Origin of the sequence: Streptomyces olivaceoviridis (genome assembly GCF_014650115.1) — a bacterium.
GTDB classification, from domain to species: Bacteria; Actinomycetota; Actinomycetes; order Streptomycetales; family Streptomycetaceae; genus Streptomyces; species Streptomyces olivaceoviridis.
This window is the reverse complement of the sequence record NZ_BMUI01000022.1, coordinates 56,706-113,370: the sequence shown is the minus strand read 5'-3', so window position 1 is coordinate 113,370 and position 56,665 is coordinate 56,706. Positions and strand designations below refer to the sequence as shown.

The window sequence follows — 56,665 nt, the reverse complement described above, 5'->3', positions numbered from 1 at the left end:
CGGACTGCCCAAGGCGGAACTGCACGTCCACCACGTCGGCTCCGCCTCCCCCCGCATCGTCTCCGAGCTGGCCGCCCGCCACCCCGACTCCAAGGTCCCCAGCGACCCCGAGGCCCTGGCCGACTACTTCACCTTCACCGACTTCGCGCACTTCATCGAGGTGTACCTGTCGGTCGTGGACCTCATCCGCACCCCGGAGGACGTCCGGCTGCTCACCTACGAGGTGGCCCGGGACATGGCCCGGCAGCAGGTGCGGTACGCCGAGCTGACGATCACCCCGTTCTCCTCCACCCGGCGCGGCATCGACGCGCGGGCGTTCATGGACGCGATCGAGGACGCCCGGAAATCCGCCGAGGCCGAGTTCGGGACCATACTGCGCTGGTGCTTCGACATCCCCGGCGAGGCCGGTCTGGAGTCGGCCGAGGAGACGGTGCGGCTGGCCACCGACGACCGGTTCCGCCCGGAGGGCCTGGTGTCGTTCGGGCTCGGCGGGCCGGAGATCGGCGTGCCCCGGCCGCAGTTCAAGCCGTACTTCGACCGGGCCATCGCGGCCGGTCTGCGCTCCGTCCCGCACGCCGGCGAGACGACCGGCCCGGAGACCGTGTGGGACGCGCTGACCGAGCTGCGCGCCGAGCGGATCGGGCACGGCACCAGCTCGGCACGGGACCCGAAGCTGCTCGCCCACCTCGCCGAGCACCGCGTCCCGCTGGAGGTGTGCCCGACCTCCAACATCGCCACCCGCGCGGTCCGCACGCTGGAGGAGCACCCGATCAAGGAGTTCACGCGGGCCGGGGTGCTGGTCACGATCAACTCCGACGACCCGCCGATGTTCGGCACGGACCTCAACAACGAGTACGCGGTGGCCGCCCGGCTGCTGGACCTGGACGAGCGGGGCGTGGCCGACCTGGCGAAGAACGCCGTGGAGGCCTCCTTCCTGGACGCGGCGGGCAAGGCGCGGATCACGGCGGAGATCGACACGTACACCGCCGCCTGGCCGGCCTCCTGACACCGGCCACAATGGGGGCCATGCAGACGCTGACCGCCGTGGCCCACCGTGGCGACCCCTACCGTTTCCGCGAGAACACCCTCGACTCCCTGCGGTCCGCGCTCGACCGGGGCGCGGACGCCGTCGAGGTCGACGTACGGCTCACCCGGGACGGCGTCCCGGTCCTGCTGCACGACGACACGCCGCGGCGGCTGTGGGGGGTCGACCGGCCGCTGGGCGCGCTGTCCGCCGACGAGCTGCGCGGGCTCACGGCGGGCGGGGTGCCGACGCTGGCGGAGGCGCTGGCCGCCACCGGGGACAGCAGGGTGATGGTGGACCTGTGCGGGCCGGTCGGCCCCCGCGCGGTCGCGCGGACCCTGGACGTGGTCCGGCAGTGCGGGGCCGGGGAGCGGGTCTACTACAGCGCGGACGCCGAGGCGATGCTCGCCGTCCGCGCCGCCGACCCGGCCGCCGAGATCGCCCTGACCTGGACGACCCTGGCGCCGCCCCGGCCCGCGCTGCTGGCCGCGATCCGCCCGCGCTGGCTCAACTACCGCTTCTCCCTGGTGAGCCGGGAGTTGGCGGCCCGCGTCCACCACGACGGCCTGCTGCTGTCCGTCTGGACCCCGGACACCCGCCGTGCCATGAGCCGCCTGCTGGACCTGGGCGTCGACTCGATCACGACGAACCGGGTCGACGTCCTGCACGCCCTGCGCACCGCCGTCTGAGCCCCGGAGAACTCCCGCGGGGGCACGATCGGCTGGGCGTCCGCGCCCTCGCCCGCCCACGGCCGGATCAGCGGCGCGACCGTCGCCTCCGACAGCCCGGACCGGTCCGGTCCGCCGGCGCACGGCGGCACACGGCCCAGGTCGCGCACGAGCCGTCGTACGACCGTGACCGACGACCAGCCTTCCCCGCCGGCTGCCGGGCCCGGCTCGCCTTCCGGAGTACTGCACCCGCGCGGGGACGGGCCGTAGGGGTGATCCCGGGCAACTCCCCTAGAGCCGAGGCTGGTTGATCGGGGACCAGCAAGGGTCGCGCGTCCTCCTCGGTGAGGATCCGCGGCCCGGCCAGGCGGCTGAGGATGATCACGCACCGTCTTCCGGTGCCCGACGCCCAGCCATCCCGAGGAGTCCCGTATGCCCCGCACCGGCCGTTCCGCCCTCCTGGCCGCCGCCCTCGTCACCGCGGTGGCCGTCGGCCCGCTGGCCGCCCCCGCCTTCGCCGTCCCCTCGGAGCCCGTCCCTGCCACGACGGCCCCTGCCGGCGCCGGCCCCGACACCGAGGCCCTCGCCGCCGCCGTCGCCGGGCTGCCCGACCACGACGCCACCGCCGCGCTGCTCCGCGTCGGCGGTGACGGGACCTGGCGCGGTACGGCCGGGGTGCGGGACGTGCGGACCGGAGCGCCGGCTCTGGAGAACGCGCGCTTCCGCGCCGGTTCGGTGACGAAGGTGGTGACCGCGTCGATCGTGCTGCAACTGGCCGCGGAGGGCCGGATCGACCTCGACGGGACCGTGCAGCGGTATCTGCCGGGACTGCTCACCGAGGACTTCGCGCCGGTCACCGTACGGCAGTTGCTGAACTACACCAGCGGACTGCGCCCGGGTGCGTCCCTCGGCGACACGGTGGAGGAGGGGTACCCGCACCGCTTCGAGACGCTGACGCCCCGGCAGGTCGTGGCGGACGCCGTGGCGCAGGGTCCGGCGTACGCGCCGGGCACGCGGCAGACCTACGGCAACATCCACTACACCGTGCTCGGCATGCTCATCGAGAAGGTGACCGGCGACTCGTACGCGCACCAGGCCGAGCTGCGGATCTTCCGGCCGCTCGGCATGCGGCACAGTTCCTTCCCGGTCGGCGCGGACCCCCGGATCCACGGCCCGCACAACCGGGGCTACGACTGGATCGACGGCAAGCTGGTCGATGTGACCGACTGGAACATGACCGACCGGTTCGCGGCCGGCGACTTGATCTCCACGACCGCCGACCTGGAGCGGCTGCTGGTCGGGCTGTTCCGCGGCCGGGTGGTACCGGAGCCGGAGCTGAAGGAGATGTTCACGCTGCCGGACGTGCCCGGGGCGCGGTACGGCGCGGCGCTGGAGCGGTTCGAGGTGAACGGCAAGGTGATCTGGGGCAAGACCGGTTCGCGCCCCGGGTACGCGACCGTGATCGCCGCGACCCCGGACCTGTCCCGCACGCTGGTCTACTCGGTCAACTCCACGGACGCGAAGGGCGACGGCCTGGCCGTCGCCCAGCGCTTCGCGTTCCCGGCGTTCAACCGCTGACGGACGGTGCGCCGAGCGCCTCCAGCCGCTTGATCTTCTTCCGTACGACGTACAGCGGGACGACCCCGAAGACACCGAACGACATGTCGATGACGCTCCACCAGAAGGGGATCGCGCGGACCGGTCCGCAGACGAGGGCGAGCGGGACGATCCCGGCGCAGGCGATCATCCCGAACTCGACCACCCAGATGTTGCGGACGGGGTCGCGGTACGGGCCGTAGAACGCCACCGCGATGACGAGGTGGGCGAAGGCGAGCCAGTCGGTGCCGTACAGGACGAAGGGGTAGTCGGCGTCGACGGTGTCCAGCCCGTCCCGCACCCGGGAGATCCACGCCATCAGCCCCGGCAGGTGCTCCGGCACGGACAGCGCGCGCAACGCGCTCTCCGTCCAGTGCAGTTCGTGCACCAGCGGGAAGGCGGTGGCCCCGCTGAGCACGAGGCACACGACGAAGAGGGCCAGCCAGGCGCGGATGCCCTTGAGCAGGGCGGCTCTGTCGCTCATGGAAGCAGCGTACGCCCGGAATTGAACATGTTCAAAACTCTGGACGTGCCCGCGGCGCACCCGTCCGCGTCACCAGTCCGGCGTCGCACCGAGGTGGCGCAGGGCCGAGGCCGCCGCCCCGGCGCCGCACATGCCGTGGGCGCCGGGGCCCGGCGGGGTGGCGGCGGAGCAGGAGAAGACGCCGGGCAGGGTGGTGGCGTAGGGGTCGAGCGCGGGGCGCGGGCCGAACAGGAGCCGGGGGACGGTACTGGCGCCGGTGAGGATGTCGCCGCCGGCGAAGTTGGGGTTGGCGGCGGCGAAGCCGGCCGGTGAGGTGGCGCGCAGGCCGGTGACGCGGTCCCGGGTGCCGGGGGCGAAGCGTTCGAACTGGTCGAGGACGGCTCCCGTGGCGTCGCCGCCGTATCCGTGGGGGACGTGGGCGTAGGCCCAGACGGGGTGGACGTCGCCGACGGACCGGCCGGGGTCGGCCAGGTACTGCTGGGCGACCAGGACGAAGGGGCGCTCGGGCATACGGCCCTCGTCCACGTCCCTTGCCGCCCGGGCGATCTCGGCGAGCGTGCCGCCGAGGTGCACGAACCCGGACCGCCGGGCGTGTGCGTTCGTCCACGGCACGCCCTGTTCGACGGCCAGGTCCACCTTGAAGGCGGCGGGGCCGCGCCGGTAGCGCTGGTAGGCGCGGCGCACACGGGTGGGCAGCCGGTCGCCGTAGACGCGGGCGATCTGCGCGGGGTCGAGGTCGAGGAGGGTGACGTCGGCGGGCGGGATCTGGGTGTGGCGGGTGATGCGGACGCCGGTCCGGACGCGGCCTCCGTACGCGCGGAGTGCCCGCTCCAGGGCGCGGGCGATGGCCTGGGAGCCGCCTTCCGCCACGGCCCATCCGGTGGCGTGGCCGGCGGCGAGGACGCCGAGCCCGATGGCCGAACCGAACGGCTCGGACAACGGGCGGAAGGAGTGCGCGGCGACCCCGGCCCACAGGGCACGGGCCCGGGTGGTGGAGAAGAGGCGGGCGAGCAGGGTGGCGGGCAGTGGGGTGGGCAGGCCGAAGCGGGCGAGGAGCAGGGGGTGGGAGGGGACGCGCAGGAGGGGGCCCAGCACGTCGCGGCTCAGGGCCTCCCAGTGGCGCGCCGAGGGTTCCAGCAGGCGCCGGTAGCGGGGGCCGTCGGGGCCGAGCAGGCGGGCGGTGTCCTTCACCGAGCGCAGCAGCACCCCCGCCGTGCCATCGTCCAGGGGGTGGACGCAGTCGACGTCCGGCAGCCGCCAGCGCAGTCCGTGCCGTGCGAGGTCCAGCGCCCTGTGCGCGGGCGAGGCGACGGTCATGGAGTGGACGGCCGAGCAGTGGTCGTGCAGCAGGCCGGGCAGGATCGCCTCCTCGCTGCGGGTGCCGCCACCGACCTCGTCGGCGGCCTCCAGGAGGGTGACGTCCAGTCCGGCCCGGGCGAGGAGCGCGGCGGCGGTGAGTCCGTTGGGTCCGCCGCCGACGACGATCGCGGTGGTCATGGGGAGATGTCTCCCACGCCGCCCTCCACCGTGAACGTCCTCTTCCGGCACGAACCGCCCTGAATCATTGCAAAGTTCCCGGACATACCAGTAAATTGCGCCCCACCCTTCGAGACGTCACCGGCAGACGGGGCAACGGATGAGCACGGACGACCGCGTCGCGGTGACGACCGGGATCGCACGACTGCACGCGTCGCCCGGACTCGCCGGGCCCGGCCGGCTGGGGCTGGTGACCAACCACACCGGCGTCCTCCCCGATCTGCGTCCCGCCGCGCCCGCGCTGCTCGCGGCCGGCGCGCCGCTGGTCGCCCTGTTCGGACCCGAGCACGGGCTGCACGGGACCGGCCAGGCCGGGCAGGGGGAGACCGCCCGGCGGGACCCCACCACGGGCCTGCCGGTCCACGACACCTACCGGTGCGACGGCGAGCGCCTCGACACCCTGCTGCTCGACAGCGGCGTCGACGCCCTGGTGTTCGACCTCCAGGACATCGGGGCCCGGTTCTACACCTACGTGTGGACGATGTTCGACCTGATGGTCTCGGCGGCCCGTACGGGCGTACGGTTCGTGGTCGCCGACCGGCCGAACCCGCTCGGCGGTCTCGTCAGCGAGGGCCCGCTGCTCGATCCGGCGTGGGCCGGCTTCCTCGGCCGCGCCCCGGTACCTGTCCGGCACGGCCTCACCTGCGGCGAACTCGCCCGGCACCTCAACGCCTCCGCCGTCGCGCGCGTCGCGGGCCGGCCCGCCGACCTGACGGTGATCGAGGCGGCCGGCTGGCAGCGCGCCATGGACGCGGCGGCCACCGGCCTGCCGTGGATCGCGCCCTCGCCGAACATCCCGACGCCCGCCACGGCCGCCGTCTACCCCGGCACCTGCCTGTTCGAGGGGACGAACCTCTCCGAGGGCCGGGGCACCACGCAGCCCTTCGAGATCGTCGGGGCGCCGTACCTCGACGCGCGGTTCGCGCCCGCGCTCGCCGAACTCGCCCTGCCGGGAGTGCACTTCCGTGACCTGCGCTTCGTACCGACCTTCCACAAACACGCCGGACGGCCGCTGCGCGGGGTCCAGCTCCACCTCACCGACCCCGTGGCGTTCGCTCCCGTACGCACCGCCGTCGCGATGCTCGCCACGCTGCGGCGGCTGTACCCGGACGACTTCGCCTGGCACAGCCCGGACGGCGGCGCGGAGGGGACCGGGGAGACCGGTTGCCGCCCCTTCATCGACCTGCTGTGGGGTTCCGACCGGTTGCGGCGCACCGTCGACGCGGGCGACGACCCCCTGCCGCTGTGCGCCCCGCCGGCACCGCCCGCCGACTGGGCCGGCGCCGACGTGCTGCTCTACCCCTGAGCCCACGGCCGCCGTCGTACCCCCCGCCCCCGGGACCGGGGCCGTGCCCGCCGCCCTCGCCCCCTCTGCCCCGCACCCGCGGGTGGAAGGACTCCCCGTCGATGACCGACCGTAGGACGACATCCCGGGCCGGGACGCGTGGATTTCGCGTGGGTGACGGGCCCCGGCTGGTGGAGGCGTGGCGGCGGAGCGCGCCGGCCGACCCCATCGCCCCGGACCGCTTCCGCTCCCTGGTGCTGCTCGACGCCAACTTCGACCCGGAGGGGCTCCGGGTCGCCGTGGACGGCGACCGGGTCGTCGGCGCGGCCTACGCGGTCCGCCGTCTGACGCCGATGAGCGGCACCGACCTGGAGCCGGAGCAGGGCTGGATCCCGTTCTTCTTCGTCGACCCGACCGCCCGTGGCCGCGGCCTCGGCCGCCGGCTGCTGACCGACGCCCTCGACTGGCTGCACGGCCACGGCCGTACCCGCGTGGACTTCTCCTCGTACACCCCGAACTACGTCCTCCCCGGGCTGGACGCCGAGACGTACCCGGAAGCGGCGAAGCTCCTCGATTCGCTGGGCTTCCGGACCCTGTACGAGGCGGCGGCGATGGACCGCGGTCTGGTCGGCTACCGCTTCCCCGGCACGGCGGCGCGCCGCCGGGACGAACTGACGGCCCGCGGCCACCGGTTCGGCACCCCGTCCGACGACGACCTGGTGGACCTGCTCGCACTCGCCGGGAGCCGCTTCGACCCGGACTGGGCGCGGGTGATCCGGGAGTGCCTGGCCGCGGGCACGCCGCTCGACCGGATCGTCGTCGCCCGGGACCCGTCGGGCCGTCTGGCGGGCTGGGCGATGCACGGCGCGTACGCGTCGGCGGACGAGCGGTTCGGCCCGTTCGGCGTGCTGGAGGAGATGCGCGGTACCGGGCTCGGCACGGTCCTGCTCCACCTGGTCCTGGAGCGGATGCGGGCGCGCGGCGCGCACTCGGCGTGGTTCCTGTGGACCGGCGAGCGGTCCCCGGCGGGCCGGCTGTACCGCGCGGCGGGCTTCACCACGACCCGGGTGTTCCGCGTGCTGCGCCGGGAGGCCGCCCGATGACACCGTCCCGCCGCACCGACGGCCTGTCCGCCGGTCGGCCGGCACAGGGGGGCGGGCGCCTGAGCCGACGTCACTTCGCGCTCGCGCTCCCCTCGGCGCTGCTCGTCTCCGGTTGCGCGGCGCCGCACCGGGGCACCGGGCGGCCCGGTGATCCGGTCGTCCTGACCCTGCTCTCGCACTACGCGAGCGGGGAGCTCAAGGAGGCGCTGCGGGGCCCGGTGGACGAGTGGAACGCCACGCACGACCGGGTCAAGGTGCGGACGAAGGCCGTCGAGTTCACGGACCTGCTGACCACGTTCATGGTCCGGCAGGCCGCCGGCCAGGGCGCCGACATCCTCCACCCGTACTGCCTGTGGAACGGCCAGCTCGTCCGGGCCGGCGTCCTGCGGCCCGCCCCGGCCGGGCACGCCGAGGAGATCAGGCGCGGCTACAGCGCCGCCGCGGTCGGCGCCGCGTCGGTGGGCGGCAGGGTGTACGGCTACCCCACCGAGGTCCAGACGTACGCCCTGTACTACAACAAGCGGCTGCTGCGCGCGGCCGGTGTCGACGGGCCGCCGCGCACCTGGCGGGAGCTGGAGGAGACGGCCTACCGCACCACCAGGCGGGACCGGTACGGCAACACGCTCGTCCAGGGTTTCGGCCTGTCGACCTACGACGACTCCACCACCGTCGGCCAGACGCTCGCGCTGCTCAACGCCGCCGGCGGGACGTTCGTCTCGGCGGACGGCAGGAGCACCGCCATCGACTCACCGGCCGGCCGGGCCGTGTTCGACCTGGAGCACCGCCTCGTCGCCCGAGGGGCGAGCTCCCCCGGCGTCAACGTCTACCGCGCGTTCCCGTCCGGGCAGGTGGCCATGGTGATCAGCGCCGGCTGGTGGACCGGCAGCCTGAAGACCCTGATGGGCGGGGACTACCGCGATGTCGGCGTCGCTCCGCTGCCCCTGCCCGAGGCGGGCGGCGCACGCGCCACGCTCTGCACCGGTTTCATGCTCGGGGTCAACACGGCCAGTGCGCACCCCCGCGAGGCCTGGGAGTTCCTGCGCTGGCTCAACGCCGAGAGGACGGGCGGCGAGAAGGGCGCGGTGGCGACCCGGATGAGCGCCCTCCAGGTGTCGGTCGGCTCCCTGACCGGCCGCGCCGACGACATGCGGACGCTCCTGGGGGCGGGCGCCGGGAACGGCGGGGCCGGCGATCCGAACCTGCGGCCGTTCCTGGACGCGCTGGCCTACGCGGTGCCGGAGCCGAACATGCCGGGGGCGCAGCAGGCCAAGTCGCTGCTGCGCAAGAACATCGAGGCGCTGTGGACCGGCCGGCGGTCGGTCGAGGAGGCGCTGCGCGTCACCCGCCGTCAGGTCGATCAGGAGGTGGCGCGCGCATGGTGAACGCCCTGGTGCCGGAGACGGCCGAACGGACCCCTCGTGCGCGGGCCGTCCGACCCGCCGTCGACGGCCGCATCCGCCACCGGCGCCGCCAGACCGTCGTCGCCTACCTCTTCCTGGCACCGGTACTGCTGTTCTTCGCGGTCTTCCTGATCCTGCCGCTCGGCTTCGCGCTGCTGCTGTCGACGTCCCACTGGTCCGGGTTCGCCCTCGGCGACATCGAGCCGGCCGGCCTGGACAACTTCACCGGCCTGTTCGCGGACGGATCGACGTTCCTGACCCCGATCCTCACCAACACGCTGCTGTTCGCCCTGGGCACCGTCGCCCTCGCCCTCACGGGTTCGGTGCTCGTCGCGACCTGCATCGACAAGCTGCGGTTCCAGGGGCTGTGGCGCACCCTGTACTTCCTGCCGATCGTCACGACCGTCGTCGCCGTCGGCAACGTGTGGAAGTACATGTACGAGCCGGGCGGTCTGGTCAACGGCGTCCTCAACGCCGTCGGAATCGGCTCGGTGGCGTTCCTCGCGGACCCGGACACCGCGCTGCCCTCGGTCGTGGTCGTCCAGGCCTGGGCCTCGCTGGGCTCGGCGGTCCTCGTCCTGACCGCCGGGCTGAAGTCCATCCCGGAGTCGTACTACGAGGCCGCCGCGCTCGACGGCGCCGGAGCGGCCACCGTCTTCCGGAGGATCACCCTGCCGCTGTTGCGGCCGTCCCTGCTGTTCGTGTGCGTCACCCAGTTCCTCACCGGCCTCCAGTCGTTCGCGCTGATCAGCGTGATGACCAGGGGCGGGCCGGGTGACGCGACCAACGTGGCCGCGCTGGAGATGTACCGGCTGGCCTTCGGCTACGGCGACTGGGGCACCGCGAGCGCCGCCGCGTTCGTGCTGTTCGTGGTGGTCCTCGCGGTCACGCTGGCGCAGCTGTGGTGGTTCCGGCGCAAAGGGGAGGAGGCGTGAGGGAGGGAGGACGCGTGAGCCGTCGCCGTTTCCCGTGGCTGTCGTCCCTCGTGGTCGCGACCGGCGCCGTGCTCACGGTGGTGCCGTTCCTCGACATGGTGATGACGTCCTTCAAGGGCCCCGGTGAGTCCGGCACGCTGCCGTACCGGTTCCTGCCCCAGGCGTTCGACCTCTCCAACTACCGGGCGGCGGTCCGCCAGTTGGACCTGCCGGTGCTCTTCCGCAACAGCGTGGTCGCCACCGCGCTGATCACCGGGTCGGTGCTGCTCACGTCGTCCCTCGCGGGCTACGCGCTCGCCAAACTGCGCTTCCCCGGACGGGACTTCGTCTTCCGCCTCGTGCTGTCCACGATGATGTTCCCGCCGTTCCTCTTCTTCATCCCGCACTTCCTGATCCTGGTGCACTGGCCGCTGGCGGGCGGCAACGACCTGTCCGGGCGCGGCGGTGCCGGCCTGACCGTCAGCATCGCGGCGCTCGCCGTGCCGTTCCTCGTCAACGGCTTCGGGATCTTCCTGACCCGCCAGTTCATGGTCGCGATCCCGGACGAGGTGCTGGAGGCGGCGCGCATCGACGGGGCCGGCGAGTTCGCCGTGTGGTGGCGGATCGTGGTGCCGCAGACCAAGCCGGTCCTGGTCACGCTCGGGCTGCTGACCTTCGTCGACGCCTGGAACGAGTACATCTGGGCGCTGCTGGTCTCGACCGCCAACCCGGACGTGATGACCCTGCCCGTCGGCATCCAACTGCTCCAGGACCACGTCGACCCGGCCCGCACGATGCCCATCGTCATGGCCGGCCTCGTCCTGAGCATCCTGCCGGTCCTGCTCCTGTTCCTGCTGCTCCAGAAGTACTACATCAGGGGCGTCATGCTCAGCGGCCTGAAGTGACCCCGGCCCCGCCGCCGTCCCCGGACAGCACAGCTAGAGCCCCACGATCCCGTTCCACCGTCGGGTGAACTCCGGGCGTTCCGTGGAGGTGATGTCGCGGGCGACGGCGAGGCGGCGGCGCATGCCGGAGTCCGGGAAGATCAGGGGGTTGTCGGCGAGGGCGGCCGTCTCCTCGTCCTCGGCGGCGGCCAGGACCTCGCGGGCCGCCGGGACCGGGCAGACGTAGTTCACCCAGGCGGCGAGCCGGGCGGCGACCTCGGGGGCGTAGTAGTAGTCGATCAGGCGCTCGGCGTTGGCCTTGTGGCGGGCCCGGTCGGGGATCATCAGGGAGTCCGACCACAGTTCGGCGCCCTCCTCGGGGACGACGAACCGGATGTCGGGGTTGTCCGCCTGGAGCTGGATGACATCGCCGGAGTACGCCTGGCAGGCGAGGACGTCCCCGCTGACCAGGTCCTTGGTGTAGTCGTTGCCGGTGAACCGGCGTATCTGGCCACGGCGGACCTGCCGCTCCACCTGGTCGCAGACCCGGTGGAAGTCGTCCGCGGTCCACCGGGTGATGTCGACGCCGTTGCCCTGCATGAGCAGCGCGAACGACTCGTCCAGGCCGGACAGCAGGGTCACGCGTCCCTTGAGGTCCTCGGCCCACAGGTCGGAGACCCGGCGTAGGTCGCGGCCGAGCGCGCGGCGGTTGTAGGCGATGCCGGTGATGCCGGACTGCCAGGGCACGGTGAACCGGCGGCCCTTGTCGAAGGCGGGCGTGCGGAGCAGCGGGTCGAGGTGCCGCGCCACGTTCGGCTGGTGGGCGCGGTCCATCTCCTGGACCCAGCCGAGCCGGACGTACCGGGCGCACATCCAGTCGCTGATGACGACCAGATCGCGGCCGGTGGAGCGGTGGCTCATCAGCGCGGGGCCGACCTTGCCGAAGAACTCGTCGTTGTCGTTGATCTCCTCGACGTAGTCGACGGAGATCCCGGTGCGCTTCTCAAATCCCTCCAGCGTGGGCCGCCGGCCGGGGTCGTCATCGTCGGTGTCGATGTAGAGCGGCCAGTTCGCCCAGGTCAGCTTCTTGTCGCGCGCGGAGTCGTCGGCGGCGGCCCGGTCACCGGGCGCCACATAGGCCGCGGGCACCCCGCAACCGGCGAGGGCACCGAGCACGGCGGTGCCCCCGAGGGCGGCGAGGAGGGAACGGCGGGACAGCGGGGGCTTGCGGGGAGCAGTCCGGAACACCCCGGAAGCATGCCGTCCCACCGCGTCCACGGACAATCGGCCCAGGAGCCGTCAGCCGTCCAGCGACGTCATCACGTGCTTGATCCGGGTGTAGTCCTCGAAGCCGTACGCCGACAGGTCCTTGCCGTAGCCGGACTTCTTGAAGCCGCCGTGCGGCATCTCGGCGACCAGCGGGATGTGGGTGTTGATCCACACGCAGCCGAAGTCGAGCTTCTTGGACATCCGCATGGCGCGGGCGTGGTCCTTGGTCCACACCGAGGACGCCAGGGCGTACTCGACGCCGTTGGCCCACTCGACGGCCTGGTCCTCATCGGTGAAGGACTGGACGGTGATGACCGGGCCGAAGACCTCGTTCTGGATGATCTCGTCGTCCTGCTTCAGGCCGGAGACGACGGTCGGGGCGTAGAAGTAGCCCTTGTCGCCGACCTGCCGGCCGCCCGCCTCGACCTTGGCGTGGGCGGGGAGGCGCTCGATGAAGCCGGAGACCTGCTTGAGCTGGTTGGGGTTGTTGAGCGGGCCGAACAGCACGTCCTCGTCGTCCGGCCGGCCGGTCTTCGTCTCGGACGCGGCCTTGGCGAGCGCGGCCACGAACTCGTCGTGGATGGACTCCTGGACGAGGACGCGGGTGGCGGCCGTACAGTCCTGGCCGGCGTTGAAGAAGCCGGCCACGGAGATGTCCTCGACGGCCTTGGCGATGTCGGTGTCCTCGAAGACGACGACCGGGGCCTTGCCGCCCAGCTCCAGGTGGACCCGCTTGAGGTCCTTGGAGGCGGACTCGGCGACGGACATGCCGGCGCGCACGGAGCCGGTGATGGAGGCCATGGCCGGGACGTCGTGCTCGACCATCATGCGGCCGGTGTCGCGGTCGCCGCAGATGACGTTGAAGACGCCCTTGGGCAGGATCGAGCCGATGATGTCGGCGATCAGCACGGTGGAGGCCGGGGTGGTGTCCGACGGCTTCAGGACGACCGTGTTGCCGGCGGCGATGGCCGGGGCGAACTTCCACACGGCCATCATCATCGGGTAGTTCCAGGGCGCGACCTGCGCGCAGACGCCGACCGGCTCACGGCGGATGATCGAGGTCATCCCGTCCATGTACTCGCCGGCCGAGCGGCCCTCCAGCATCCGGGCCGCGCCCGCGAAGAAGCGGATCTGGTCGACCATCGGCGGGATCTCCTCGGAGCGGGTGAGCCCGACCGGCTTGCCGGTGTTCTCCACCTCGGCCGCGATCAGCTCCTCGGCGCGCTCCTCGAAGGCGTCGGCGATCTTCAGGAGGGCCTTCTGCCGCTCGGCCGGCGTGGTGTCGCGCCAGCCCGGGAAGGCACGGGCGGCGGCCTCCATGGCGGCGTCCACGTCCGCCTGCCCGGACAGCGGCGCGGTGGCGTACGCCTCGCCCGTCGCGGGGTTGACCACCTCGGTGGTCCGTCCGTCGGCGGCGTCCCGGAACTCACCGTCGATGTAGTTGCGCAGACGACGCAGCTCGGTGCTCACTGCCGGCCTCCTGATCTGGTTCAAGCTGTCCGATCTCTGAGACACCCACCCTAGTCGGCGTACCGACGTTTTCAACACCCCCGCCGCGACCAGTTCTGCGAAATCCGCAAGGTCAGGTCTCGTAAACAACGAATTTCATCGATCGGGCCTTGCGAAACTGTCGAGACGTCGTGCACAGTGAGGCCGTGGCCAGTCGAAGCGCAGACCAGAGGGACTCGTCCCGCGAGTCCAGGAACGGCGGCAGTCCCCAGCTGGACGCCGTCTCCCTCGCCATCATCCAGCAGCTCCAGGAGGACGGCCGCCGGCCGTACGCCGCGATCGGCAAGGCCGTCGGTCTGTCCGAGGCGGCCGTGCGCCAGCGCGTGCAGAAGCTTCTGGACCAGGGCGTGATGCAGATCGTCGCCGTCACGGACCCGCTCACCGTGGGCTTCCGCCGGCAGGCGATGGTCGGCATCAACGCCGAGGGCGATGTCGAGAAGATCGCGGACGCGCTGACTGACATGTCGGAAGTCGAGTACGTGGTGATGACCGCGGGCTCGTTCGACATCCTCGCCGAGATCGTCTGCGAGGACGACGACCACCTGCTGGACGTCATCAACAAACGCATCCGGGCCCTGCCCGGCGTGCGCTCCACCGAGAGCTTCGTCTACCTCAAGCTCAAGAAGCAGACCTACATGTGGGGAACCCGATAACCGTGAGCACAAAGGACCTCAGCAAGTCCGCGTACGACCACCTGTGGATGCACTTCACCCGCATGTCCTCGTACGAGAACTCCCCCGTCCCGACGATCGTCCGGGGCGAGGGCACCTACATCTACGACGACAAGGGCAAGCGCTACCTCGACGGTCTCGCGGGTCTGTTCGTGGTCCAGGCCGGCCACGGCCGCACGGAACTCGCCGAGACCGCCGCCCGGCAGGCCCAGGAGCTCGCCTTCTTCCCGGTGTGGTCCTACGCCCACCCCAAGGCCGTCGAGCTGGCCGAGCGCCTGGCCAACGAGGCCCCGGGCGACCTGAACAAGGTCTTCTTCACCACCGGCGGCGGCGAGGCCGTCGAGACCGCCTGGAAGCTCGCCAAGCAGTACTTCAAGCTGACCGGCAAGCCCACCAAGTACAAGGTCATCTCCCGCGCGGTCGCCTACCACGGCACCCCGCAGGGCGCCCTGTCCATCACCGGCCTGCCGGGCCTGAAGGCCCCCTTCGAGCCGCTGGTGCCGGGCGCGCACAAGGTGCCGAACACCAACATCTACCGCGCCCCGCTCTTCGGCGACGACCCCGAGGCCTTCGGCCGCTGGGCCGCCGACCAGATCGAGCAGCAGATCCTCTTCGAGGGCCCGGACACCGTCGCCGCGGTCTTCCTGGAGCCGGTGCAGAACGCCGGCGGCTGCTTCCCGCCGCCCCCCGGCTACTTCCAGCGCGTGCGCGAGATCTGCGACCAGTACGACGTGCTGCTCGTGTCGGACGAGGTCATCTGCGCCTTCGGCCGCCTCGGCACGACGTTCGCCTGCGACAAGTTCGGCTACGTCCCGGACATGATCACCTGCGCCAAGGGCATGACCTCGGGCTACTCCCCGATCGGCGCGTGCATCGTCTCCGACCGGCTCGCCGAGCCGTTCTACAAGGGCGACAACACCTTCCTGCACGGCTACACCTTCGGTGGTCACCCGGTCTCCGCTGCGGTCGGCCTCGCCAACCTCGACCTGTTCGAGAAGGAGAAGCTGAACCAGCACGTCCTCGACAACGAGGGCGCCTTCCTCTCCACGCTCCAGAAGCTGCACGACCTGCCGATCGTCGGCGACGTCCGCGGCAACGGCTTCTTCTACGGCATCGAGCTGGTGAAGGACAAGAACACCAAGGAGTCCTTCAACGAGGAGGAGACCGAGCGCGTCCTGTACGGCTTCCTCTCCAAGGCGCTGTTCGACAACGGCCTGTACTGCCGTGCCGACGACCGCGGCGACCCGGTCGTCCAGCTCGCCCCGCCGCTGATCTCCGACCAGGGGACCTTCGACGAGATCGAGCAGATCCTGCGGGCCACCCTCACGGAGGCGTGGACCAAGCTCTGATCATCCGACGGGATGACCGACCCCGGCCCCGGTGCCCTCCGTTCGAGTGAGAACGGCGGCCCGGGGCCGTGTGCTGTCCGGGCTCCCGTCCGGGACCTGCCTAGCGTGCCAGTGACCGATCAGCCCAGCCTTCGTTCCCCCGGACGGGGGAACAGGCACGGGAAAACGGATCTGAACCGAGGTGTACGCCCATGGAGGCTCCGCCGGACAACGACGTGCTCTGGGCACGCTCCCTGCACTTCAGCCACCGCGACGGCTCCCCCGGACTCGCCGGGGTCACGCTCGGCGTGCGGCAGGGCGAGATCCTCGCCGTCAGCGGCCCGCGCGGCAGCGGCAAGACGACCCTGCTGCGCTGCCTGTCCGGCCTGGAGCCGGTGCGGTGCGGCGAGGTGTGGTTCAACAGCTCCCCCGTGCACACGCTCGGCCCGATGGCCCGCGAGCGGCTGCGCCGGGACCGCTTCGGGTGGATCGACCCGGAGCCGTTCCTGGTCCCCGAGCTGAACGTCTGGGAGAACGCCGCGCTCCCGCTGATGCTGCGCGGCGCCGGTCGCCGCCGGGCCAAGGTGGCCGCGCTGGAGTGGCTGGAGCGGCTGGACGTCGGCGAGAAGGCCCGCAGCCGCCCCCGCGACCTCCAGCACGCCGAACGCCAGCGCGTCGCCATCGCCCGCGCGCTCGCCCCCGGACCCACGGTCCTCTTCGCCGACGAGCCCACGGCCCCGCTGCACCGCGCCGACCGCGCCCACGTCCTGCGCACGCTCACCGCGGCGGCCCGCTCGCACGGCATCACGGTCGTCCTCGCCACCCACGACGCCGAGACCGCCGCGCTCGCCGACCGTACGGTGGCCCTGCTGGACGGGCGGCGCGTGCATACCGTGCACCTGCCGGACAGCCCCGACACGGAAGGCCGGGCCGCGTGCTCGCTCTCCGTCTGACCCGTGCCGCCCGGCCCGCCGTCCAGCTGCGCCGCCTGCTGGTGGCCGCGGCCTCGGCGGGCACCGGTTTCCTGCTGCTGTCCAGCCTCGGCCACGCCCTGAACCACCCGGAGGCCGCGACCGCCTCCGCGCTGCGCCTGGCCTGGTGCGCGGTGCCGCTCGCCGCCACGGTGTACCTCGCGCTCGCGGTCGCCCGCACCGACCCCGGCACCCGGCCGCGCCCCGGCCTGTCCGCCGTGGGCCTGGGCCCGGCCCGCCTCATGGCCGTCTCCGCGCTGACGACGGCCCTGTCCTGCACCCTGGGCTCGCTGCTGGCGCTGCTGGTCTTCCTCCACCTGCGCGGCGACCTGACGGGCATGCCGTTCGACGGCGCGGCGGCGGACGTCCTGGCGGCGGACCGCTCCCTCCCGCTCCCGGCGACCCTGACCCTCCTCGCCCTGCTCCCGGCCACGGCGACCACGGCGGTGGCCCTGGCCCTGCGCCCGAGGGACCCGGTCCCCCCGCCCCGGACCGGCCGCGGCTTCGGCCGCTTCGGGGCGTACGGGTCGTCGCCGAGGAAGGAGACGTTCGGGACGGCGGGACGCTTCAGGGGACGGGCAGCGGGATCGCGGGCACCGGCCACGGCGGACTCGCGTACCGCGGGCGGTCGTACCGCCGGGGCGACCGGCGTGGACGCCGACGCGTCGGCACCGGGTGCCGGAGCCGGCCCCGAGTCCCCCGCGCCGGCGCCGGACACCGAGGTCCAGCCCCCCGTCGGCCTCCCCTGGGGGGTGGCCCTCGTCACCGCCGGACTGGCCGTACAGGCCTACGCCGGCCGCTCCACCCCCGCGCCCTCCCTCGCCGTGCTCCTCGGCTGGCTCCTCACCGCCACCGGTCTCGTCCTCGCCACCCCCGGCCTCACCCACCTGTGCGGGCGGCTCCTCCAGTCCACCCGCCCGGGGGCACTGAGGCTGCTCGCCGGCCGGGTGCTCATGGCGGAGGCCGCCCGGATCGGCCGCCCGCTGGGCGTGGTCTGCGCGGTGGCCTCCGCCGGCTACGCCATGACCGCCCTGTACGACGGCGCCGGCCCGGCCCCCGCCTTCGGCCCGCTGTCCGCCCTCGGCGCGCTCGTCGTCGCCGGCTCCACGCTCGCCACCCTCCTCACCGCGGCCGTGGAGGCCCGCCAGTGCCGCGCCGACACCGTCGCCGCGCTGCTCCGCCTCGGCGCGCCCGCCGCGATGCTGCGTGGCGCCGCCGTCCTCCGCGCCGCCGCCCTGCTGGCCCTGTTCGGCCCGCTCACCCTCGGGATCGCCGCGCTGTCGGCGCTGCCGCTGAGCTGAAAAAAACTTCGGCGGTCGCCGATGAGTCCGACGCGGGCCGCCGGTCTACCCACCGAACGCGACGAACCGCGCACGACCCGGACGGAAGAGGCCCGCATGTACCAGCAGATGATCTTCGTGAACCTGCCCGTGAACGACCTGGACGCCTCGAAGAAGTTCTTCACGGAACTCGGCTACTCGATCAACCCGCAGTTCAGCGACGACAAGGCGGCCTCCGTGGTGATCAGCGACAGCATCGTCGCGATGCTGCTGACCAAGCCGTTCTACGCGACCTTCACCAAGAAGGAGATCGCCGACGCGACGACGACCAGCGAGGTGCTGATCTGTCTGAGCGCCGAGAGCCGCGAGAAGGTGGACGAGCTGGTCGACAAGGCCATCGCCGCCGGTGGCACGGCGAGCGGCCAGACCCAGGACCACGGCTTCATGTACGGCCGCGCCTTCGACGACCTCGACGGCCACACCTGGGAGGTCGTGTGGATGGACCCGGCGGCCGTCCAGGGCTGACCCGCGGTCCGAACATCCGTGCCAGCATGGGCGGGTGCAACCGACACCCGCCCCGCCGCACCGCGCCGCCCACGACCGCGAGATACAGTCCCTCGCCGAGTTCGACGAGGTGGTCGCCGAACACGGCTCGCTGGCCCGGTTCCGGGTCCAGGCCGTCGACCTGACCAGCCGTACGGACGTCCTGCTCCGCCTCGACACCACGGGCGCCGTCTTCCTCGGCTGCCCGATGGACCCCGAGGCCGCCGCCCGGGTCCGGGCGGCCGGGGCCCTGGTGTTCCCGCCTGTACCCGGGCTCCCGTTCGACCCGTACCGCGCCTTCCTCTACACACCCGACGAGCTGTTCGAGTCGCTGGACGCGGGGTACGAGGTGACGCCGGACGCGCGCGCCTACGCCTGGTTCCAGCGGACGAAGGCCGACGGCGACGTCTTCTCCTCGATGCTCCGCGCGATCCACGACGACGCCGTCTCCGACGCCCTGGACGAACTCCTCACCGGCGCCCGGGTGGTGGGCGTGATGGGCGGTCACGCGATGGCCCGGGGGACCGACGCGTACGCCGGTGCCGCCCGGCTCGGCCGCGAACTCGCCCGCGCCGGTTACACGGTCGCCACCGGCGGCGGACCGGGCGCGATGGAGGCCGCCAACCTCGGCGCCTACGCCGCCCCGTTCGCCGACGAGATGCTGGAGGACGCGCTCCGGCTGCTCGCCAAGGCACCCTCGTTCCGGCCGTCGGTCGGCGAGTGGGCGCGCGCCGCGTTCGAGGTGCGCGAGCGCTGGCCGGGCGGCGGCGACTCGGTGGGCATCCCCACCTGGTTCTACGGCCACGAGCCGCCGAACGCCTTCGCCGCGCACATCGCCAAGTACTTCGCCAACGCCACCCGCGAGGACGGCCTGCTGGCCCGCTCCACCGCCGGGGTGGTCTTCCTGCCGGGCGCCGCCGGGACCGTGCAGGAGGTCTTCGACAACGCGACGCCCAACTACTACGAGTCGCGCGGCGAGCCGACCCCGATGGTGCTCGTGGACAGCGGGCACTGGACGCGGGAGCTGCCGGCCTGGCCGTTGCTCCGGTCGCTGGCGCGGGGGCGGGCGATGGAGTCCCGTATCGCCCTCGTTGACCGGATCGAGCAGGCTCCGGACGCGCTCAAACGTCTGGGCGGTTAATAAGCGGGCAAAGTCAACGGCCGTTCATGGCCCGTGCGTTGACACTTCTTATGGAGCGCTTATAAACCTGGGAGCCTCCCGGGGTTGCTGGGGCCTCAGCTGTCCGTGCCTCATCCGACGCCCCAACTCCCCCTCAACCCCCCGCAATTGCACTCTGTAAAGGACAAACGTTGTCCATGACTCCGCGTAGCGTACGTCGTTCCGTGCGCGTTCTGGGTGTCGCCTCCGGGTCGGCGGCGCTGGTGCTGGGACTGGCCGGCTCCGCTCTCGCGTGCAACATCAAGGACTTCTCCGCCGAAGCCAAGTGCGACGGCGACAAGGGCGTCATCGTCGTCACCGACACGGACGCGTCCGCCAAGGACGCCACCGTCAGCGTCTTCCTCAAGGGCGTCGGCGGCGTCGAGACGAAGGTCGGCGAGCAGCCGGTCAAGGGTTCCAAGGAGGGTGCCTCGATCACCTTCTTGGAGGACTGGAAGCCGAGCGCCACCTACCGGATCCACGTCAAGGCCGGCACCATCGTCGACGAGGACATCCAGCCGGACCTGGTGACCCCGTCCACCGCCTGCACGACCGAGAGCGAGACCCCGAAGCCGACGGCCGGCACGACCCTGTCGCCGTCGCCGTCGTCGTCGCCGAGCAAGTCCGCCCCGGCCCAGCCGGCGACCCCGGCCCCGTCGGCCTCCGGGTCGAGCTCCGCCCCGGCCGGCACCGCCGAGAACGCGCCGTCCCCGGCGGCCGGTGAGTCCAACCTCGCCGAGACCGGTGCGAACTCCAACACCGGTCTGATAGCCGGCGTCGCGGCCCTCCTGGTCGTCGTCGGCGGTAGCGCCGTGTGGTTCGGCATGCGCCGCCGTGGGGCCGGCCGCAACGGCTGACCGCACCGCCGTACCGCGTCCCGGCCCGTCCCCCTGTGCCCAGGGGGACGGGCCGGGGTGCGTCAGCCGAACGAGGTCCGCTCCAGCCAGAACTCCAGCACCTCGCGGTCGCCGAGCACCTCCAGGCCGGGCGCGTCCAGCGGCAGCCGGCGGTAGAAGGCGAGCAGCACCGAGGTGAGCGGGCCGCGCAGGGCGACCGTGGCCTTCTCGTGCCCGCGCCGCCAGCTCATCCCCTCCCCGCCCAGGTCGACGATCCACTCGGCGTTCAGGGCCGGGCCGGTGTCGGTGGCGTGCAGATGGATCGAGCGCCGCGGGCCGCGCAGATCCCGTGCCGCCTCGTGGGGCGTGTTGCCCTGCACCCACTCCACGAGCTGGAGCCACTCGTCCAGCGCGTCCGCCGCGATGTCCGGCGCCACCTCGTAGGGGAGCCCGGCGGCGAGCGCGGCGTCGGCCCGGTGCACGGTGATCTCGCAGGCCGTGCGGCGGGCCCAGAAGCCGGCGTTCAGCACCCCGGACCACGGCCACACCCCGGTGTCGGGGCCGGCCTCGCGCAGCGCGCCGACGACCAGGCCGCCGGTGTCGGCGAGCCACCGGTCCAGGGCCGCCGCGTCCCCGCGCTCCCGCGGACCGGCGCCCAGCGGCACCTCCTCCGGCGGGATGTTCTCCTGCCGCCGGGGTGCGCACCAGGGCGTCCACCCAGCGCAGGGCGCCCCCCGTATGGCGTACGAGGTCTTCCAGCGACCAGTCGGGGCAGGTCGGCACGGTGGCGGACAGGTCGGCGCCCGAGGTCACCACTGCTCTCAACTGCTCGACCTGCTGGGCGATTTCGTCACAGTAACGGTCATGCGTGAGCAAAGGCATGGCCTCACCCTAGGGGCGCGTCGATCAGTCGAGCACGACGGTTTCGGCCACGTCGAACTCCACACCGACCGACGCGCCGGGCTCCGGCGCGTCCCGGAGCGGGCAGGCCGCCTCCAGTCGCGGGCCGTCCGCCGGCTGGAGGTGGACGGCCACATGGGTGCCCTTGAAGGTGCGGGCGGTCACCGTGCACGCCAGGCCCTGGTCGGCGGGCACGAGCCGGACACCGGCCGGGCGGACGAGGACCGTGCGGTGGCCCTGCGCGGAGCCCTCGGGCACCGGCAGCTTGCCCCACGGGCTGTCGGCGACCGTGCCGGCGACGGTCGCCGGGACCACGTTCTCGAAGCCGAGGAAGCGGGCCACGAACGCGTCGGCGGGCCGCTGCCACACCTCAAGCGGCGTCCCGGACTGGGCGATGCGCCCGTCCCGCATCACCACCACCCGGTCGGCCAGCGCGAACGCCTCTCCCTGGTCGTGGGTCACGGCGAGCACGGTCGTCCCCAACCGGCCGAACAGCTCGCTCAGTTCGACCACCAGCCGCTCCCGCAGGGAGCGGTCCAGCTGGCCCAGCGGCTCGTCCAGCATCAGCAGCCGGGGCCGGGGCGCGAGCGCCCGGGCGAGGGCCACGCGCTGCTGCTCGCCGCCGGACAGCGAGGCCACCGCCCGCCGGGCGGCGCCGGGCAGCCCGACCAGCTCCAGCAACCGGCCCACCTCGACGTCCCGTTCGCCCTTGGCGACGCCGTGCATGCGCAGCCCGAACGCCACGTTCGCGCCGACGTCCCGCTGCGGGAACAACTGGTGGTCCTGGAACATCAGTCCGACACCCCGCTGGTGCGCGGGTACGCCCGTCTGGTTCCGGCCGTCGAGCAGGACGCGCCCGCCGGACAGGGGCTGGAGCCCGGCCACGGCCCGCAGCAGCGTGGACTTGCCGCTGCCGCTGGGGCCGAGGACGCACACCACCTCGTGCTCGGCGACATCGAGGCCGACGGTGTCGAGCACGGCCCGCCCGCCGAAGCGCACGGTCGCGGCATCCAGGCTCAGCAGCATCTAGAACTCCCCCGTCCGGTCGGTCCGCAGCCGCTCCAGGATGAGCAGCGCGGCGGCGCACACCACCATGAGAATCGTTGAAAGGGCCATCGCCTGGCCGTAGTTGAGGTCGCCGGGACGGCTGAGCAGGCGGGCCACCGCGACCGGGAGCGTCGGGTTGTCGGGCCGGGCGATGAACACGGTGGCCCCGAACTCGCCGAGCGACACGGCGAACGCGAACCCGGCCGCGACCAGCAACGCCCGCCGCACCAGCGGCAGATCCACCTCCCGCCACACCCGCCAGGGCGACGCGCCCAGCACGGCCGCCGCCTCCCTGAGCCGGACGTCCACCGCGCGCAGCACGGGCAGCATGGTCCGTACGACGAACGGGGCGCCGACCAGTGCCTGGGCGAGCGGCACCAGGATCCAGGACTGGCGCAGGTCCAGCGGCGGCTTGTCGAGCGCGATCAGGAAGCCGAAGCCGACGGTCACGGCGGAGACGCCGAGCGGCAGCATCAACAGCGCGTCGAAGCCCCGCACCAGCCGTCCCGCGTCCCGCCGGGCCAGCGCGGCGGCGGCGAGACCACCGATCACCACGGCGATGGCGGTGGCCGCGACCGCGTACTCCAGCGAGGTCCACACCGCGTGCACGGGCGCCACCAGGAACGTACCGCCGTCCGCGTGGGTCAGCGCCCGGTAGTAGCCCAGGCCGGGCGCGTCCAGGGAGCGGCGGACGAGGACGGCGAGCGGCAGGACCAGCAGCAGCGCGACGACGACGAGGACCGAGGCGAGCAGGGTCCACTGTCCGGCGCCGCGCGGGCGCCGGGCGGTCGCCTTCGGGTCCACGAGCCGCAGCGCGGTCTCCCGGCGCCGTACCGTCCAGGCGTGCACGGCGAGGACCGCGCCGACCGCCGCGAACTGGACCAGGGTGAGGACGGCGGCCGTGGACAGGTCGAAGACCTCCGAGGTCTGCCGGTAGATCTCCACTTCGAGGGTGGAGAAGGTGGGGCCGCCGAGGATCTGCACCACACCGAAGGAGGTGAAGGTGAACAGGAACACCATCAGGGCGGCGGCGGCCACGGCGGGCGCGAGCGCGGGCAGGGTGACCTTCCGCCAGGCCGTCAGCGGGGAGGCGCCCAGCATCCGGGCGGCCTCCTCCTGCCGGGGGTCGAGCTGCGCCCACAGCCCGCCCACGGTTCGCACGACGACCGCGAAGTTGAAGAAGACATGGGCCAGCAGGATCGCCCACACCGTGGTGTCCAGCCGTACCCCCCACAGCTCGTCCAGCAGCCCGCCCCGGCCGACCAGCGCGAGGAAGGCGCTGCCCGCGACGACGGTCGGCAGCACGAACGGGACGGTGACGACGGCCCGCAGCAGGTGCTTGCCCGGGAAGTCGAGGCGGGCGAAGACGTAACCGGCAGGCAGGGCGAGCAGCAGGGTGAGCGCGGTGGAGGCGAGCGCCTGCCAGGTGGTGAACCACAGCACGTGCCGGATGTCCGGCTGGGTGACGATTTCCGCGATCCGCCCGAGGTGCCAGGCGCCGTCCGTCTTCAGCCCGCGCGCGACGATCGCGGCCACGGGCCAGGCGAAGAACAGCGCGAAGAACCCGACGGGCAGGGCCATGAGGCCGAGCCGCGTCGCGTTTCCCCGCCGGGAGCCGGTCGCCCGGGAGCCGCTCGCTCCGGTCACTTCGGCTCCTTCGGATGCTCTGTCTACTTCAGTACGAGTGACGTCCACGACTTGACCCACTGGTCGCGGTTGGCGGCGATCTTGTCCGGGGCCACGGTCTCGGGGTCCTTGGCGGCCGGCCCGTACTTCGTGAAGTCGGCGGGGACGGCGGCCCCCTCCACGACCGGGTAGACGAACATGTTCAGCGGCATGTCCTGCTGGAACTCCTTGGTGAGCAGGAAGTCGAGGAACGCCTTGCCGCCCTTGGTGTTCTTCGCGTTGCTCAGCAGCCCGGCGTACTCGGTCTGCCGGAAGCAGGTGCCGTACGCCACCCCGGTCGGGGCGGTGCTCGGCCGCTTCTTGGCGTAGATCACCTCGGCGGGCGGGGAGGAGGCGTACGACACCACGAGCGGCCGGTCACCGCCCGCCTTCCTGCCTTCGGAGGAGCCGGAGAACTCCTGGTAGTACGCCTGCTCCCAGCCGTCGACGACCTTGACGCCGTTGGCCTTCAGCTTCTTCCAGTAGCCCTGCCAGCCCCCGTCGCCGAACTGCGCGGCACTGCCGAGCAGGAAGCCGAGGCCCGGCGAGGAGGTGGCCGCGTTCTCGGTGACGAGGAGGTTCTTGTACGCGGGCTCGGCAAGGTCGGCGAAGGACCGCGGCGGCGTCAGCTTGTGCGCGCTGAACCAGGCCTTGTCGTAGTTGACGCAGATGTCGCCGGTGTCGACGGGCGTGACGCGGTGCTTGTCCTGGTCGACGCGGAACTCGGGCCGGACCGTGTCGTACCCCTTGGCCTGGTACGGCTGGAAGAGCCCGTTGTCGAGTGCCCTGGACAGCAGGGTGTTGTCGACGCCGAAGAAGACGTCGCCCTGCGGGTTGTCCTTGGTCAGCACGGCCTTGTTGACGGCCTGTCCGGCGTCGCCGTCCTTGAGGACCCTGACCTTGTACCCGGACTGCTTCTCGAAGTCCTTCAGCACGTTCTTGGAGACGGCCCACGAGTCGTGGCTGACGAGCGTGACGGTCTTGGAGTCCGAGGACGACTGAGCGTCCGACGTACCGCACGCGGACAGGCCGATCAGGCCGAGCCCGACCGCCACGGCCACGAAGGTCTTGTTGTGCACTGGATGTCCTCCTGGGGTGGGCCAGGAAGAGACGCGGCCCTGCCCGGGCTCCGCTGGGGAGACCCGGGCAGGGCGCAACAGCTTGAGTGATGACCGAACTTCCTACCCAGAATGACCTGGGCGAGGTTCAGAGGGTCTGCGGCCCGGTGCCGCACTCTCAGCGCTGTGGCGCTCCCCTGTCGGAATATGAAGATATGTGGACGGGGTCAGATTACCGCTCGGTGGCCGCGAGCTGACCGCAGGCCCCGTCGATCTCCTGTCCCCGGGTGTCCCGGACGGTGACGGGCACACCGTGCGCCGCGATGGCCTCCACGAACGCCTTCTCGTCCTCCGGCCGCGACGCGGTCCACTTCGACCCCGGCGTCGGGTTCAGCGGGATGAGGTTGACGTGCACGGGCTTGCCCTTCAGCAGCCGCCCGAGCCTGTCGCCCCGCCATGCCTGGTCGTTGATGTCGCGGATGAGCGCGTACTCGATGGACAGCCGGCGCCCGGACTTCTCGGTGTACTCGAACCCGGCGTCCAGCACCTCGCGCACCTTCCACCGCGTGTTCACGGGGACGAGGGTGTCGCGCAGTTCGTCGTCGGGGGCGTGCAGCGAGATCGCGAGGCGACACTTGAGGCCCTCGTCGGCGAACCGGTGGATGGCCGGCACGAGTCCGACGGTGGAGACGGTGATCCCGCGCTGCGAGAGACCGAGGCCGTCCGGGGCCGGGTCGGTGAGCGCCCGGATGGCGCCGACGACCCGCTTGTAGTTGGCGAGGGGCTCGCCCATCCCCATGAAGACGATGTTGGACAGCCGCGCGGGCCCGCCGGGCACCTCGCCGTCCCGCAGCGCCCGCATGCCGTCCACGATCTGGTGGACGATCTCCGCGGTGGACAGGTTCCGGTCCAGCCCGGCCTGCCCGGTCGCGCAGAACGGGCAGTTCATACCGCACCCGGCCTGCGAGCTGATGCACATGGTGACCCGGTCCGGGTACCGCATGAGCACGGACTCGACCAGCGTCCCGTCGAACAGCCGCCACAGCGTCTTGCGCGTGGTCCCCTGGTCGGTGGACAGATGCCGGACGACGGTCATCAGCTCCGGGAACAGCGCCTCCTGGAGCTTGGCGCGGGAACCGGCGGGGATGTCGGTCCACTGCTCCGGGTCGTGCGCGTACCGCGCGAAGTAGTGCTGCGAGAGCTGCTTGGCACGGAACGGCTTCTCACCGATCCCGGCCACGGCGTCCTTGCGCTCGGCGGGCGTGAGGTCGGCGAGATGCCGCGGCGGCTTCTTGGCTCCGCGCGGCGCGACGAAAGTGAGTTCTCCGGGCTTGGGCATGGTCTTACCAGTGTCGCAGATCCACACGGGTGGCCCGGCGGGTGTGTGACGCGGCCGTTCCTAGTCGCCGTCGGTGTCCCCGCTCCGGTTCCGGCTCCGGCTCTTCTGGGCGCTGCTCACCAGTTCGCCCGCGCCGCGCGTGAGGGCCGCGACGATCCTGACCCAGCGCGGGCCGCCGCGCTCCGCCCACACCACGCACACGCAGCCGCCGATGACGAGCACCAGGACGCCGAGCAGTAGAAAGATCATGTTGCCCCCTGTGTTCCCGCGTACCTTGCCATGCGACGTGTCACCACGTCACGGGCAGGGTCCTCGGCCCGCGGATCAGCCCCCGCCGTTGGAACTCCACCTCCTCGGGCGGCACGGCCAGGCGGATGCCGGGGAAGCGATTGAGTACGGCGCCGATCATGACCTCGGCCTCCATGCGGGCCATGACGGCGGCCAGGCAGTGGTGCGGGCCGTGCCCGAAGGCCACGTGGGCCAGGTTGTCGCGGTCGAAGTCCAGGGCGTCCGGGTCGGGGAAGACCTCGGGGTCGCGGTTGGCGGCGAGGTAGGCGTTGTAGACGACGTCACCGGCCCGGATCAGCCGGCCGCCGACCTCCACGTCCTCCGTGGCGACGCGGGGGATGCCGACGCCGTTGCGGTGCGGGACGTAGCGGAACAGCTCCTCCACGGCCCGGGGCAGCAACTCCGGCTCGCGGCGCAGCCGGTGGAGGTGGCCGGGGTGGGTGAGCAGCGCGTACATCATCGAACCGCTGTTGTTGCGGACCGCGTGGCCGCCGCTGACCTGGACGGCGATGGCGAGGGAGACCGCCTCGTCGTCGGTGATCTCGCCGGCCTCGGCGGCCCGCGCCAGCACGCCCGCAAGATCGTCGCGGGGGTCCGCTCGGCGCCTTCGGAGCAGTTCGGTGATCCGGGCCCGGGTGGTCCGAGCCGCCTCCCTGGCCCGCTCCTCCGAATCGGCTCCCGCGGACAGCAGGGCCTCGCCCGTCGCGGCCCAGCGGTGCCAGTCCTCCTCCTCCACGCCGAGGAAGTCGCGGAGCACGGCGATCGGGAAGGGGCCGTGCAGGTGTTCCATGAGGTCGGCCGGGGCGCCGGCGCGTTCCATCCCGTCGAGCAAGGCCTCGGCCCTGCGCTCCGCGAGCGGTCGCAGCCGCCGCATGCTCGGCCCGGTGAACGCGCGGGCGACTACCCCCCGCAGCCGGGTGTGCCGGGGCGGATCGATGTACTGAAGGCCCGCCGTCTGCGAGGCCACCGGCACCGGGCGCATGGTGGTGACGGCGCGGCCGACGACCTGTTCCCGGGAGAAGCGCGGGTCCGAGGTGACGAACCGGACGTCCTCGTACCGTGTGACCAGCCACGCGCACCCCTCGCCGTACGGCAGCCTGATCCGCGCGACCGGCTCCTCACGTGCCAGCACGTCCAGAAACGGATCGGGAACGAGCGCGGGCAGATCCTCGACGGGCCAGAACCGGATGGGCGGGGGTGGCGGGGTGGGGACCTGGCCGGGGCCGGGGTCGGACGGGGCGAGGGCCGGGTCGGACGGGGCGGGCGTCGGGTCGAGGGGCATCGGCTCACTCCCTGCTGCGTCGCCGGGCGGCGGTGGAACGGCCGTCCTCTGAGGGAGTCTGCCGCGCGTCGGCACCACCCGCCGACTCCTGCTGCGGCATCCGGGTGCGGAGGTGTCCGAGCACGGCGCCGGCCGCCGACGCCCGCTGCGGCGTCGGGGGGCGGAGGTGTCCGAGTCGGCGGGGCGGGGTGGTCCGGGTACGACAACGGCCCCCGCCCTGTTCAGAGGCGGAGGCCGAAGAGACGTACCGTACGGCTCACGTGGAGCCGACGAAGATCACCATCAGCAGCCACACCACCGGCGCCGTGGGCAGCAGCGAGTCGAGCCGGTCCATGATGCCGCCGTGCCCGGGAAGCAAGGTGCCCATGTCCTTGATGCCCAGGTCCCGCTTGATCATGGATTCGCCGAGGTCGCCCAGCGTGGCGCTGGCCGCGACCGCGAGGCCCAGCAGCAGGCCCTGCCACCAGATGCCGCCGTCGATCAGGAACTGCATGCACAGCGCGCCGGCGACCATCGCGAACAGCACCGCGCCCAGCAGCCCCTCGCGGGTCTTGCCGGGGCTGATGCGCGGCGCGAGCTTGTGCTTGCCGAAGCGCCAGCCGACCGCGTAGGCGCCGGTGTCGCTCACGACCGTCAGGAGCAGGAAGGTGAGCACCCGCCAGGGACCGTCGTCGGCGGTGAGCATCATCGCGACGAACGTGGCCAGGAACGGCACGTAGAACGCGGCGAAGAGGCCGGCCGTGACGTCCCTGAGGTAGTTCTCCGGCGGCTCCGTCATCCGCCAGACCAGCGCGGCCAGCGCCGTCAGCGCCATGGCGACCCACGCGCCCCCGGCCCCCCGCGCGTAGCCGGCGACGACCATCGCCGCGCCGCCGACCGCGAGCGGCACCAGCGGCGCCTTGATGCCCTTGCGCTCCTGGAGCCTGCTGGTCAGCTCCCACAGGCCGACGACGACGGCGACCGCGATCACGCCGACGAACACGGCCTTGACGATGAACAGGGACGCGACGATCACCACACCGAGCCCGACGCCGACGCCTATGGCCGCGCTCAGGTCACGGCCCGCGCTCTTCTTCTGCGGCGCTGGCGCCGGCTGCGGGACGTCGGGCATGGGCTCCGGGTTCTGGGTCTCGGCCGGGAGTTCCCGGACCTGGAACGTCTCGTCTCGGAACAAGGGGCCGCTCAGTCGAGCGGCCCCCCGGTCGTCGTCCTGGTCTCCTCCGCCGTACGCGGGGGCGTCGGGCACGATGGACATGGGGCGAGTCTGCTGCGCCTCAGGCGCATCGTATGCGGGACCCGCCGGGCCGGCCCCCGGGACAGGCTGGGCGGGCCCACCGCCGGTGGGCCCCCAGTACCCGGCCTGGCCCGCCGCTGGCGGCGCCCCCCAGGAAGAGTCGCTCATCAGACTTCGAGCAGCTCCGCTTCCTTGTGCTTGAGGAGCTCGTCCACCTGGGCGACGTACTTCGCCGTGGTGTCGTCGAGTTCCTTCTCCGCGCGGCGGCCCTCGTCCTCGCCGACCTCGCCGTCCTTGATCAGCTTGTCGATGGCGTCCTTGGCCTTGCGGCGCACCGAGCGGATCGAGACCTTGGCGTCCTCGCCCTTGCCCTTGGCCACCTTGATGTACTCGCGGCGGCGCTCCTCGGTCAGCTCGGGGAACACCACCCGGATGATGTTGCCGTCGTTGCTGGGGTTGACGCCCAGGTCGGAGTCGCGGATGGCCTGCTCGATGTTGCGCAGAGCGCTCTTGTCGAACGGGGTCACGACCGCCATGCGCGGCTCCGGCACGGAGAACGAGGCCAGCTGGTTGATCGGCGTCGGGGCACCGTAGTAGTCGGCCACGATCTTGTTGAACATCGCCGGGTGCGCACGGCCGGTGCGGATCGCGGCGAAGTCCTCCTTGGCGACCACGACGGCCTTCTCCATCTTCTCCTCGGCTTCGAGGAGGGTCTCTTCGATCACCACTTGCTCCTGCGTGTCTTGAGTAAGGCCCGGCTGCGGTTCCTGAACTCGGTCGGCGGCCGGCTGCGTCGCGTCTTCTTCCTGCACGGTTCCCGACCGGCAGGACATTGTCCATCCCCCGGCCGGGGTCCGGCCCCCTCACAGGGCCGCACATCACCGGCCGGGTTGGTCCCGGGTCAGTCCCGGCTGTCCTGGTCACCCACCAGCGTGCCGATCTTCTCACCCTTGACGGCGCGGGCGATATTGCCCTCCGCGAGAAGCTCGAAGACGAGGATCGGGAGCTTGTTGTCGCGGCACAGCGTGATGGCGGTGGCGTCGGCGACCTTGAGGTCGCGGGTGATGACCTCGCCGTAGCCGAGGGCGTCGAACTTGACGGCGTCGGGGTTGGTCTTGGGGTCGGAGTCGTAGACCCCGTCCACGCCGTTCTTGCCCATGAGCAGCGCCTCGGCGTCGATCTCCAGGGCGCGCTGGGCGGCGGTGGTGTCGGTGGAGAAGTAGGGCATGCCCATACCGGCGCCGAAGATGACCACGCGGCCCTTCTCCAGGTGGCGCACGGCGCGCAGCGGGATGTACGGCTCGGCGACCTGGCCCATGGTGATGGCGGTCTGCACGCGCGACTGGATGCCCTCCTTCTCCAGGAAGTCCTGGAGGGCGAGGCAGTTCATCACGGTGCCGAGCATGCCCATGTAGTCGGAGCGGGCGCGGTCCATGCCACGCTGCTGGAGTTCGGCGCCGCGGAAGAAGTTGCCGCCGCCGATGACGACCGCGATCTGGGCGCCGTCGCGCACGACGGCCGCGATCTCACGGGCGATCTTGTGCACCACGTCCGGGTCGACGCCCAGGCCCCCGCCACCGGAGAAGGCCTCTCCGGACAGCTTCAGCAGAAACCGGCCGCGCACTTTGCCGTCGTCGCTCTTCTGGGCCTTGGTGGTCATGGGGATCCCAACTCTTTCACGTGTTGCACATACGAAGAAGGCCATTGCCGATGGGGTTGCTTTTCGCTCCCATACGCGGCAATGGCCTCCTCGTCAGATCTGCTGCCGTCCGCCCCACCCCGGGGTGTGGCGGTGTGCGCGGACGACTGCGGTCGACCCTATCGGGATTTCCTCGTGGATTTCTCCGGGGGTCGCGCGTCGATCGCGGTACGGACTCAGATGCCGACCTTGATGCGCGAGAAGCGCTTCAGGGTGACACCGGCCTCGTCCAGCACCTTCTGGACCGACTTCTTGTTGTCGAGCGCGTACGGCTGGCCGAGCAGCGTGGCGTCCTTGAAGAAGCCGTTGAGGCGACCCTCGACGATCTTGGCGATCGCGGCCTCGGGCTTGCCCTCGGCGCGGGTGGTCTCCTCGGCGATGCGGCGCTCGGACTCGACGACGTCGGCCGGCACGTCCTCCTTGGAGAGGTACTTCGGCGCGAAGGCGGCGATGTGCTGGGCGACGCCCTTGGCGACCTCGGCGTTCGGCTTGTCGAGCTCGACCAGGACACCGATCTGCGGGGGCAGGTCGGGCATGGTGCGGTGCATGTAGGCGGTGACGTAGCCGTCGGCGAACTGCGCGAAGCGGTCCAGGACGATCTTCTCGCCGAGGTTGGCGTTGGCCTCGTCCACGAACGCCTGGACGGTCTTGCCGGGCTCGATCTCGGAGGCCAGCAGGGCCTGGAGGTCGGCCGGGTTCGTCTTGGCGACGTGCTCGGCGATGGCGTTGGCCACGGCCTGGAACTTCTCGCCCTTGGCGACGAAGTCCGTCTCGCACTTCAGCTCGACCAGGACACCGGAGGAGTTGTCGTCGGCGATGATGGAGACCACGGCGCCGTTCTCGGCGGAGCGGCCCTCGCGCTTGGCGACGCCCTTCTGGCCCTTGATGCGCAGCGCCTCGACGGCCTTCTCGACGTTGCCCTCGGCCTCGTCCAGCGCCTTCTTGCAGTCCATCATGCCGGCGCCGGTCAGCTCACGGAGCTTCTTGACGTCGGCGGCGGTGTAGTTCGCCATGAGTCTGTGAGTCTTTCTCGAAGTCTGGTTTAGATCCGCACGGTCGCGACCCACATGTAGTCGCGGACCGCGTACGTCGTGCCGACCTACGGGTGAACAGCGGGGGCGGAGTCATGTCCCGCCCCCGCCGTCGAACGCTGACGGATCGGCGTCAGGCCTGCTCGGCCTCGGCGGCCGGGGCCTCGGCGACCGGAGCCTCGGCGACCGGAGCCTCGGCGACCGGAGCCTCGGCGGCCGGAGCCTCGGCAGCGGCCTCGGCCGGCTTCTCGGCCTCGGCGGCCGGAGCCTCGTCCTTCTTCTCACCTTCGAGCAGGTCACGCTCCCACTCGGCGAGCGGCTCGCCCGCGGCCTTCTCGCCCTTGTCGCCGGTGGCGACGCCGGAGCGGGCGATGAGGCCCTCGGCGACGGCGTCGGCGATCACGCGGGTGAGCAGGGTGACGGAGCGGATCGCGTCGTCGTTGCCCGGGATCTTGTAGTCGACCTCGTCGGGGTCGCAGTTGGTGTCGAGGATCGCGACGACCGGGATGTTCAGCTTCCGGGCCTCACCAACGGCGATGTGCTCCTTCTTGGTGTCCACGATCCAGACGGCGCTGGGCACCTTCTGCATCTCGCGGATACCGCCGAGGGTCTTCTCCAGCTTGGCCTTCTCGCGCGAGAGCACGAGAAGCTCCTTCTTGGTCAGACCGGACGCGGCGACGTCCTCGAAGTCGATCTGCTCAAGCTCCTTGAGGCGCTGCAGACGCTTGTAGACGGTCGAGAAGTTGGTGAGCATGCCGCCCAGCCAGCGCTGGTTGACGTAGGGCATGCCGACGCGGGTGGCCTGCTCGGCGATGGCCTCCTGCGCCTGCTTCTTCGTGCCGACGAACATGACCGTGCCGCCGTGGGCGACGGTCTCCTTGACGAACTCGTAGGCGCGGTCGATGTACGACAGCGACTGGAGCAGGTCGATGATGTAGATGCCGTTGCGCTCGGTGAAGATGAAGCGCTTCATCTTCGGGTTCCAGCGACGGGTCTGGTGACCGAAGTGGACGCCGCTCTCCAGCAGCTCCCGCATCGTGACGACGGCCATGGCCGTTCTCCTTGGTGTTCTCGGTTGTGCCGCGTCCGCCGGACGGCGGACACGCCTGACGCCCGCGATGCGCCGTGCCGCGAAGGACCGAGGGGCGCTTGGTACGAACCGTTGCCGGCCGTCGTACCGGGGCGTGCGAAGTCGACCCGGTGACCCGGATCGCCAGAAGAAGTGTACGGGACCGGCGAGGCACCGGGTGACGCCGCTGTCCACAACCGGCGAATGGTCCACAGGCCGGGCCACGATCGGCGGATGTGCGCGACGGTGTCGGCATGCGACGAACGATGCGATGCGCGCTGCTGTGGCCGGCGCTGGTCCTGGGTTTGGCGGCGGTCCTGCTCACGCCTCTGGCCTGGGCGGACACGCCTCCGGTGGTGCCGCCGCGCCCTCCGACGACCCCGGTGCCGCCGGTGGCCCGCGCCTGGCCGGTCGGTGTCCGCCCACCGGTCCTGCGGGGCTGGGAACCACCGGCGACGGTGTACGGCCCCGGGCACCGGGGGGTGGATCTGGGAGCGCCGGCCGGGGCGCCCGTACGGGCGGTCGCACCGGGCCGGGTGGTGTTCGCCGGGCGGGTGGCGGGGCGGGGCGTGGTCTCGGTGGAACTGCGGGGGACGGATCTGCGGACGACGTACGAGCCGGTGCGGGCGTCGGTCCGGAAAGGGCAGGAGGTGGGGGCGGGGGCGGTGGTCGGGGTGGTGGAGCCGACGGGGTCCCACTGCGGGACACGGACGTGCGTGCACTGGGGTCTGCTGCGGGGTGACGCGTACGTGAACCCACTGTCCGTGCTGCCACCGTGGCTGCTGGGCGGGGGGCCGTCGAGATTGCTGCCGGTTCTGTCTTAGCGGGGTGGGCTGCGCCGCGGCTGCGGGGTGGCTTCGCCTTGGCCGCGGGTTCGGCTTCGCCTCGGCCGCGGGGTGGACTGCGGGTTCGGCTTCGCCTTGGCCGCGGGGTGCGTGAGGGGAGTCGCTACCGTCGCGAGCCGACCGCGGGCCCGCCGTGGTCACTCGCGCAGTTCCCCGCGCCCCCTCCGGGGCGCTGCGGTGCCGTTCAGCCCTTTACGCCTCGCAGCGCCATGGTCACGGCCGCTTCCGTCACCACCGTGGGATCCTCGGCCGCGCCCAGCTCGATACGCCGTACCGCCGCGTCCACGACCCCCTGCAACAACATCGCCGCCAACCGGGGCTGCCCGTGCCCCAGCTCCTCCAGCGCCTCGACGATCATCGCGACCAGCCCCCCGTGGGCCGCCCGGATCTTCTCCCGGGCCCCGGCATCCAGCTCACTCGCGGAGATGGCGACGACCGCCCGGTGCCGCCGGTCCCCCACCAGTGCGAGCTGCTGCCGCACATACGCCTCGACCTTGCCCTCGGCCGTCCCGGCCCGCTCCATCGCCGCCGCGACCTCCGCCGCCCACACCGGGAAGTCGACCTCGCACAGCTCCTCGACCACGGCGGCCCGGGACCGGAAGTACTCGTACACGGACGACCGCGCCAGCCCCGTCCGCTCGGCCAGCGCCGGGAAGGTCAGCGCCTCCGTCCCACCCTCGGAGAGCAGGGACCGAGCCGCGTCCAGCAGGGCGGCTCGCTGCATCGACCGGTGTTCGGCCACGGAGGCCGCTCGAATCCTTGGCACGTCGACCACTTTACGGACACGCCGTCCCGGAAGGCAGGAGTCAGCGCCCGAAGCTCGCCAGCTTGGCCCGCAGCTGGAGCACCGACTTGGTGTGGATCTGGCTGACCCGGCTCTCGGTGACCCCGAGCACGTTGCCGATCTCGGCGAGCGTGAGCCCCTCGTAGTAGTACAGGGTGACGACGGTCTTCTCCCGCTCGGGCAGCGTGTTGATCGCCCGCGCCAGGAACCGCCGCAGCTCGCGGTCCTCGGCCACCTCCACCGGATTGTCGGCGGCGGTGTCCTCCAGCGTGTCCATCAGGCTGAGCCGGTCCCCGCCCTCCCCGCCGACGTGCAGGAGTTCCTCCAGGGCGACGACGTTGGCCAGCGACAACTGGCTGAACACGGCGTGCAGTTCGTCGACCTCCATGCCCAGCTCGGCGGCGACCTCCCCCTCCGTCGGCGTCCGCCGCAGCCGCGCCTCCAGGGTGGCGTAGGCGCGCTCGACGTTCCGCGCCTTCTGCCGCACCGAGCGGGGGATCCAGTCCAGCGCCCGCAGTTCGTCGATCATCGCGCCGCGGATCCGGGTGATCGCGTACGTCTCGAACTTGATCTCCCGGTCGATGTCGAACTTCTCGATCGCGTCGATCAGCCCGAACACGCCCGAGGAGACGAAGTCGGCCTGCTCCACATTGGGCGGCAGCCCGACGCTGACCCGGCCGGCCACGTACTTGACCAGCGGCGAGTAGTGCAGGATCAGCTGCTCCCGCAGCCGGTCGTCCCCCGTCGCCTTGTACGACCGCCACAGCTCGTCGAGTGTCGAGGGAGCGGGCGGTCGCACGCTGCCACCGTCGCGGGCGGCTGGGGGGATCGCCGCCCGGTCGGACCCGGAGGTGTGCTGGGGCATTCGTCGCCTTGTGCCGTTCTGCCGTGAAGTGCCGTGAAGTGCCGTGAAGTGGGTTGAGGTGAGGTTCCTGGGGTGAAGTGGGGCTGCCTGGGTGAGGTGACGGTCTGATGTGGGGTTGGCGCGATCTGCGCCACCACCTTCGTGAGCGTAGCGTGACTGAGGAGTCGCGGTGCGCGAACAGGGCTGCGCCACCCGTGCGCGGGGCGCTCGCGCCGGTCGGGTGACCCCCTGCCGGGGCTTGCTCTGTGTGACCGGCCGGGGGCGCCAACTCCGGGAAACGCCAAGGGCGTCGGGGGTTCCCCCGGACGGCCGAACACGGCCCGTCAGCACGGACGGTGACCATTTCGGACCGAGATCATCGCCTGGCGTGTCAACTTCCAGCCGTCGCCGTGTCGTTCGACGTAACCAAGTGCTCGGAGTTCGTACAGTCTCGCGATCACGTCGTCCCGCGTGGTGCGCGCACCCAGCGCGATCTCCTCGGCGGGGGCCGCGCGGTTGCCGGGGAGGGCGGCGAGCACCGTGCGGGCGGCGGGTTGCAGCAGGTCACGCGGGAGGACGGGGCCCCGCCGGGCCGGCGCCAGCTCGCCCATGTCGCCCACTAGTTCGATGACCTCCGTGGCATCGGTGACCAGGGTGGCCTCTCCGCGCAACAGTTCGTGCACGCCGGCGGAGAGGGCGCTGGTGACCGGGCCGGGGACGCCCATGGTGAACCGGCCGAGGCGCTGCGCGGCCCGCGCGGTGGCCAGCGAGCCGCTGCGGCAGGCCGCCTCCACGACGACGGTGCCCCTGGTCAGCGCGGCGATGACGCGGTTGCGGAGGATGAACCGGCTGGGGGTCGGATGATCGCCCGGCGGCAGCTCACCCACCACCAGTCCTTGTTCCGCGATACGCGCGATCAGCGCGGCGTGGCCGCGGGGGTAGGACTGGTCGACGCCGCAGGCCAGGACGGCGACGGTGGCCCCGTGGGTGGCGAGGGCGCCGCGGTGGGCGGCGCCGTCGATGCCGTACGCCCCGCCCGAGACGACGACCCAGCCGCGCTCGGCGAGACCGGAGGCGAGGGTGGCTCCAGCGTGGGCGCCGTACTCGGTGCAGGCTCGGGCGCCGACCACGGCCACGGAGCGGAGCGCCCACATCCGCAGGTTCGGCCGCCCCCGCACCCACAGCCCGAGGGGCCGCGCGTCCCCGAGGTCGTCGAGCTGCCGGGGCCACTCGGCGTCCCCCGGACGGACGAACCGCGCCCCGGCGGCCCGGGCCGTCTCCAGATCCCGCTCCGGCTCGGCCCGCCGGGCCCGCGCGACGAGCCCCTCCCACCGGGTTCCGCTCACCCCCGGTAAGGCGTCCCCGCCGCACCGCAGCCGACGCACCACCTCCCCCACCCCGAACTCCCGCACCCACCGCCCAGCGACCTCGTCCCCCGCCTCGACGACCCGCCCGAGAAACACCCGCCCGAGCAGTTCGGCGCCGGGGTCCTCTTCCCCGGTCACGTCAGCGCTCCGATGGCCATCGGTACTCCGCGGGGGACACCGGTGCGCAGTTGCAGGGCCAGGGCGACGTCGGTGGCGTCCGGGCGGTCGTGTCCGACGAGGTCGGCGACCGTCCAGGCGACGCGCAGGACACGGTCGATCCCGCGGGCGGTGAGCACGCCCCGTTCCAGGCTGCGCTCGGCGTCGTCCATGGCTCCGGCGGCGGCGTGGTACCGGCTGCGCAGCTCGCGGCCGGGCACCTCGCTGTTGGTGCGCCACGGGGTGCCGGTCAGGCGGGCCGCCGCCCGCTCCCGGGCCTGCCGCACCCGGTCGGCCACGGTCGACGTGGACTCCCCGCGGGCGCCGGGCTCGGTGAGCTGGGCCCGGGTGACCGGGTCGACCTCGACGCGCAGATCCACCCGGTCCAGCAGCGGGCCGGACAGCCGGGACTGGTAGCGGCGGATCGCCGACGGCGGGCACTCGCACAGCGAGTCGCGGAGTGAGAAGCGTCCGCAGGGACAGGGGTTGGCCGCCAGAACCATCAGGAACCGCGCCGGGAACCGGACCACGCCCGCACTCCGCGCGATGACGACGTGCCCCGACTCCAGCGGCTGTCGCAGGGCGTCCAGCGTCTGGCTGTGGAACTCCGGCGCCTCGTCCAGGAACAGCACGCCGCGATGGGCCAGGGACACCGCGCCGGGCCGGGCGATGCCCGGCCCGCCGCCGACGAGTGACTGCATCGTCGCCGAGTGGTGCGGGGCGCAGTAGGGGGCGACGTCGATGAGCGGCTTGCCCGGGGGCAGCAGCCCGGCGACCGAGTGCACGGCCGTGACCTCCAGCGACGCTTCCCGGGTGAGCCGGGGAAGCACGGCGGGCAGGCGCTCCGCGAGCATGGTCTTGCCCGCGCCGGGCGGTCCCTCCAGGAACAGGTGGTGTCCGCCGGCCGCCGCCACCTCCACGGCGGTGCGGGCGGAGATCTGCCCGACGACATCGGCCAGGTCGTGTTCGTGGTCGTGGTGCGTGGCGCCGATGCTGTGCATGCCGGTGGCGGCGCCCGTGCCCGGGACGCGCAGTCCTGCCAGGAGGGGATCGGGCCGACCCTGCTCGTCCGGTGTCTCGTCGGGGACGGGTTCCTCGGTCAGGACCGCGATGAGCTGCCGCAGACTGCGGACACCCAGCACGGACACACCGGGTACCAGCGATGCCTCGGCGGCGGCGCACTCGGGCACGACCACCTGCTCGTACCCGGCGTCGGCCGCCGCGAGGACCGCCGGCAGGATGCCCCGGACCGGGCGCACCCGGCCGTCCAGTCCCAGTTCTCCGATCATGACGATGTCGGCGAGGACCCGGGGGTCGATCCGTTCGGCGGCACCGAGCACCGCGCAGGCGACGGCCAGGTCGAACCCCGAGCCGGCCTTGGGGACGGAGGCCGGGCTGAGTCCGACGGTGAGCTTCTTCGACGGCCACGCCGCGCCCGAGTTCACCACCGCCGCCCGCACCCGGTCGCGGCTTTCCGTCAGGCTCTTGTCCGGGAGGCCGACCAGGGTGAAGGCCGCGACCCCGGGTTCGAGGTCGGCCTGGACCTCGACGACCACGCCTTCGACGCCCACCAGGGCGACCGCGCACGTACGGGCGAACGCCATTCAGGCCACCCCTCGCGCGTGCTCGACGGACGGGGCGCCCCGGCGGGGCAGCAGGACGCCGACGAGGTCGATGCGGACGCCGCCCGGTGGGGCTCCTCCATGGGCCTGGATCCAGTGCTCGGCGAGTGCGCGGAGCCGGGCCGCCTTCGCGGGGGTCACCGCGGCCATCGGGTGTTCGTAGCCACCGCCCCTGCGGGTCTTCACCTCGCAGACGACCAGGGCGTCGCCGTCCCTGGCCACGATGTCGATCTCGCCGGACCTGCCGGAGCGCCAGTTGCGCTCCAGGATCGTCATTCCCTGTGCGGCCAGCCGCCGGGCGGCCAGGTCCTCGCCGTACTTGCCGAGTCCGTTGCGTGCCTTGTTCATGTCGGCACCACCTCCGGCGCCAACGGTCACGCATCCGGCCGAGCGGTGTTGATCTTGGTGGACTGCTCAGCGGTTGTGGAAAACTCCGTCACCCGTCCGCGCCGCCCACCCAGTTACCACCCGGTCACCCACCCGGTCACCCGGTCACCCGGTCACCCGGTCACCCCGTCACCCCGTCACCCGCCCGGCAACTCCAGATCGCTCTTGTTCAGCTCCTCGATGTTCACGTCCTTGAACGTCAACACCCGGACCTGCTTCACGAAACGAGCCGGCCGGTACATGTCCCAGACCCAGGCATCGGCCATGGTGACCTCGAAGAAGACTTCACCTTGCACCGAGTGCACCTGCATCTCGTAGTCGTTGGTGAGGTAGAACCGCCGCTCGGTCTCGATCACGTATTTGAACAGACCGACGACATCTCGGTACTCCCGGTAGAGCTTCAGCTCCATCTCGGTCTCGTACTTTTCGAGGTCCTCGGCGCTCATGGCATGTTCCCCTTCAGCCGTGCGATCCCCCCATTGTGCGCCAGTCCCGGGAACCCTCAGACGATTTCCGTGTCAAGGGTCACGGGCCGGGCGGGGGGACCTTCGACGAGCAGCGTGCGCAGCAGCTCGGCGAGTCTGGTCGGATACACCGTCTCATGTGCCCGGGTCAGTTCCTGACACGTCCACCAGCGCGCTCCGGCGACGCTGCGCCGCTCCAGCTCCGTCAGGCCCGTCGCCGCGGTGGCCGTCTGGGTCGTACGGGCCAGGTAGTACCACTCGTCCTGGTCCCAGCGGCGGCCCGCGAACGGGAACGAGCACCGCCGCCGCCAGAGCACGGGGCCGAGTTCGACGTCGGTGATACCGGTCTCCTCGGCGAGTTCCCGCAGCGCGGCCTCCTCGCGCGTCTCGGCGCCCTCCAGGCCGCCGCCGGGCGTGAACCACCAGTCGTCGGCCGGGTCGTCCGGTTCGTGGCCGTGCAGGAGCAGGATGCGGTCCTCGGGGTCGAGGAGGACAACCCGGGCCACCTTGCGCGGACCGGCCCCGTCCTCGCCCTCGTACGACTCCCCCGCCGGCCGCGTGGTCTCAGCGGACACCGGCCGTCTCCGGACGGGCCGTGCGGGCGCGGGAGCGGCTCACGCGGCCCGCGATCGGGCCGTAGGCGCCACCGCCGAGGACCAGGACCGCGCCGGCCACGATCAGCAGCTCGATCGTGCGCAGCGGGCCGGGCTCGGAGAGGGCACCGAGCGTCTCGAAGCCCGTGGGGCGCTTGAGCATGCCCTTCCAGGGCCAGACCACGGCCTCCACGCGGGCGGACACAGCGCCACGGGACACGGTGCCCTGTGCGGTGTCGGTGAGGTGGGCGGTGGAGTCCAGGGACCCCTGGCGTTCGTCGCCGAGGAGGAACAGCCGGCCCTCCGGGACGGTCACCTCGGCGAAGTTCTTGATCTCGGCGAGGCTGCCCTCGGGCAGGTACGGCTCGTCGATCTGCTTGCCGTTGACGGTCAGCTTGCCGTTCGTGCAGCAGGAGACGGTGTCCCCGCCCACGGCGACCACACGCTTGACCACCTTGGCGTTGCTGACCCAGGTCTTGTCCTCGAAGACGACCACGTCACCGCGCCGCACCTCGTCACCGTCGACGCGCTGGGCCAGCACCCGGTCACCGGCGTCGATGGTGGGGGTCATCGAGCTGGTGGGCACGGTGTACGGCCGGTAGACCAGTGCGCCCCAGGCGAAGCCGCCGAGGAACAGCACCAGACCCAGCGCCACGGCCAGTCCGGACAGCCGCTGCCCGAGCCGACTGCCGCCGCCGGCCGGTGCCGTGCCGGTGCCGCCGCCCCGCGGGGCCGTACGCGTCATGCTCTCGCCACCCATGGACCCGCACCCTACCCGGCGGTACCGAACAGGGGCAGCCCCTCTCGCCAGGCCGGGGCGGCTGATTACCGCTTCGTGGACTCCGCCTGCCGGAGCGCCGCGTTCTCGGACTCCTGGCGGTCGGTGCGCCTGCGCCGCCAGACCACCACCGGCAGGACCGCCGCGACGGCGATGCCCTCGGGGGCCACCGTCAGGGACGCGGCGGCGGAGGACTGCTCGTCCAGGCCGGGCTGGTCGAAGGTGTCCGGGATCGGCAGGGTGCCCCAGCGGTTGATCGGCCAGGCCTTGACGATCGCGCGGCCGACGACCTTGTCGACGGGGACCATGCCGTGGTTCCGGTCGGACTGGTTGTACCGGGAGTCACGGGAGTTCTGGCGGTGGTCGCCCATCACCCAGATGAAGCCCTTGGGGACCTTGACCGTGAACTGGCCGCCCTGGTCGTCCACGCTGCACGGCGTGTTGCCCGGGTAGACGTACGGCTCGTTCAGCGCCTTGCCGTTGACCTTCAGCGGGCCGCTGCCCTTGCACTCGACCGTGTCGCCGCCGACCCCGATCACGCGCTTGATCAGGTCCTTCTCCTCCGCCGACGGCATCAGGCCGATCCAGCTGAGGACCTTCTGCACCGGGTTCGGCGTCGGCGTCGGCTCGCCGGCCAGCCAGTTGTCCGGGTCGTGGAAGACGACGACCTCACCGCGCTCGGGCTTGGACCCGAACCACGGCGTGAGCTTGTCGACCAGCACCCGGTCGCCCTGCTGGAGGGTGTTCTGCATCGAGTCGGACGGGATCGAGAACGCCTGTACCAGGAACGTCTTGATCAGCAACGCCAGGACCAGCGCGATGCCGATCAGGATCGGCAGTTCCTTCCAGAAGGACCGCGGCTGCCTCGGCCGCACGGCCGCCGCGCCCCCGCCCGGGCCGTCGACGCGCGGCTCCGGCTCGCCCTCCGGCGTGCCCTCGTCGCCCGCCGCCGCGTCATTCCCGGAGCTCATGGCGCTGCCCGGTACGGGAACGTCCGGTTCCACAGGGTGCCTGCGGTGCTCCTCGCCGTCGTGTCCCGACCGTGCGCCAACCGCCACATCCCCCACGCCAACTCCTCACTCTGTGCCGCCGCCCGCGCCGCACCCGGCGCAGGCCCACCACTCCCATAACGAGCGGGAGTTCCGCAGGGGTCGGGAGCTGGGTCATTCCGTTCGGATTCTCGGAGGCAACCCTATGCGACGCCTGGGGACCAGCGGTCGTCCCCGGCGCCGCGTCGGTGACGCTTGCGAAGGTTTTAGGTTCTTCCAGGCGCGTCCAGTGACCGACCGGCCAGCCGATGACCATGGCCCGACCGACCACCGAGTCCAGCGAGACCGTGCCGCCGTAGGCCGTGTTCTGGTGGAAGCGTGAGTCCGCGGAGTTGCCCCGGTGGTCGCCCATCACCCACAGCCGGCCCTGGGGGACGGTGATGTCGAAGGGCGTGGCGGAGGGCACGTCCCCGGGGTAGAGGTAGTCGCCCTCGGTGAGCGGGACGCCGTTGACGGTGACGCGGCCCTGGGCGTCGCAGCACTTGACGTGGTCGCCGCCGACCCCGATGACCCGTTTGATCAGGTCCTTCTCGTTGTCGGACGGCAGCAGGCCGATGAAGGTGAGGCCTTCTTTGAACTGCTTGACGACGACGGGGTCGTGCTTCTTGGCGGTCTGCTCGTCCTGGAGCCAGCCGCCCGGGTCGTGGAACACGACGACGTCCCCGCGCTGCGGTTCGGAGCCGAACCACGGGGTGAACTTGTCGACCAGGACCCGGTCGCCGATCCGGATCGTCTCCTCCATGGACCCGGACGGGATCACGAACGCCTGCACGAGGAACGTCTTCAGGACGAGCGCGATGAGGACGGCGACACCGACCAGGAGGGGGATCTCCCGGACGGCCGACCGTCTGCGCTTGCGCTTGACCTTGCGTTGCAGTTGCCGCCGCTCCGCGCGCGTGCGTCCACCGCCGGGCGCGGAGGTGCGGCGTACCCCGGTGGGCAGCAGGTTGTCGGCGGGCGTGCTGGGCACCCCGCGCGGTTTGCCGCGGTTACCCATGGGCGCCTCCGGTCGGGGCGGCGGGCACGCGCGCGTAGGCGGACGGCCGGGTCAGGTGCGTCCAGTGGCGGTACGGCCACACGATCCAGTCGGCCCGGCCGATGACGTCCCCGACGGGGATCATGCCGCCGCCGGGCGAGCCGAGGTGGTCGCGGGAGTCGCTGGAGTCGCTGCGGTGGTCGCCGAGGACGAAGAGGCGGCCCGGAGGCACGACGACGTCGAAGGGCACGCTGGAGGCGCTGTCCCCGGGATAGAGGAACGCCGTCTCGTCGACCGGTCGGCCGTTCACCTCGATCCTCCCCTTCTTGTCGCAGCAGACCACATGGTCTCCCCCCACACCGGCCACGCGCTTGATGTAGTCGGCGTCCCCGAAATACCCGGTGCCGTCGAACACAATCACGTCGCCGCGGCGCGGCTGGGCACCGAAACGGTACGCCAACTTGTTTACGAGAACGCGGTCGCCGATCCTCAATCCCTGTTCCATGGATCCGCTCGGAATCTGGAACGGTTGCACCACGAAAGCGTTGAGGACCAGCAGGAACGCCAGGCAGAGGAAGAGCGTGAGGGTGATCCTGCCACCGGGAAGCCACTCGGCGGCGCGCGACACCAACGCGAAACGCGACCGACCCTCCGCCCCCGGAGTACCGGGGTGGGAGGAGCGGTCGCGTTCCGTCGGCTGTGCTTCGGTGTCCATCGGGGCCAGATGCTATCCGGCTCCGCTGTGACTAGCGCGAAAGCGCTCAGCTCTCGCGCTTCTCCTTGATCTTCGCGGCCTTGCCGCGCAGGTCACGGAGGTAGTACAGCTTGGCGCGGCGCACGTCACCCTTGGTGACCAGCTCGATCTTCTCGACGATCGGGGTGTGCACCGGGAAGGTGCGCTCGACGCCGACGGAGAACGAGACCTTGCGGACCGTGAAGGTCTCGCGGACACCGGAGCCCTGGCGGCGGATCACAACGCCCTTGAACTGCTGCACACGGGAGCGGTTGCCCTCGATGACGCGCACGTGGACGTTGACGGTGTCACCCGGGCGGAAGGCCGGGATGTCGCTGCGCAGCGACGCGGCGTCGACGGAGTCGAGCAGGTGAGACATTTCGTCTGCTTTCTTCGCTGATGCCACAGGTCATCAACGGGAGCTAGGTGTACAGGAGTCTGCCGTGCGGGTCGGGGCGGGCGTCGTGTCCCCCCGTGGCAGGGGCGCACGCCGGACGGGCGCACAACAGCGGTCTATTGTTCCACGCCCTCGGCCCGGCGCCAAAATCGGCCGTACGGCTCCCCGTCCGGGTCCGGTTCCCAGCCCAGGATGGAGAGCATCTCGCGGTCCTTCTTGTCGAAGGCCTTGGGGTCGCAGCGCTCGATCAGGTCGGGGCGGTTCAGGGTCGTGCGCCGCAGGGCCTCGTCACGCCGCCAGCGGGCGATCTTCCCGTGGTGGCCGCTGAGCAGCACCTCGGGGATGTCCCGGCCGCGCCAGACGGGCGGCTTGGTGTAGACGGGGCCTTCCAGGAGGTTGGCCATCGCGCCGGGGGCGAAGGAGTCGTCGCGGTGGGACTCCGCGTTGCCGAGGACGCCGGGCAACAGCCGGGCGACGGCCTCGGTGACTACCAGGACGGCCGCCTCACCGCCGGCGAGGACGTAGTCGCCGATGGAGACCTCGTAGACCGGCATCCGGGTCGCGTACTCGTCCACGACGCGCCGGTCGATGCCCTCGTAGCGCGCCGGGGTGAAGATCAGCCAGGGGCGCTCGGACAGCTCGACGGCCAGTTCCTGGGTGAAGGGGCGACCGCTGGGCGTGGGCACGATCAGCGCGGGCGCCCGCGCGCCCGTCTCGTAACCGTCGACGAGGACCGTGTCGAGGGCGTCTCCCCACGCATCGGTCTTCATGACCATGCCGGGGCCGCCGCCGTAGGGCGTGTCGTCCACCGTGTTGTGCCGGTCGTACGTCCACGCGCGCAGGTCGTGCACCCGGACGTCGAGCTGCCCACGCGCGCGTGCCTTGCCCACCAGGGAGACGTTCAGCGGCTCCAGGTACTCCGGGAAGATCGTGACGACGTCGAGCCTCATGCGCCGTCGTCCCCGGACTCGTCCCTGGCGGAGGCGATCTCGGCGCGGTCGTCGATCAGGCCGGGCGGGGGCGCGATGACCGCCTTCTGCTCCGCCAGGTCGATCTCGGTGACGATCTCCTCCACGAAGGGGATCAGCACCTCGCTGCCGTCGGCGCGTTCGACGATGAACAGGTCCTGCGTGGGCAGGTGCGAGATCTCGGTGATCCGGCCGACCTCCGTGCCGTCCTCGGTGACGACGTCGAGGTCGATGAGCTGGTGGTCGTAGTACTCGTCCTCGTCCTCGGGCCGTTCCTCGGGGTCCACCTCGGCGATCAGCAGGGTGTTGCGCAGCGCCTCGGCGGCGTTGCGGTCGGTGACACCCGCGAAGCGCAGGAGGAGGCGGCCACTGTGGACGCGCCCGGTCTCGATGGTCAGCGGTCCCGTCGAGGCGGGATCCGTGGCGAGTACGGCGCCGGGCGCGAGCCTGAGTTCCGGCTCGTCGGTACGTACCTCGACGGTGACCTCGCCCTTGATGCCGTGGGCACGGCCGATCCGTGCGACTACGAGCTGCACCTGTCCAAATCTCCTGTCGTACGACTGCGGGCCGGGGACGGCCCTGTGGCCCTCCCCGGCCCGAGCCGGTTGCGATGAAGCGTCAGCGGACGTGGTCCACGTCGACCAGGTCGACGCGGACACCGCGACCGCCGATGGCGCCCACGACGGTGCGCAGGGCGCGCGCGGTGCGGCCGTTGCGGCCGATCACCTTGCCGAGGTCGTCCGGGTGGACCCGGACCTCCAGCACGCGCCCGCGGCGCAGGTTGCGCGAGGCGACCTGCACATCGTCAGGGTTGTCGACGATGCCCTTCACGAGGTGCTCAAGCGCCTCTTCGAGCATGCTGCTCAGGCCTCGGTGGACTCGGACTCGGCAGCGGCCTCGTCCTTCTTCTCAGCCTTCTTCTTCTGGGTGATCGCCTCACCCTTGCCCTCGTCGTCACCGCCGAGAGCCTCGAACGACGGACGGGTGGCCTTCGGCTCCGCGACGAGCAGCGGCGCGGGAGCCGGCTCGCCCTTGAACTTCTGCCAGTCGCCGGTCTTCTTCAGGATGGCGAGCACGGGCTCGGTCGGCTGGGCGCCGACGCCGAGCCAGTACGCCACACGCTCGGCGTCCACCTCGATGACCGACGGGTTGTAGGTCGGGTGGTACTTGCCGATCTCCTCGATGGCCCGGCCGTCACGGCGGGTACGGGAGTCGGCGACGACGATGCGGTAGTGAGGCGAACGGATCTTGCCCAGACGCTTCAGCTTGATCTTGACTGCCACGGGAGTGGGTTCTCCTGGATTTGACGTGGTTGGGCACGGCGAGTCGCCGCGTGGGGTTGCGGTACCCGAGTGCCCGATGGACGCGTCAGCCGGAGGAGAGAGGGGTCCTATGCGGCTGTCGAGTACAGCTAGCCATTCTGCCACACCCCGCGGGCCGCTCTCGGCCGAGGGTGCGCGAGCTGCGCCCGGACATGCCGACGAGGCACCCGGCGTGGAGGTGAGGTCACGTCGGGTGCGCCGCCCGGTGCTGTGAGGTCGCGGTCGCCACCGGCCACGGCTGCCACGAGCAGCCGTGACCGCTACGCCGCTCCCACGACCTCCGGGATCCTGAACGGCTTGCCGCAGCCGCCGCAGACGATCGGGGCCTGGGCGAGGACCGAGGGCACCACCCGGACGTTGCGGCCGCAGTCGCACACCGCCTTGACACGGACGCCGCCACCGGAGGAGCCGTGCCGGGCGGCCGGGCCGCGGAAGGTGCGGGAGGTGTCGGCCGAGGTGGCCACCGTGTGGGCCTTCAGGGCGCGCTGGAGCCGCTCGATGGTCGGGCGGTAGCGCCGCTTCGCCTCGGAGTTGAGCGTGACCAGTGAGAAACCGCTGCTCGGGTGCGGCTCCTCGGGGTGGTCCAGGCCCAGTTCCTCGGCGATCGCGAGGAAACGGCGGTTGTGGTAGCGGCCCGCCCGGGAGGTGTCGCGGACGCCGCGGGCGGCGGCGATGCCGTGGACTGCCTCATGGAGCAGCCTCTCGAAGGAGAGTTCGTGACCGCACGCGGACGACGACTCCCCGATCAGGGATTCAGGTGCGGCAAGGTCAGGCAGCTCGGGGTGGTACCGCTGAATGTCGGCCCACGCCTGCGCCAGCTCTGCGGCGAGAACAGGTGGTGTCTGTGTCGTGCTCACGTAATGACAACGAGCGGGAGGGCCGCTGTGTTCCTATTCCGGGGCATCCCAAATAATTTTGCACGTACCCGTCAGTTGCCACTGATGCGTCCTGACGAGGGCGGGTGCGCTGATCTGCGGAGAAGCGTCACAGCTCCTACCAAGCTGGTGCGTAGTCCGCGCTACGCATTGCCGGTGAGCCCTGAGGCGACGAGGGCCGACTGCTGCGCAAGAGGCGTTTCGGCCGCTCTCGGCGCACGCCCTCGCCCCGGTCAGCGTCCGCGGCCTGCGTGACGTTACCGCGTACCGCCGCGACCTCCGTCACCGGCCCGCCGCCCTGGGGCCGACACGGTAGGGCCATCCGGATTGCCGGGATGTGAAATCTCGCCACACCGGCGCCCTCACCCCAAACCAGGCCCCACGACCCCTGGACGCCACCGCGAGCCGGGAGTTACCTGGCATACGTGGGAAGGGCGCGCGCACGGCACGGGGGCACGCAACCGGGCGCGGCGGCGAACTGTCGGCGGATTGGGGCGCTTACCTATGACACCTACGCTCGTGCGGCAGCACACGTCCCACGCGGAGTCCGCGCCCCGCGTGGACCTGAGCGCACGCGCGCGTGACTGGTCCGAGATCCAGGAGCGGATGCTCGTACCGCTCTACGAAGCCGTGTACGACCGACTCGAAGTGGGCCCCGCCACCCGGCTGCTGGGGCTGAACTGCGGTTCCGGGCTCGCCCTGCTGATGGCGGCCTCCAGGGGCGCCGCGGTCACCGGTGTCGACTCCGCCTCCCCCGAACGGCTCGCCCTCGCGCGCGAGCGCCTGCTGCCGGAGGCCCCGCCCGGCCGGGGCGGCGACGGCGGACACGGCACGCGCGCGCGTACGGCCGCGGAACTCCTCGACGGCCCGCCCGCGGCCACGGGCCGCCCGGAGACGGGCGCGTACACCCTGGTGACCGCCTTCGAGCCGGTCGGCGGCCTCGCCGGCGACACCGAGGGGCTGGACGACCTGCTCGCCGGCGCGCTGCCGCTGGCCGGGCGGGGGGCCGCCGTGGTGCTGGCCGGCTGGGGACCACCGGAGCGCTGCGCCACCTCCTCGGTGCTGCGGGTGGCCGCCAAACTGGCCGATCCGCTGCGCGGCGCGCGCGGCCGGCCGCCCGCCCGGCGCGACGACCTGGAGAGGGTCGCCGGGCGGTCCGGGCTGAAGCCGGACGGCTCGGGCCGGGTCGCCTGCCCGTTCGGGTACGCCGACCTCGACAGCGCCGTACGGGGGCTGCTGTCCACCGGCCTGTTCGACCCGGCGATCGCGGCGACCGACGCCAAACAGGTCGACAAGGAGTTGACGGAGGCCCTGCACCCGCACCGCCGTCCGGACGGCACCGTGTGGATGCCGAACGTCTTCCGCTACCTCATCGCTCGCGTGCCCTAGGACCGGTCCGTCGTCAGTCCTCGCTCGGCTTGGTCAGGCGGGTGATCCCGGCGATCCGGTAGGCGTCGGCCTCCTCCAGCGTCTCGTTCTCCAGCAGCGCCCGCGCGAGCGCGTCCAGCCGGCCCCGGTGGTCGCGGAGCTTGCGGCACGCCTCCTCGTAGCACTCGTCCACGATCCGCCGCATCTCGGAGTCGATGACGTCCAGGGTCTGCGGGGCGGCCGACAGTCCGTACGCCTGCTGGGCGTCGCTCGGCAGGGCGGACAGCCGCCCGACGCGCTCGCTCATGCCCCAGCGGCCCACCATCCCGCGCGCGATGTTGGTGACCTGTTCGAGGTCGTTCTCGGCACCCGTCGTGACGACCCCGTAGACGACCTCTTCCGCCGCCATGCCGCCCAGGGCGCCGATGATGCGCCCGCGCAGGTACTCCTCGGAGTGCGCGTACCGCTCCACCTCTGGCGTGGACATGGTCACCCCGAGCGCCCGGCCGCGCGGCACGATGGTGATCTTGCGGACGGGGTCGGCACCGGGTTGCAGCATGCCGAGCAGGGCGTGGCCGCTCTCGTGGTACGCGGTACGGCGGCGGTCCTCCTCCGGCATGACCAGGGTGCGTTCGGCGCCGAGCTGCACCTTCTCCAGCGCCTCGGACAGGTCGGCGCCGGTCACCTGCTCCTGTTTGCGCTTGACCGCGAGCAGAGCGGCCTCGTTGGCGAGATTGGCCAGATCCGCGCCGGTCATGCCGGGGGTGACGCGGGCGAGCTGCGTCAGGTCCACGTCGGGCGCGAGCGGGATCTGCCGGGTGTGGATCCGCAGGATCGACTCGCGGCCCCCGCGGTCCGGCGGGGACACGGTGACCACCCGGTCGAAGCGGCCGGGACGGGTCAGCGCCGGGTCCAGGATGTCCGCGCGGTTGGTCGCGGCGATGACGATCACGCCCTCGGCGCCCGAGAAGCCGTCCATCTCGGTGAGGATCTGGTTCAGCGTCTGCTCGCGCTCGTCATGGCCGCTCATCGACGAACTGCCGCCGCGCGCGCGTCCGATGGTGTCGATCTCGTCGATGAAGATGATCGACGGCGCCACCTTGCGGGCCTCGGCGAACAGCTCGCGGACGCGGGAGGCGCCGACGCCCACGATCATCTCGATGAACTCGGACGCCGAGGCCGAGAAGAACGGCACGCCGGCCTCCCCCGCGACCGCCCGTGCGAGCAGGGTCTTGCCGGTGCCGGGCGGTCCGGAGAGCAGGACCCCGCGCGGCAGCTTCGCGCCCATCCTGCGGTAGACGTCGGGGTGCTCCAGGAAGTCGACGACGTCGTCGAGTTCGCCCTTGACCTCGTCGATGCCGGCCACGTCGGCGAAGGTCGTGCGCTCGGTGTCCGGCCGCGGCCCGACCGGTCTGGGCGGCGACCTGCGGCCGAACAGGCCACCCCCGCCGGGCAGCATCCCGCCGAACCGCCGCTGGACGAGGAGCCACACCACGACCAGGACCGCGATGGGGATGAGGGACATCAGCAGGTTGGCCGTCAGGCTGCGTTCCTGTACGACCGGCCGCGCGGTGACCGTGACCCCGTGGCTGCTCAGGTTCTGCCACAGCCGGTCGTCCGCGAAGGCCGGCCGCTGCGTCTTGAACTTGGTGTACTTCCCGCCGCCCTCGGGATCGGAGCGGGGGTTCTTGAGCCGGCCCTGGATCGCGTCGCCCTTGGAGTAGATCGTGGCGACATTGCCCTCGCCGACCTGTCTGCTGAACTCCGTGTACGAGATCGTCGGCTCGTTGCCCTGGCCGAAGTAGTGCAGCCCGACGTAGGCCAGCACGAAGACGACCACCGCGGTGGCGAGCAGGCCCCACCATTTGCCGCCCCGGAGCCGGCCGGACCGCCGCGGGGGCTCCTCCGGTGTGCCCTCGGCGCGCCACGGCTGATCAGGCGCCTTGCGGGGCGGCGCCGCATCACTCATACCTGGACGTTACGACACCCCAGGGACCTCGGCACGCGCAAGGGGCGCCCCCCCTGCGGCAGGGAGGCGCCCCCGGCGTTTCGTGCGAGCGGGACTCAGCCCGTGCGCTTCGTGAACTCAGCCCATGAACTTCTTGAACTCGTCCGGCAGCTCGAAGTCCTGGCCGCCCTGGTGCGGCAGCCCGAACACGTCCCCGGCCTGCGCGGCGGCCTCGCGGCGCTGCGCCGCCTCCAGCTCCTGCTGCTTGCGCTTCATCGGGTTGCCGGAGCGCTGCTTGCCCTTGGCCTTCTTCTGCTGCTTCTTCTGCCGGCCGGGACCGCCGCCCATGCCCGGGATCCCCGGCATGCCCGGCATACCGCCCTGGGCCATGCGGGACATCATCTTGCGGGCCTCGAAGAACCGCTCGACCAGGCTCTTCACCGCACTGACCTCGACACCGGAGCCACGCGCGATACGGGCGCGGCGGGAGCCGTTGATGATCGTCGGGTCCTGGCGCTCGGCCGGGGTCATCGACTTGATGATCGCGGCGGTGCGGTCGACGTCCCGCTCGTCCAGGTTGGCGATCTGGTCCTTGATCTGGCCCATGCCCGGGAGCATGCCGAGCAGCTTGCTGATGCTGCCCATCTTCCTGACCTGCTCCATCTGGGACAGGAAGTCGTCCAGGGTGAAGTCCTGGCCCTTCTTCGACGCCAGTTTCGAGGCCATCTTCTGGGCCTCTTCCTGGCTGAACGTCTTCTCCGCCTGCTCGATCAGGGTGAGCAGGTCACCCATGTCGAGGATGCGGGAGGCCATCCGGTCCGGGTGGAACGCGTCGAAGTCGTCCAGCTTCTCGCCGTTCGACGCGAACATGATCGGCTTGCCGGTGATCTGCCGGATGGACAGGGCCGCACCACCGCGGGCGTCACCGTCGAGCTTGGAGAGGACCACGCCGTCGAAGCCGACGCCGTCGCGGAAGGCCTCGGCGGTGTTGACGGCGTCCTGACCGATCATGGCGTCGACGACGAACAGGATCTCGTCGGGGCCGACCGCGTCCCGGATGTCCGCGGCCTGCTGCATCATCTCGGCGTCGATACCGAGGCGGCCGGCGGTGTCCACGATCACGATGTCGTGGACCTTGGACTTCGCGAAGTCGATGGAGTCCTTGGCGACCTTCACCGGGTCGCCGACGCCGTTGCCCGGCTCCGGCGCGTACACCGCGACACCGGCGCGCTCGGCGACGACGCTGAGCTGGTTGACGGCGTTGGGGCGCTGGAGGTCGGCGGCGACCAGCAGCGGGGAGTGGCCCTGTTCCTTGAGCCACTTGCCGAGCTTGCCCGCGAGGGTGGTCTTACCGGCACCCTGGAGACCGGCCAGCATGATCACGGTGGGCGGCTGCTTGGCGAAACGCAGACGCCGGGTCTCGCCGCCGAGGATGGTGACCAGTTCCTCGTTGACGATCTTGAGGACCTGCTGGGCGGGGTTGAGCGCCCGGGAGACCTCGACCCCGAGCGCGCGCTCCTTGACGTTCTTGATGAACGCCCGCACGACGGGCAGCGCCACGTCGGCTTCGAGGAGCGCGATGCGGATCTCGCGCGCCGTGGCGTCGATGTCCGCCTCGGAGAGCCGTCCCTTGCCGCGCAGGTTCTTGAAAGTCGCTGACAGGCGATCGGAGAGAGTGTCGAACACGGCGCTCGCGGTCCTCGGGGTCGGTGACGGTCTTGAAGGTCGCCCTCCAGGGTATCCCGGCGCCGCAAGCACCGGGGCAGCTCATCCGCGCAGCGCCTCCTCCAGCACCCCCGCCAGCGACGCCGCGTCCCCGGCGGGCAGGGGCGCGCCCGCCCCCGTCGTGACGTAGAACGCGTCCACCGCGTTGGAGCCCAGCGTGCTCACGTGCATGCTCCGCACCCGTACGCCCGCCTTCTCCAGGGCCATGCCGATGCGGTACAGCAGGCCCGGGGCGTCCTGGGCGCGGACCTCGATCACCGTGGCGTGGTGGGAGGCGGCCGGGGCGACGGCCACCCGGGGCGGCGGGGCGGTCCAGCCGCGGCGGCGCGGGTAGGCCGCGTCGCGTTCGGCGAGGCGGCCGGCGATGTCGAGGGTGCCGTCCAGGGCGCGGACCAGGTCGGTGCGCAGCCGGGCCGCCTGGGGCAGGGAGCCGTACTCGGCGGCGACCCGCCAGTTGAGGAGGAGGACGGTTCCGTCGTCGTCCACGCCGTCCGGCAGGCGCAGCGCGCGCAGTTCCGCCGTGCGCACGGTGAGGCGGTGCACGGCGAGGACACCGGCGACCGCGGGGAGGACACCGGGCTGGTCGGGTACGGCGATGACCAGCTCCACGCCCAGGGGTTCCGGGTCGCCGGCCGGCTCCTCGTCGGGGACCGGTTCGGTCTGGGCGCGCAGGGCGAGGACCGGGCCGCCGGTGCGGTAGGCCTCGATGGCGAGGCGTTCCTGCTCGGCGGTGGGCGCGGCCGGCTCGGGCTCGTCGGGGGCGTCCCCGGCGAGGACGGCGCGGACCCGTCGGACGAGGTCGGCGACGAGGGAACCGCGCCAGGAGGACCAGGCGGCCGGGCCGGTCGCGAGGGCGTCCGCCTCGGTGAGGGCGTGCAGCAGCTCCAGGGTGCTCTGGCTGCCGACGGCCTCGGCGACCGAGCGGACGGTGGCGGGGTCGTCCAGGTCGCGCCGGGTGGCGGTCTCGATGAGCAGCAGGTGGTGGCGCACCAGCAGGGACAGCACGGCCACGTCCGAGCGGTCGAAGCCGATCCGAGCGGCGACGTCCTTGGCGATGATCTCGCCGGCCACCGAGTGGTCGCCGGGCCAGCCCTTGCCGATGTCGTGCAGCAGGGCGGCGACCAGCAGCAGGTCGGGGCGGCTGACGCGGCGGGTGAACTCGGAGGCGCGGACCGCCGTCTCGATCAGGTGGCGGTCCACCGTCCACACGTGCACGGCGTTGCGCTGCGGCCGGCAGCGCACCCGCTCCCAGTCGGGCAGCAGGCGGGTGATCAGGCCCTCGGCCTCCAGGGCCTCCCAGACCTCGATCGTGGGGCGGCCGGAGCCGAGCAGGGTGACCAGCTGCTCGCGGGCCTCGGCGGGCCAGGGCGTGGGCAGGGGGCGCGCGGTGGCGGCCATGCGCCGTACGGCGTGCAGGGAGAGCGGCAGGCCGGCCTGGGCGGCGGCGCCCGCGGCGCGCAGCGGGAGCACGGGGTCGCGCTCGGGACGTGCGGCGCGGGCGAGCACCACCTCGCCGTCCTGTTCCACCACGCCTTCGGCCAGGGGCGACCGTTCGGTGACCGGCTTGGTCCCGCCCAGCATGGCGCGCAGACGCGGCCGGACGGCGCGCGCACGCAGCACGCGCCCCACTTCCCGCCAGGTCACGTCACTGGCGTACGCGATCACCCGCGCCGCTTCGTAGACCTGCCGCAGCAGGGTGTCGGCGTCGAGCAGCCCCAGCTCGGCGGCCACCTGGTCCTGTTCCTGGAGGGCGAGCCGGTCGGTGGCGCGGCCGGTGGCCAGGTGCAGGGCGTCCCGGACGTCGAGGAGACGGCGGCGGGCGTCGGCCAGGCCCTCGCGGGGGGCGTCGGCCAGCCAGGAGGCGGCGACGGCGCGCAGGGCGGTGGCGTCGCGGAGGCCGCCGCGGGCCTCCTTGAGGTCGGGTTCCAGCAGGTACTGGAGCTCGCCGTGGCGCGCGGCGCGTTCGGCGCACAGTTCCTGGAGTTCGGGGAGGCGCTTGGGGGCCTGGTTGCGCCAGTCGGCGAGGGCGGCGGTGCGCAGGCCGGCGGTGAGGGCGGGATCGCCGGCCAGGTGGCGGGCGTCCAGCAGGCCGAGGTGGACCTTGAGGTCCTCGCCGGCCGTCTTGCGGGCCTCGGCGGGGGTGCGGACGGAGTGGTCGAGGGCGAGCCCGAGGTCCCAGACCGGGTACCAGATCCGGTCGGCGAGGGCGGCGACCGCGCCGGGGTCGGAGTCGTCGTGGAGCAGGACGAGGTCGAGGTCGCTGCGCGGGGACAGTTCCCCGCGGCCGTAGCCGCCGACGGCGACGAGCGAGACGCCGTGCGCCGCTCCCGCCGCCGCGTCGAACAGTCCGGCGAGCCAGTCGTCGGTCAGTCCGGACAGGGCGGCACGGCGCGGCGGCCCGGACCGCGCCCCCTCCGTGAGGAGGCGCAGCCGGGCCGCCGCGTAGCCGCCGGGTCCCGAGTCTTCCGTCTCTTCGCGCACATCCGTACCGGTCACCCAGCGACTCCTGTCCGTTTCCCCCGAGGTTCCCCTGACCCGCATTGTGCTGTGTCAGAGCGCGTCCGGCCCGCGCTCGCCCGTGCGCACCCGTACGGCGGTCTCCACGGGCAGGGACCAGACCTTGCCGTCCCCGATCTTGCCGGTGCGGGCCGCCTTGACGATGACCTCGACGAGCTGCTCGGCGTCGCCGTCCTCGGCCAGCACCTCGATGCGGATCTTGGGCACGAGGTCGACGGTGTACTCGGCGCCGCGGTAGACCTCGGTGTGGCCGCGCTGCCGGCCGTAGCCGCTGGCCTCGGTGACGGTGAGCCCGTGGACGCCGAAGGCCTGGAGGGCTTCCTTGATCTCGTCGAGCCGGTGGGGCTTCACGACGGCGGTGATGAGCTTCATGCGTCCACCTTCCTGTTCTGTGCGGCGGCCAGGGCCGTGGCGGCGAGGGAGCCGGTGACGCCGCCGCCGGCGCCGCTGAAGTCGTATGCGGTCTCGGCGTGCTCGGCCTGGTCGATGCCGGAGATCTCCTCGTCCTCGGTGACCCGCATGCCCAGGGTCTTGTCGAGGAGGAAGGCGAGGACGGCGGAGACGATCAGGGAGTAGGCGAGGACCGCGAAGACACCGGCGCACTGCTTCCACAGCTGGGTGAAGGTGTGGTCGCCGTAGAAGACGCCGGTGGCGGTGGACTGGCCCTTGCCGGTGGCGAAGAAGCCGATGAGCAGGGAGCCGATGATGCCGCCGACCATGTGGACGCCGACGACGTCGAGGGAGTCGTCGTAGCCGAACTTGAACTTCAGCCCGACGGCCGCGGCGCAGGCGACACCGGCGATGGCGCCGACGGCGATCGCGCCGAGCGGGGAGACGGCACCGCCGGACGGAGTGATGGCGACCAGACCGGCGACCGCGCCGGAGGCGGCGCCGAGCGTGGTGCACGCGCCGTGCCGGATCTTCTCGTAGGCGAGCCAGGCCAGCATGGCGGCGGCCGTCGCGACCTGCGTGTTGACGAACATCAGCGCGCCGACGCCGTCGTCGTTGCCGAGCCAGGAGCCGGCGTTGAAGCCGAACCAGCCGAACCACAGCAGACCGGCGCCGAGCATGACCAGCGGGAGGCTGTGCGGGCGCATGGGGTCGCGCTTGAAGCCGACGCGCTTGCCGATGACGAGGATGACACCGAGCGCGGCGGCACCGGCGTTGATGTGGACCGCCGTACCGCCCGCGAAGTCGATCACGCCGAGCTTGTAGGCCCAGCCGTCGGCGCCCCAGACCCAGTGGGCGACCGGGACGTAGACGATCGTGACCCACAGGGCGACGAAGAGCGCCCAGGCGGAGAACTTGACCCGGTCGGCGAGGGCGCCGCTGATCAGGGCCGGGGTGATGATCGCGAACATCAGCTGGAAGACCATGAACACGAAGACCGGGATGGTGTAGCCGTCCCAGAGCTGCGTCAGGCCGATGTTGCTGAGGCCGATCCAGTCGGCGTTCCAGCCGAGCAGGCTGTTGCCCGTGCCGAAGGCGAGGGAGAAGCCGTAGAGGACCCACAGGATGGTGACGATCCCGAGGCTGATGAAGCTCATCATCAGCATGTTCAGGGTGCTCTTGACGCGGACCATGCCTCCGTAGAAGAAGGCCAGTCCCGGGGTCATCAGCATCACCAGGGCGGAACAGATGAGCATGAAGCCTGTGTTCGCGGACGACAGTTTGGGTGCGTCCGCCGCAAGCATGATGGCTGGTGCCATCGGCGTCTCCTCGTCGGTTGGTACGGCCCCGTGCGGGCGGTGCCTGAGCGGTCCGGTCGGTGAGGGGTGGGCCGGTTATGCGCCACGAGACTGGCGCAGCGCGGTTTCGGTGGAAGCCCCTCGTTGTTTCGCAGGGGTGACGAAGGCGCCCTGTGTGTTACGCGTC

54 protein-coding genes and 2 pseudogenes (1 of these 56 running past the window's edge) are annotated in these 56,665 nt (G+C 71.9%); 17 read left to right on the top strand and 39 right to left on the bottom strand.

Features of this window, described 5'->3' with window-relative positions; all coding sequences use genetic code 11:
- The 3 genes and pseudogenes from IE273_RS32495 to IE273_RS32485 all read left to right on the top strand — a co-directional run.
- A pseudogene (locus tag IE273_RS32495) lies at positions 1-1,006 on the top strand (adenosine deaminase); it begins 229 nt to the left of the window's first position.
- Positions 1,007-1,026: 20 nt separating this feature from the next.
- Positions 1,027-1,713, top strand: a complete 687-nt coding sequence (locus tag IE273_RS32490; protein WP_189818728.1) for a glycerophosphodiester phosphodiesterase — start codon at positions 1,027-1,029, stop codon at positions 1,711-1,713.
- Between the two features lie 411 nt (positions 1,714-2,124).
- Positions 2,125-3,270: a serine hydrolase domain-containing protein gene (locus IE273_RS32485; RefSeq protein WP_189818727.1), complete on the top strand. Its 1,146-nt coding sequence runs from the start codon at positions 2,125-2,127 to the stop codon at positions 3,268-3,270.
- On the opposite strand, the gene IE273_RS32480 is transcribed toward IE273_RS32485, so the two are convergent.
- Both IE273_RS32480 and IE273_RS32475 read right to left on the bottom strand, forming a co-directional pair.
- Positions 3,260-3,772, bottom strand: a complete 513-nt coding sequence (locus IE273_RS32480; RefSeq protein WP_189818726.1) for a hypothetical protein — start codon at positions 3,770-3,772, stop codon at positions 3,260-3,262. The two genes, IE273_RS32485 and IE273_RS32480, sit on opposite strands and share 11 nt — an antisense overlap.
- Positions 3,773-3,841: 69 nt before the next feature.
- Positions 3,842-5,269: a phytoene desaturase family protein gene (locus tag IE273_RS32475; protein ID WP_189818725.1), complete on the bottom strand. Its 1,428-nt coding sequence runs from the start codon at positions 5,267-5,269 to the stop codon at positions 3,842-3,844.
- A 139-nt stretch (positions 5,270-5,408) separates the two neighbouring features.
- On the opposite strand from IE273_RS32475, the gene IE273_RS32470 reads away from it, so the two are divergent.
- The 5 genes from IE273_RS32470 to IE273_RS32450 all read left to right on the top strand — a co-directional run bounded on the left by IE273_RS32470 (position 5,409) and on the right by IE273_RS32450 (position 10,915).
- A complete protein-coding gene (locus IE273_RS32470) occupies positions 5,409-6,614 on the top strand; it encodes an exo-beta-N-acetylmuramidase NamZ family protein (protein ID WP_189818724.1) in 1,206 nt (401 codons plus the stop codon).
- A gap of 149 nt (positions 6,615-6,763) precedes the next feature.
- Positions 6,764-7,696, top strand: coding sequence for a GNAT family N-acetyltransferase (locus IE273_RS32465; protein ID WP_229887761.1), 933 nt, complete (start codon positions 6,764-6,766; stop codon positions 7,694-7,696).
- A complete protein-coding gene (locus tag IE273_RS32460) occupies positions 7,693-9,078 on the top strand; it encodes an extracellular solute-binding protein (RefSeq protein ID WP_229887759.1) in 1,386 nt (461 codons plus the stop codon). The genes IE273_RS32465 and IE273_RS32460 overlap by 4 nt, the downstream gene beginning before the upstream one ends.
- A complete protein-coding gene (locus IE273_RS32455) occupies positions 9,072-10,031 on the top strand; it encodes a carbohydrate ABC transporter permease (RefSeq protein ID WP_189818722.1) in 960 nt (319 codons plus the stop codon). Before IE273_RS32460 ends, IE273_RS32455 begins: the two co-directional genes overlap by 7 nt.
- Positions 10,032-10,045: 14 nt before the next feature.
- The gene (locus tag IE273_RS32450) at positions 10,046-10,915 is read left to right on the top strand and encodes a carbohydrate ABC transporter permease (protein WP_189818721.1); all 870 of its coding nucleotides are present in this window, start codon (positions 10,046-10,048) and stop codon (positions 10,913-10,915) included.
- A 33-nt stretch (positions 10,916-10,948) separates the two neighbouring features.
- Here IE273_RS32450 and IE273_RS32445 read toward each other — a convergent pair whose 3' ends face one another.
- On the bottom strand, positions 10,949-12,142 hold the full coding sequence (locus IE273_RS32445) for a polyamine ABC transporter substrate-binding protein (protein ID WP_189818720.1): 1,194 nt from the start codon (positions 12,140-12,142) through the stop codon (positions 10,949-10,951).
- Between the two features lie 51 nt (positions 12,143-12,193).
- The gene (locus tag IE273_RS32440; protein WP_189818719.1) at positions 12,194-13,633 is read right to left on the bottom strand and encodes a gamma-aminobutyraldehyde dehydrogenase; all 1,440 of its coding nucleotides are present in this window, start codon (positions 13,631-13,633) and stop codon (positions 12,194-12,196) included.
- Positions 13,634-13,803: 170 nt separating this feature from the next.
- Between IE273_RS32440 and IE273_RS32435 the strand changes: the two genes are divergently transcribed.
- From IE273_RS32435 to IE273_RS32405, 7 genes are all read left to right on the top strand, one after another.
- Positions 13,804-14,325 carry an Lrp/AsnC family transcriptional regulator gene (locus IE273_RS32435; protein ID WP_189818718.1) on the top strand — a complete coding sequence of 174 codons (522 nt, stop codon included), beginning with the start codon at positions 13,804-13,806 and terminating at the stop codon, positions 14,323-14,325.
- A 2-nt stretch (positions 14,326-14,327) separates the two neighbouring features.
- Positions 14,328-15,692, top strand: a complete 1,365-nt coding sequence (locus IE273_RS32430; RefSeq protein WP_189818717.1) for an aspartate aminotransferase family protein — start codon at positions 14,328-14,330, stop codon at positions 15,690-15,692.
- Positions 15,693-15,883: 191 nt separating this feature from the next.
- The gene (locus IE273_RS32425) at positions 15,884-16,624 is read left to right on the top strand and encodes an ABC transporter ATP-binding protein (protein WP_189818716.1); all 741 of its coding nucleotides are present in this window, start codon (positions 15,884-15,886) and stop codon (positions 16,622-16,624) included.
- Positions 16,606-17,943, top strand: a complete 1,338-nt coding sequence (locus IE273_RS32420) for a hypothetical protein (protein ID WP_189818715.1) — start codon at positions 16,606-16,608, stop codon at positions 17,941-17,943. The genes IE273_RS32425 and IE273_RS32420 overlap by 19 nt, the downstream gene beginning before the upstream one ends.
- Before the next feature lie 96 nt (positions 17,944-18,039).
- Positions 18,040-18,447, top strand: a complete 408-nt coding sequence (locus tag IE273_RS32415; RefSeq protein ID WP_189818752.1) for a VOC family protein — start codon at positions 18,040-18,042, stop codon at positions 18,445-18,447.
- Positions 18,448-18,481: 34 nt separating this feature from the next.
- Complete coding sequence (locus tag IE273_RS32410) at positions 18,482-19,606, top strand: LOG family protein (protein ID WP_189818714.1); 1,125 nt, start codon at positions 18,482-18,484, stop codon at positions 19,604-19,606.
- A gap of 176 nt (positions 19,607-19,782) precedes the next feature.
- Positions 19,783-20,481 (top strand): LAETG motif-containing sortase-dependent surface protein, encoded by a 699-nt coding sequence (locus IE273_RS32405; protein ID WP_189818713.1) that lies wholly within the window; start codon positions 19,783-19,785, stop codon positions 20,479-20,481.
- Between the two features lie 62 nt (positions 20,482-20,543).
- On the opposite strand, the gene IE273_RS45310 is transcribed toward IE273_RS32405, so the two are convergent.
- From IE273_RS45310 to rpsB, 13 genes and pseudogenes are all read right to left on the bottom strand, one after another.
- Positions 20,544-20,840 (bottom strand): hypothetical protein, encoded by a 297-nt coding sequence (locus IE273_RS45310; RefSeq protein ID WP_373309426.1) that lies wholly within the window; start codon positions 20,838-20,840, stop codon positions 20,544-20,546.
- A 141-nt stretch (positions 20,841-20,981) separates the two neighbouring features.
- Positions 20,982-21,342, bottom strand: a pseudogene (locus tag IE273_RS45305) (maleylpyruvate isomerase N-terminal domain-containing protein); the annotation flags it as partial.
- A gap of 24 nt (positions 21,343-21,366) precedes the next feature.
- A complete protein-coding gene (locus tag IE273_RS32395) occupies positions 21,367-22,386 on the bottom strand; it encodes an ABC transporter ATP-binding protein (protein WP_189818712.1) in 1,020 nt (339 codons plus the stop codon).
- On the bottom strand, positions 22,387-23,988 hold the full coding sequence (locus IE273_RS32390; RefSeq protein ID WP_189818751.1) for an ABC transporter permease: 1,602 nt from the start codon (positions 23,986-23,988) through the stop codon (positions 22,387-22,389). It abuts the gene before it with no gap.
- An 89-nt stretch (positions 23,989-24,077) separates the two neighbouring features.
- Positions 24,078-25,151 carry a thiamine ABC transporter substrate-binding protein gene (locus tag IE273_RS32385; RefSeq protein WP_189818711.1) on the bottom strand — a complete coding sequence of 358 codons (1,074 nt, stop codon included), beginning with the start codon at positions 25,149-25,151 and terminating at the stop codon, positions 24,078-24,080.
- A gap of 211 nt (positions 25,152-25,362) precedes the next feature.
- Complete coding sequence (gene rlmN, locus IE273_RS32380; RefSeq protein ID WP_014675289.1) at positions 25,363-26,469, bottom strand: dual-specificity RNA methyltransferase RlmN; 1,107 nt, start codon at positions 26,467-26,469, stop codon at positions 25,363-25,365.
- 60 nt (positions 26,470-26,529) lie between these two features.
- On the bottom strand, positions 26,530-26,718 hold the full coding sequence (locus IE273_RS32375; RefSeq protein WP_189818710.1) for a hypothetical protein: 189 nt from the start codon (positions 26,716-26,718) through the stop codon (positions 26,530-26,532).
- 40 nt (positions 26,719-26,758) lie between these two features.
- Complete coding sequence (locus IE273_RS32370) at positions 26,759-28,039, bottom strand: cytochrome P450 (protein ID WP_189818709.1); 1,281 nt, start codon at positions 28,037-28,039, stop codon at positions 26,759-26,761.
- A 256-nt stretch (positions 28,040-28,295) separates the two neighbouring features.
- Complete coding sequence (locus tag IE273_RS32365) at positions 28,296-29,441, bottom strand: phosphatidate cytidylyltransferase (protein ID WP_189818708.1); 1,146 nt, start codon at positions 29,439-29,441, stop codon at positions 28,296-28,298.
- Positions 29,441-29,998, bottom strand: coding sequence for a ribosome recycling factor (frr, locus tag IE273_RS32360; RefSeq protein ID WP_014675285.1), 558 nt, complete (start codon positions 29,996-29,998; stop codon positions 29,441-29,443). The genes IE273_RS32365 and frr overlap by 1 nt, the downstream gene beginning before the upstream one ends.
- 176 nt (positions 29,999-30,174) lie before the next feature.
- On the bottom strand, positions 30,175-30,933 hold the full coding sequence (gene pyrH / locus IE273_RS32355) for a UMP kinase (RefSeq protein ID WP_171152412.1): 759 nt from the start codon (positions 30,931-30,933) through the stop codon (positions 30,175-30,177).
- 215 nt (positions 30,934-31,148) lie between these two features.
- Positions 31,149-31,985 carry a translation elongation factor Ts gene (gene tsf / locus IE273_RS32350; protein WP_014675283.1) on the bottom strand — a complete coding sequence of 279 codons (837 nt, stop codon included), beginning with the start codon at positions 31,983-31,985 and terminating at the stop codon, positions 31,149-31,151.
- Positions 31,986-32,136: 151 nt separating this feature from the next.
- Positions 32,137-33,054: a 30S ribosomal protein S2 gene (rpsB, locus tag IE273_RS32345; protein WP_189818707.1), complete on the bottom strand. Its 918-nt coding sequence runs from the start codon at positions 33,052-33,054 to the stop codon at positions 32,137-32,139.
- Positions 33,055-33,326: 272 nt separating this feature from the next.
- Between rpsB and IE273_RS32340 the strand changes: the two genes are divergently transcribed.
- A complete protein-coding gene (locus IE273_RS32340; protein WP_189818706.1) occupies positions 33,327-33,896 on the top strand; it encodes a M23 family metallopeptidase in 570 nt (189 codons plus the stop codon).
- A 205-nt stretch (positions 33,897-34,101) separates the two neighbouring features.
- Here the strand turns inward: IE273_RS32340 and IE273_RS32335 are convergent, their stop codons facing one another.
- The 17 genes from IE273_RS32335 to IE273_RS32255 all read right to left on the bottom strand — a co-directional run bounded on the left by IE273_RS32335 (position 34,102) and on the right by IE273_RS32255 (position 47,214).
- Positions 34,102-34,659 (bottom strand): TetR/AcrR family transcriptional regulator, encoded by a 558-nt coding sequence (locus IE273_RS32335; protein WP_189818750.1) that lies wholly within the window; start codon positions 34,657-34,659, stop codon positions 34,102-34,104.
- A 64-nt stretch (positions 34,660-34,723) separates the two neighbouring features.
- Complete coding sequence (gene whiG / locus IE273_RS32330) at positions 34,724-35,566, bottom strand: RNA polymerase sigma factor WhiG (RefSeq protein ID WP_030649029.1); 843 nt, start codon at positions 35,564-35,566, stop codon at positions 34,724-34,726.
- Positions 35,567-35,889: 323 nt separating this feature from the next.
- The gene (gene dprA, locus IE273_RS32325) at positions 35,890-37,050 is read right to left on the bottom strand and encodes a DNA-processing protein DprA (RefSeq protein WP_189818705.1); all 1,161 of its coding nucleotides are present in this window, start codon (positions 37,048-37,050) and stop codon (positions 35,890-35,892) included.
- Positions 37,047-38,672 carry a YifB family Mg chelatase-like AAA ATPase gene (locus IE273_RS32320; protein ID WP_189818704.1) on the bottom strand — a complete coding sequence of 542 codons (1,626 nt, stop codon included), beginning with the start codon at positions 38,670-38,672 and terminating at the stop codon, positions 37,047-37,049. The genes dprA and IE273_RS32320 overlap by 4 nt, the downstream gene beginning before the upstream one ends.
- Positions 38,673-39,038 (bottom strand): YraN family protein, encoded by a 366-nt coding sequence (locus IE273_RS32315; RefSeq protein ID WP_165951766.1) that lies wholly within the window; start codon positions 39,036-39,038, stop codon positions 38,673-38,675.
- Positions 39,039-39,214: 176 nt separating this feature from the next.
- The gene (locus IE273_RS32310) at positions 39,215-39,523 is read right to left on the bottom strand and encodes a DUF2469 domain-containing protein (protein WP_014675276.1); all 309 of its coding nucleotides are present in this window, start codon (positions 39,521-39,523) and stop codon (positions 39,215-39,217) included.
- A 56-nt stretch (positions 39,524-39,579) separates the two neighbouring features.
- The gene (locus IE273_RS32305) at positions 39,580-40,116 is read right to left on the bottom strand and encodes an NUDIX hydrolase (protein WP_014675275.1); all 537 of its coding nucleotides are present in this window, start codon (positions 40,114-40,116) and stop codon (positions 39,580-39,582) included.
- Positions 40,106-40,894, bottom strand: a complete 789-nt coding sequence (lepB, locus tag IE273_RS32300; RefSeq protein WP_189818703.1) for a signal peptidase I — start codon at positions 40,892-40,894, stop codon at positions 40,106-40,108. The genes IE273_RS32305 and lepB (IE273_RS32300) overlap by 11 nt, the downstream gene beginning before the upstream one ends.
- 65 nt (positions 40,895-40,959) lie before the next feature.
- The gene (gene lepB / locus IE273_RS32295) at positions 40,960-41,979 is read right to left on the bottom strand and encodes a signal peptidase I (protein WP_189818702.1); all 1,020 of its coding nucleotides are present in this window, start codon (positions 41,977-41,979) and stop codon (positions 40,960-40,962) included.
- The gene (gene lepB, locus IE273_RS32290; protein WP_189818701.1) at positions 41,867-42,958 is read right to left on the bottom strand and encodes a signal peptidase I; all 1,092 of its coding nucleotides are present in this window, start codon (positions 42,956-42,958) and stop codon (positions 41,867-41,869) included. Before lepB (IE273_RS32290) ends, lepB (IE273_RS32295) begins: the two co-directional genes overlap by 113 nt.
- Positions 42,951-43,652: a signal peptidase I gene (gene lepB / locus IE273_RS32285; protein ID WP_189818700.1), complete on the bottom strand. Its 702-nt coding sequence runs from the start codon at positions 43,650-43,652 to the stop codon at positions 42,951-42,953. Before lepB (IE273_RS32285) ends, lepB (IE273_RS32290) begins: the two co-directional genes overlap by 8 nt.
- A gap of 46 nt (positions 43,653-43,698) precedes the next feature.
- Positions 43,699-44,049 (bottom strand): 50S ribosomal protein L19, encoded by a 351-nt coding sequence (rplS, locus tag IE273_RS32280; protein WP_189818699.1) that lies wholly within the window; start codon positions 44,047-44,049, stop codon positions 43,699-43,701.
- A 134-nt stretch (positions 44,050-44,183) separates the two neighbouring features.
- The gene (gene trmD, locus IE273_RS32275; RefSeq protein ID WP_189818698.1) at positions 44,184-45,017 is read right to left on the bottom strand and encodes a tRNA (guanosine(37)-N1)-methyltransferase TrmD; all 834 of its coding nucleotides are present in this window, start codon (positions 45,015-45,017) and stop codon (positions 44,184-44,186) included.
- Positions 45,014-45,571, bottom strand: coding sequence for a ribosome maturation factor RimM (gene rimM / locus IE273_RS32270; RefSeq protein ID WP_189818697.1), 558 nt, complete (start codon positions 45,569-45,571; stop codon positions 45,014-45,016). The genes trmD and rimM overlap by 4 nt, the downstream gene beginning before the upstream one ends.
- Before the next feature lie 82 nt (positions 45,572-45,653).
- On the bottom strand, positions 45,654-45,893 hold the full coding sequence (locus IE273_RS32265; protein WP_003973401.1) for an RNA-binding protein: 240 nt from the start codon (positions 45,891-45,893) through the stop codon (positions 45,654-45,656).
- A gap of 5 nt (positions 45,894-45,898) precedes the next feature.
- Positions 45,899-46,318 carry a 30S ribosomal protein S16 gene (gene rpsP, locus IE273_RS32260; RefSeq protein ID WP_061925778.1) on the bottom strand — a complete coding sequence of 140 codons (420 nt, stop codon included), beginning with the start codon at positions 46,316-46,318 and terminating at the stop codon, positions 45,899-45,901.
- 299 nt (positions 46,319-46,617) lie between these two features.
- Positions 46,618-47,214: a hypothetical protein gene (locus IE273_RS32255; RefSeq protein WP_189818696.1), complete on the bottom strand. Its 597-nt coding sequence runs from the start codon at positions 47,212-47,214 to the stop codon at positions 46,618-46,620.
- A 522-nt stretch (positions 47,215-47,736) separates the two neighbouring features.
- Between IE273_RS32255 and IE273_RS32250 the strand changes: the two genes are divergently transcribed.
- The gene (locus IE273_RS32250; protein WP_189818695.1) at positions 47,737-48,621 is read left to right on the top strand and encodes a class I SAM-dependent methyltransferase; all 885 of its coding nucleotides are present in this window, start codon (positions 47,737-47,739) and stop codon (positions 48,619-48,621) included.
- Positions 48,622-48,634: 13 nt separating this feature from the next.
- Here the strand turns inward: IE273_RS32250 and ftsH are convergent, their stop codons facing one another.
- The 5 genes from ftsH to IE273_RS32225 form a co-directional block, all read right to left on the bottom strand.
- Complete coding sequence (ftsH, locus tag IE273_RS32245; RefSeq protein ID WP_189818694.1) at positions 48,635-50,569, bottom strand: ATP-dependent zinc metalloprotease FtsH; 1,935 nt, start codon at positions 50,567-50,569, stop codon at positions 48,635-48,637.
- Between the two features lie 117 nt (positions 50,570-50,686).
- A complete protein-coding gene (gene ffh, locus IE273_RS32240) occupies positions 50,687-52,234 on the bottom strand; it encodes a signal recognition particle protein (protein ID WP_189818693.1) in 1,548 nt (515 codons plus the stop codon).
- Positions 52,235-52,315: 81 nt separating this feature from the next.
- On the bottom strand, positions 52,316-54,769 hold the full coding sequence (locus IE273_RS32235) for a [protein-PII] uridylyltransferase (protein ID WP_189818692.1): 2,454 nt from the start codon (positions 54,767-54,769) through the stop codon (positions 52,316-52,318).
- Between the two features lie 54 nt (positions 54,770-54,823).
- Complete coding sequence (locus tag IE273_RS32230; RefSeq protein ID WP_189818691.1) at positions 54,824-55,162, bottom strand: P-II family nitrogen regulator; 339 nt, start codon at positions 55,160-55,162, stop codon at positions 54,824-54,826.
- The gene (locus IE273_RS32225) at positions 55,159-56,499 is read right to left on the bottom strand and encodes an ammonium transporter (protein WP_189818690.1); all 1,341 of its coding nucleotides are present in this window, start codon (positions 56,497-56,499) and stop codon (positions 55,159-55,161) included. The genes IE273_RS32230 and IE273_RS32225 overlap by 4 nt, the downstream gene beginning before the upstream one ends.
- Positions 56,500-56,665 lie beyond the last annotated feature (166 nt).

Excerpts from the sequence above, each read along its gene's own strand:
- IE273_RS32490 (WP_189818728.1), top strand. The coding sequence starts at position 1,027 with ATGCAGACGCTGACCGCCGTGGCCCACCGTGGCGACCCCTACCGTTTC.
- IE273_RS32485 (WP_189818727.1), top strand. The coding sequence starts at position 2,125 with ATGCCCCGCACCGGCCGTTCCGCCCTCCTGGCCGCCGCCCTCGTCACC.
- IE273_RS32480 (WP_189818726.1), bottom strand. The coding sequence starts at position 3,772 with ATGAGCGACAGAGCCGCCCTGCTCAAGGGCATCCGCGCCTGGCTGGCC.
- IE273_RS32475 (WP_189818725.1), bottom strand. The coding sequence starts at position 5,269 with ATGACCACCGCGATCGTCGTCGGCGGCGGACCCAACGGACTCACCGCC.
- IE273_RS32470 (WP_189818724.1), top strand. The coding sequence starts at position 5,409 with ATGAGCACGGACGACCGCGTCGCGGTGACGACCGGGATCGCACGACTG.
- IE273_RS32460 (WP_229887759.1), top strand. The coding sequence starts at position 7,693 with ATGACACCGTCCCGCCGCACCGACGGCCTGTCCGCCGGTCGGCCGGCA.
- IE273_RS32455 (WP_189818722.1), top strand. The coding sequence starts at position 9,072 with ATGGTGAACGCCCTGGTGCCGGAGACGGCCGAACGGACCCCTCGTGCG.
- IE273_RS32425 (WP_189818716.1), top strand. The coding sequence starts at position 15,884 with ATGGAGGCTCCGCCGGACAACGACGTGCTCTGGGCACGCTCCCTGCAC.
- IE273_RS32415 (WP_189818752.1), top strand. The coding sequence starts at position 18,040 with ATGTACCAGCAGATGATCTTCGTGAACCTGCCCGTGAACGACCTGGAC.
- IE273_RS32405 (WP_189818713.1), top strand. The coding sequence starts at position 19,783 with ATGACTCCGCGTAGCGTACGTCGTTCCGTGCGCGTTCTGGGTGTCGCC.
- IE273_RS32395 (WP_189818712.1), bottom strand. The coding sequence starts at position 22,386 with ATGCTGCTGAGCCTGGATGCCGCGACCGTGCGCTTCGGCGGGCGGGCC.
- IE273_RS32390 (WP_189818751.1), bottom strand. The coding sequence starts at position 23,988 with ATGGCCCTGCCCGTCGGGTTCTTCGCGCTGTTCTTCGCCTGGCCCGTG.
- rlmN (WP_014675289.1), bottom strand. The coding sequence starts at position 26,469 with ATGCCCAAGCCCGGAGAACTCACTTTCGTCGCGCCGCGCGGAGCCAAG.
- IE273_RS32375 (WP_189818710.1), bottom strand. The coding sequence starts at position 26,718 with ATGATCTTTCTACTGCTCGGCGTCCTGGTGCTCGTCATCGGCGGCTGC.
- IE273_RS32370 (WP_189818709.1), bottom strand. The coding sequence starts at position 28,039 with ATGCCCCTCGACCCGACGCCCGCCCCGTCCGACCCGGCCCTCGCCCCG.
- IE273_RS32365 (WP_189818708.1), bottom strand. The coding sequence starts at position 29,441 with ATGAGCGACTCTTCCTGGGGGGCGCCGCCAGCGGCGGGCCAGGCCGGG.
- pyrH (WP_171152412.1), bottom strand. The coding sequence starts at position 30,933 with ATGACCACCAAGGCCCAGAAGAGCGACGACGGCAAAGTGCGCGGCCGG.
- tsf (WP_014675283.1), bottom strand. The coding sequence starts at position 31,985 with ATGGCGAACTACACCGCCGCCGACGTCAAGAAGCTCCGTGAGCTGACC.
- rpsB (WP_189818707.1), bottom strand. The coding sequence starts at position 33,054 with ATGGCCGTCGTCACGATGCGGGAGCTGCTGGAGAGCGGCGTCCACTTC.
- IE273_RS32340 (WP_189818706.1), top strand. The coding sequence starts at position 33,327 with ATGCGACGAACGATGCGATGCGCGCTGCTGTGGCCGGCGCTGGTCCTG.
- whiG (WP_030649029.1), bottom strand. The coding sequence starts at position 35,566 with ATGCCCCAGCACACCTCCGGGTCCGACCGGGCGGCGATCCCCCCAGCC.
- IE273_RS32320 (WP_189818704.1), bottom strand. The coding sequence starts at position 38,672 with ATGGCGTTCGCCCGTACGTGCGCGGTCGCCCTGGTGGGCGTCGAAGGC.
- IE273_RS32315 (WP_165951766.1), bottom strand. The coding sequence starts at position 39,038 with ATGAACAAGGCACGCAACGGACTCGGCAAGTACGGCGAGGACCTGGCC.
- IE273_RS32310 (WP_014675276.1), bottom strand. The coding sequence starts at position 39,523 with ATGAGCGCCGAGGACCTCGAAAAGTACGAGACCGAGATGGAGCTGAAG.
- lepB (WP_189818703.1), bottom strand. The coding sequence starts at position 40,894 with ATGGGTGGCGAGAGCATGACGCGTACGGCCCCGCGGGGCGGCGGCACC.
- lepB (WP_189818701.1), bottom strand. The coding sequence starts at position 42,958 with ATGGGTAACCGCGGCAAACCGCGCGGGGTGCCCAGCACGCCCGCCGAC.
- lepB (WP_189818700.1), bottom strand. The coding sequence starts at position 43,652 with ATGGACACCGAAGCACAGCCGACGGAACGCGACCGCTCCTCCCACCCC.
- rplS (WP_189818699.1), bottom strand. The coding sequence starts at position 44,049 with ATGTCTCACCTGCTCGACTCCGTCGACGCCGCGTCGCTGCGCAGCGAC.
- trmD (WP_189818698.1), bottom strand. The coding sequence starts at position 45,017 with ATGAGGCTCGACGTCGTCACGATCTTCCCGGAGTACCTGGAGCCGCTG.
- IE273_RS32265 (WP_003973401.1), bottom strand. The coding sequence starts at position 45,893 with ATGCTCGAAGAGGCGCTTGAGCACCTCGTGAAGGGCATCGTCGACAAC.
- IE273_RS32250 (WP_189818695.1), top strand. The coding sequence starts at position 47,737 with ATGACACCTACGCTCGTGCGGCAGCACACGTCCCACGCGGAGTCCGCG.
- ftsH (WP_189818694.1), bottom strand. The coding sequence starts at position 50,569 with ATGAGTGATGCGGCGCCGCCCCGCAAGGCGCCTGATCAGCCGTGGCGC.
- IE273_RS32230 (WP_189818691.1), bottom strand. The coding sequence starts at position 55,162 with ATGAAGCTCATCACCGCCGTCGTGAAGCCCCACCGGCTCGACGAGATC.
- IE273_RS32225 (WP_189818690.1), bottom strand. The coding sequence starts at position 56,499 with ATGGCACCAGCCATCATGCTTGCGGCGGACGCACCCAAACTGTCGTCC.